Source organism: Marininema halotolerans (assembly GCF_900116235.1).
Classification (GTDB): Bacteria; Bacillota; Bacilli; order Thermoactinomycetales; family DSM-45169; genus Marininema; species Marininema halotolerans.
This window is the reverse complement of the sequence record NZ_FPAA01000001.1, coordinates 173,015-230,685: the sequence shown is the minus strand read 5'-3', so window position 1 is coordinate 230,685 and position 57,671 is coordinate 173,015. Positions and strand designations below refer to the sequence as shown.

Sequence of the window (57,671 nt, the reverse complement as noted above, 5' to 3'; positions counted from 1 at the left end):
CGGTTCATCCCTTTTGGCTCTTAGCCATTCTATTAGTAGCGTGGCAATATGCTTGGAAGGGGATAAAGGAACAGAAGAAATTGGGAAGTCGATTGCATCCACCGACACCTTTGTTTTTACGGTCGCTCTTATTTGGGATAGGAGGGGGTCTCCTGTTTTCATTCGGAGTATCCTCGTGGATGTTTGAGATCGATGGAGCATCCATTCCATGGGTGTGGGGTGGAGTGATCGGAATGTTCCTCATTCGACCGCGCTTTGCTTGTCCCAGCTATGCGATTGGCGTGCTCACCTTCGTCTCTTTGTGCTGGGAACAAGCAGGCTGGAGTACAGAGGGAATATGGCTTGGACTATCCGACTTTCACACACCCGATTGGTTATTGTTAATGAGTGCTCTTCATGGATTAGAATGGTTACTCGTACGGCTCGATGGTCAGCGAGGTAGCACCCCGATTGTCGAGGAAACAAAAGCAGGACAAGTGGTTGGTGGCGCTTTGTTGCAAAAAATATGGGCATTGCCTCTTGTCATTGGTACACCGAATGGATGGCTCCCGTTACCCTTGGTAATTGGCTTTTCGCGTGTAAATCTATCACGACCCATGCGCCAACAAAAACGTCGTTCCTCTTCGCTCATTTTAGTGTATGCGGGGTTATTGGGATTGGTAAGCTGGGGCGCCATGTTTTGGCCCGCTTTCATGTGGTTGGCTGCTAGTTTTTGTATACTGGGGCATGAGGGGATCTATCAACTGGGGCGCATTCGAGAGCGGCGCCGTTCACCCTTGTTTACCTCAAATGAAAAAGGGGTAAATATCTTAGCTGTATGGCCAAATAGCCCTGCCAAAATGATGCATATCAAACCAGGGGATACCGTCCTTAAGGTAAATGGTATGGAAGTGACTGATTTAAGGGCGTTGGAACATAATATAAGTACATCCGGTGCTCTCTGTCGATTAGAGGTGATGGATCGCCATGGGGAAACTAGATTATCCCAGCGGGTGCTCTATGAAGGGGACCCTGTACATCTAGGGATTGTTGAGATTCCTAAAGCGATATCGTTAAACCCAACGATCAGGACGCAGGAACATCAGCAGTGATCGATATGTAAGAAAATGTAAGTCATTTATAATGCTAAAAGGAGATCGATGTATGCGTGTATTTGTGACTGGAGCCTCTGGGTTTGTAGGAAAACGTTTGATTCGACGTTTAGTTGAGGAGGGGCACCATGTATTGGCCTTATCTCGCAATGATCAGGTTGCCGAGGGATTGAAAAAGATCGGAGTAACTCCGGTAAGAGGAACCCTTGAGGATATTGCTTCTTGGTCCGAGAATCTTTCAGGAGTCGATGTCCTGGTCCATCTTGCAGCGTATATTGGAACGTGGGGAAAGTGGGAGCAGTTTTACCAAGTGAACACCGAGGCTCCGCGTCGTTTGATAGAGGTGGCAGAAAAGCATCATGTGCGCCGAATGGTTCACATTAGTTCGGATTCGGTGTTACAGGCAGGAAAGTCACTAGTGGATGTCAATGAAGAGACTCCCTACCCTGAAGTGCCGAGCTCCTCTTATGGTAAATCGAAGCTGTTGTCAGAGAAAGCTGTATTGGAAGCGCCCGGAAAAATTGAACGGATTATTTTGCGGCCGACCTTTATCTGGGCTGAGGATTCAGAACAGATGATGGATATTGTACAGCGTTCGAAAAAAGGGCAGTTTCCCTGGATGGACCAAGGGAAAGCAATGATTGAGCACGTGTACGTGGATAACGTCGTCGAGGCGATCATGCAATCCCTGGAACATGGGCGATCTGGCGAAATTTATTATATAACGAATAATGAACCGATGTCGGCACGGGAATTCTTTGAAGGTGTATTTGAAGCGGCTCAGGTACCCGGCCCGAAAATGTCCCTCCCATCAGGGTTAATGCGTAGCGTAAGCGGGCTGATGGAAAATGTTTGGGGTGGATTTAAATTGAAAGGGAGTCCCCCGATCACACGATTTGAAGTCGAGTTTCTCTCGCTACCACGGAGATACCCCATAGATAAGGCGATGAAAGAATTACAATATCAACCAAAGACGACCTTCAAGGAAGGCGTTTCCCGGATACAGCCCCTTAACTAAAGAGATCCTTGTGAGGACCAGTGCTTTTGTACTGGTTCTTTTATTTTCGGAACAAACGTTCTCGTCCGAGGTTCCCTTTGTGTTATAATGGGAAGAATGACAGATCCGAGGTGATAAACCATGGCAGAGCGTGTTTTTCACATGGTATCCGAATATACTCCCCAGGGTGACCAACCCAACGCCATTCAGGAATTGACAGAAGGGCTTCATCAAGGAAAGAAGCATCAAGTGTTACTAGGTGCCACGGGGACTGGTAAAACCTTTACCATTGCTAATACCATTGCAAAGGAAGGAAGACCCACGCTAGTGATTGCTCCTAATAAAACACTAGCCGCTCAATTGTGTGGGGAATTGAAAGAGCTCTTTCCGGAGCATGCCGTTGAATATTTTGTGAGCTACTATGATTACTATCAACCCGAAGCATATGTCCCCCATACCGACACCTATATTGAGAAGGATGCTTCGATTAATGATGAAATCGATAAATTACGCCACTCAGCTACGTCCGCACTCTTTGAGCGCAGGGACGTAATTATTGTTGCGAGTGTTTCCTGTATTTATGGACTGGGTTCACCTGAAGAATATCGTGAGCAAGTGGTCTCCCTAAGAAAAGGGATGGAAAGGGATCGCAATGCAGTCTTACGGAACCTCGTCGATATTCAATATGAACGGAATGATATGAACTTTGTGCGTGGGACCTTTCGAGTCAAGGGAGATGTCGTGGAAATATTCCCCGTTTCCCGTTCAGAACAAGCGGTTCGCGTCGAGTTTTTTGGAGACGAAATTGAACGAATTCGTGAGATTGATGTTTTAACAGGGGAAATCCTTGGTGATCGAGATCATATTGCCATCTTTCCTGCGTCACATTATGTTACCCGTGAATCAGTGCTACGGCGTGCGTTAAAAGATATTGAAGCGGAACTGGATGAACGATTAGCCGAACTTAAATCGCAGGATAAGTTACTGGAAGCACAACGTTTGGAACAGCGTACTCGCTACGATATGGAGATGATGCGGGAGGTTGGATTTTGTTCTGGAATTGAAAACTATTCCCGTCACCTTGTTGGAAAGAAAGCCGGGGATACACCCTATACGCTCCTTCATTATTTCCCGGATGACTTTTTGATTGTGATTGATGAATCCCATGTGACCGTTCCCCAGATCGGTGCCATGTATAAGGGCGATCGTGCTCGGAAGGAGATGCTCGTTGAACACGGCTTTCGTCTCCCTTCAGCGATGGATAACCGTCCGCTTCAATTTAACGAGTTTGAGGAACGGATGAATCAAGTCATCTATGTATCAGCCACCCCTGGAAACTATGAGTTAGAGCGAGCTCCTAAGGTCGTTGAACAAATTATTCGACCCACCGGTTTGTTGGATCCCAAAATCCATGTACGACCGATTCAGGGCCAAATTGATGATTTGATTGGTGAGATTCATACACGCTTAAATCGAAATGAACGCGTACTGGTCACCACCCTAACCAAGAAAATGTCGGAGGATCTGACGGATTACTTAAAAGAGGTGGGTATCAAGGTTCGATACCTTCATTCCGACATTAAGACGATCGAACGGATGCAAATTTTGCGTAGTCTACGGTTGGGAGAGTTTGATGTCTTGGTAGGGATTAACTTGTTGCGAGAAGGATTGGATCTACCTGAAGTTTCTCTTGTGGCGATTCTTGATGCGGACAAAGAAGGATTCTTACGAGCGGAGCGTTCGTTAATTCAAACAATTGGTCGTGCCGCTCGGAATGCTAATGGAGAAGTTGTGATGTATGCAGATAAGATCACCGATTCGATGCGTCGTGCGATCGATGAGACGGAACGACGTCGTGAAAAACAGATGGCTAATAATAAGCTACATGGGATTACTCCACAGACGGTGAAAAAAGCCGTTCGTGAAGTAATTGAAGCGACAAAGGTGGCAGAAGGTGGATCCACGTATCAGGTGGTACCTGAACCGGCTAAAATGAGCAAGAAGGATCGACAACAGATGATCCAACGAATGGAAAAAGAAATGAAAACAGCAGCTAGGGAACTTAACTTTGAGCGAGCGGCAGAATTACGTGATATGATTCTCGAATTAAAAGCGGAGGGAGCGTAAGACATTGACCCAGGAAAATATCGTCATTCGGGGGGCGCGTGTACACAATTTAAAAGAAGTGGACGTGATAATTCCCCGTGACAAACTTGTAGTTTTAACCGGTCTTTCCGGGTCGGGCAAGTCCTCCCTTGCCTTTGACACGATCTATGCTGAAGGGCAGCGGAGATATGTTGAATCCCTATCAGCTTATGCTCGTCAATTTCTTGGTCAGATGGATAAACCGGATGTGGATTCGATAGATGGTTTATCGCCAGCGATTTCAATTGACCAAAAAACGACGAGTAAGAATCCCCGTTCAACGGTGGGTACGGTGACGGAGATCTATGATTACTTGCGTCTGTTGTATGCTCGTGTAGGACGGGCATACTGCCCCGATCATGGGATTGAAATTCGCTCCCAGACCGTACAACAGATGACTGATCGGGTAATGGAACTACCGGACCGGACTCGGATTCAGGTATTGGCTCCTATGGTGAGTGGAAGAAAAGGGGAGCATGTCAAATTGATGGACGAAATCAGAAAGCAAGGCTTCGTCCGTGTACGCATTGACGGTGAAGTCATGGATTTGTCTGAGGAAATCCAATTGGAGAAGAACAAAAAGCACTCGATTGAAGTGGTTGTGGATCGGATCGTCGTGAAAGAGGGAGTGGATACGCGCCTCACTGACTCCTTAGAAACCGCTCTGCAGTTGGCATCGGGGAAAGTGATTGTGGATGTGATTGATGGGGATGAGATGTTATTTAGTCAAAATTTAGCTTGTCCAGAATGTGGATTTTCCATGGATGAACTATCGCCAAGGATGTTCTCTTTTAACAGTCCCTTTGGTGCATGTCCAACCTGTGATGGATTGGGAAGTCGGATGGAAGTGGATCCACAGCTTGTGATACCGGATTGGAGTAAAAGCTTAGCAGATGGGGCGATCGAGGCATGGCAAGGGAAATCGAGCACCTATTATCCTCAATTACTGGAGTCTGCTTGCCGGTATTATGATATTTCGATGGATGTACCTGTGCAGGATTTACCGAAGAAGCATCTTGATATTATTTTAAAGGGGACGGGTGATCGTATTCCCTTCCGATACGATTCGGAGATGGGAATGAGGGAAGTCAATATTCGGTTTGAAGGGGTGCTGAAAAATTTAGAGCGCCGCTTTCGTGAGACGGGATCCGATGCGGTTCGTGAGATCATTGAAGGTTACATGAGTAAAAAGGATTGTCCATCATGTAAAGGCGCACGATTACGGAAAGAGACACTTTCGGTCTTCGTCGGTGGTCAGTCAATTGCTTATGTCACCAGCTTATCCATTCAAGAAGCAATGGAATTCTTTAATTCCTTGGATCTGACCGAGAAAGAACTGACGATTGGTCGTCAGATTTTAAAAGAAATTCAAGGTCGTCTCGGCTTTTTAAACAATGTGGGGCTCAATTATTTAACCCTTAACCGAGCGGCGGGTACGCTTTCAGGTGGTGAAGCCCAACGGATTCGTTTAGCGACTCAAATCGGCTCCAAACTAATGGGTGTGCTGTATATATTAGATGAACCAAGTATTGGGCTTCATCAACGGGATAATGCGCGCCTGATTGAAACGTTAGAACAGATGCGTGACCTGGGAAATACCTTGATCGTCGTCGAACATGATGAGGATACGATGATGGCTGCCGACTACATCATCGATGTAGGCCCTGGTGCTGGTACGCATGGTGGTGAGATTGTTGCGAGTGGGACTCCTGTCGAAGTGATGGCGATGGAACATTCCTTGACGGGTGAATATCTATCCGGGAGAAAATTTATTCCCTTGCCAGTGGAAAGACGCGAGCCCAATGGCAATTGGCTAGAGGTGATAGGAGCGAAGGAGAATAACCTGAGGAATGTAAATGTGAATATTCCCCTTGGCGTATTTACCTGTGTTACTGGTGTATCCGGTTCAGGGAAGAGCACCCTGATCAATGAAATTCTCTTGAAATCCCTTAGCCGTGAATTACATCGTGCGAAAGCCGTTCCTGGTGAGCATCAGGAGATTACAGGGATAACTCATCTGGACAAAGTGATTAATATTGATCAGTCCCCTATTGGTCGCACGCCACGGTCGAATCCCGCTACCTATACCAGTTTGTTTGATGATGTGCGAGATGTCTTTGCTGCCACTCAAGAAGCAAAGGTACGCGGATATAAGAAAGGACGTTTTTCCTTCAATGTGAAGGGTGGACGGTGCGAAGCATGCCGTGGGGACGGGATTATCAAAATTGAGATGCATTTTTTGCCGGATGTCTACGTTCCTTGTGAAGAATGTAAAGGAAAACGATATAACCGTGACACCCTAGAGGTGAAATACAAAGGAAAAAACATTGCTGACGTTTTGGAGATGCGTGTGGAGGAAGCGTGTGAGTTCTTTAAAAATATTCCGCGCATTCAACGAAAGGTGCAAACCCTATTTGATGTAGGGCTGGGTTATGTGAAATTGGGCCAACCTGCTACGACCTTATCGGGTGGTGAGGCCCAACGGGTGAAGTTGGCTTCTGAGTTGTACAAACGCTCCAAGGGCCGCACTTTATATGTACTGGATGAACCCACAACCGGACTGCATGTGGATGATATCTCCCGGCTCCTTAACGTATTGCAGCGACTCGTTGAAAATGGTGATTCGGTGTTAGTGATTGAGCACAACCTTGATGTGATTAAAACAGCAGACTATTTGATTGATTTGGGACCAGAAGGTGGTACAGGTGGAGGAACCATTGTTGCGACAGGTACACCAGAGGAAGTGGTTGAAAACAAAGGGTCCCACACAGGATATTATCTTCAACCGATCTTAGAAAGAGATCGCAAACGGATGGAAGCCTACTATGATAAATTGTCTGCCCAAGTATCCGGGTAATCGATTCTCTAACAACCCTGTACAAAGAGCAAATCCAACTGGGATTTGCTCTTTGTTTTGTTTATTTCTCACTAGAATAGGGGATATAGATAGGGTGCGCATTTTCAAGTACCCGCTTACCATCGATGGATGATGAGCGCACAATAATTAGACGATTAAGGACCCAAAGGGTTTACGCAGTTGCCAAGCAGGTAACAACCCCATCGTATGAGTGAGTGCGCTTATTTTAGAATGAAGAACTGGATCAGTGAATAAGTACAGAACTGAAATGTTAATAATTCAGAATCGAGTGTTCGCAAGAACAATAAAAGGAGCGGTAGTGATGTACGATTATACAGTGGAAACTTCGGAACAAGTGGATGATGCCATTCGCTCTTTAGAGCAGGCACTTTCGTTTAACGGATATAGTGTGCTTTGGAAATTAGATATTCCAACCAAATTGATGGAATCGGGCATTGCTTTAAAGCAAGACTTTCGCATTCTGGAAGTGTGTAATCCTGATGTAGCCAAAAAAGTCTTGAGTCGCAATCAAAAGGGTGGATATTTTCTTCCTTGTAAAATGGTGGTTTACCGTAGTGAAGAAACACTGAAAACCCATATTGGATTAACGAGGCCAACGGTATTATTAGGGTTAACGGAAGATGATGATCTGCGTCAAATCGGCGAAGAAGTAGAGGCCGAGTTAATCCAGATTATTGATGAGGCAAAGCGCTAAGCCGTTAAGTGATCCTTTATCGGCTTTTGACTCTTCTTAGAGGAAGTGGTTTCTCATTCCGTCTAGAAGACCCTATAAGTGGGTGGCTATTGGCTTGGTCGTAGGTAACTTATTTGGTTCGTTGCTATTCAACCAGGGAATTTCACTCGCATTCTTTGTTGGTAGTTTATTTATACCCGCGGCATTCTTGTTTGTTTCCTTCAAGAAGTCAAAGGGTGAATGAAGACGACGAGCACCTCAATGTGACGAGTCCATTCGTTATCGGATAGAATGGAATGAACACAAGAGGGTTTTTAAGCACCAGAAAGGACTCTTCCTTCATCGGGAGAGTCCTTTCTGGTGTGGCTAAGTTATGTTTGAATAATAGGCTTGCCAGCAAGAGAGTGCCTATTTTTTCGGAAGTGCATACATTAACACAAAATAGATGAGCCCTACAGGAAAAAAGCCTGAGACAAAAAAGAGAATAAGGGTTACGAGGCGTACGATGGAAGAAGAAATTCCAATTCGTTGCGCGACGCCACCACATACACCACCAAGGATTTTGTCGGACTGAGATCGATAAAGACTCAATTTACTACCTCCTTATGTAGGTGCAAAGCATTCCTGCTGGCTAGGGTGAATTTGTCTTATTTCAATATCGGTGGTAATCACTCGGATACTATGGAATACCCGATTGAAGCCAATTATAAACGTCCGCCAAGCTTTACTAATAATCCTTCGACGGTTTCCACTTCCTTCTCATCGACAATCACCGTAACTGAAAGGTCTTCAGCCCCCCATTCATCGCTTCCATCAGACATACCACTTGCTTTCGCGTCACTTGCGCGAAGAATATTGCCTCCTAATTCATCCATCGTCGATCCCATTTGCCAGGAGGGTCCGAGCAGCGTTTCTGCTACAGGGAAAGCGAGATGACCGACTTCAGCAGTGAGGTCGGGGTTAAAGCGAGCAAGATGGACCTCATGATAGCCATGGGTTTTTAAACGTTGGACGGCTTCAATTGCCCGTTGTTCGGTACGAAAAAAAGCGAAGATGGTCCGTTCTGCCATGGTATGTTTTCTCCTTTGTACTAATCGTAGTCGTATCAACCGCTTACTAGAGGGACTTCCGACTCCTTCAGTCGGAAGTATGTCAACTAGTCATGGGTTGTCACATTATGCCCCCCAAATTCGTTGCGCAAAGCAGCGACCACTTTGCCTGGAAAGGTGTCCTCTTCTAAGGATCGATAACGCATCATTAATGAGAGTGTAATAATGGGTGTAACCGCTTTTAGCTCAAGGGCCGTCTGTGCTGTCCACAAACCTTCCCCTGACGATTGCATAACGCCACGGATCTTTTTTAATTCAGGATCCTTAGCAAAGGCGGAGGCGGTTAATTCCATTAACCAGCTGCGAATGACTGATCCATGGGACCAAACACGGGCCACTTGTTCATAGTTAAAAGAGAAATCACTCTTATCTAGTACCTCAAAACCCTCAGCAATCGCTTGCATCATGCCATATTCAATGCCATTGTGAACCATTTTAAGAAAATGCCCACTCCCACTTTCGCCAGCGTAGTGGTATCCATCCGTTACTGCGAGACATTGGAAGAGTGGTTCGATTTGGGTAAACACTTTATTGTCTCCGCCAATCATAAAACAGGCTCCTTCTCGAGCGCCTGATATCCCCCCCGATGTACCGACATCTAACAAGGTGATCCCGGCTTCTCTTAGGCGAAGCCCACGTTCGATTGAATCTTTGTAAAATGAATTTCCACCATCAATCACAATATCCCCCGAATTCAACAAGGGAGTTAATTGTTGAATCACTTTTTCAGTCACATTTCCTGCGGGTACCATCATCCATATCACCCGAGGAGGATGGAGTGAGGCGATTAATTCTTCGATGGATGGGTAAGGTTTTGCCCCGAATTGGCTAATTTGTTGGATAGCAGAAGTGTCCACGTCATAGGCACTGATTGAATAGCCTTGATCCAATAGATTCAGAGCGAGGTTGGCTCCCATTTTCCCCAAACCAATCATGCCAAGTTGTTGCATTGGATTGATCCCTCCTTTGGAAGTAGTATGGGATATACGGATAGAATCTCATACGAGGAAATCCATTTATTTGAAGAGTTGAAATCGTTTCCTTGTAGATAGGGTAAAACCGATGAAATGTAGGATTGTCTTAATAAGTGCACAAATGGTTCGCGGAAGTTTACAGCGAAAAAAAGAATTTAAAGACATGAGCAAGCTCGATAGCGGGTATTATAGAGGTGGATCGATTGAAAAGGAGTGGTGTTTATGGGTTGGATTATTCGATTATTGCTAAATGGACTTGCGGTTATCATTGTTGCACAAATTATTCCTGGGATTCATGTTGAAGGGTTTGGTACGGCGCTGATTGTTGCCCTCGTATTGGGGATTGTTAATACAATTATTCGTCCAATTCTTGTCCTTCTGACACTGCCCATCTCCTTTCTCACCTTAGGATTATTTATTTTTATTGTGAACGCACTGATGTTCTGGTTGACTAGCGCTGTGGTCCCCGGCTTTGATGTTCAAACCTTTACAGCGGCTTTGTTTGGTTCAATTGTGATCAGTATTGTTTCGTGGTTATTAAACGGAATTTGGCGTGGATTAAAAGATTAAGGGATGAAGAAATAAAAGACCGCATGGTGTGCGGTCTTTTATTTTAGATGGAATGGGCATGACGATGACTCTCCCTTTCGTTACAATGAATGCTAGGCATGGAAAGGGGTCTCACATCATGGCACAAATGAAGTTGAACCATCTATCAAAGCAATACGAAGATGGAGTCACTGCGATCTCTGATTTTCATCTTCATATACATGATCAGGAGTTTCTCGTTTTAGTGGGTCCTTCGGGGTGTGGAAAGTCCACGTTATTGCGAATGATTGTAGGACTTGAAAGGATTACATCGGGGGAACTCATAATAGGAGAAGAGATTGTAAATGAAGTGCCTGCAAAGGATCGGGATATTGCCATGGTATTTCAAGGATTTGCGCTATATCCCTATATGAGTGTCTACGATAATCTGGCATTTGGATTAAAGCTGAAAAAATATGATCCGAGTCTCATTTCCAAGCGGGTTAGACCGATTGCAAAACTGTTAGGGCTCGAAAATCGGCTTGACCAAAAACCGGATGCGTTATCCGGTGGAGAACGGCAACGGGTTGCCCTTGGACGAGCGATCGTATGTGAACCGCGAGTGTTTCTAATGGACGAACCACTATCTAACCTGGATGCGCAGCTGCGTGTTCAGATGCGTTCCGAAATTATTCAAGTACATCGGCAACTAAAAGCGACCACCATTTATGTGACCCATGATCAGACGGAAGCGATGACTATGGCAGATCGGATCGTTGTCATGCGAGAGGGTGTTATTCAACAAGTAGCCACTCCCTCAACAATCTATCGCCATCCAGCCAATTTGTTTGTGGCAGGGTTTATAGGGTCTCCCTCGATGAATTTTGCTGAGGGGAGGTTGTTTGAGGAGATGGGTCGGGTATTCTTTCGGGGAAATGGTTTGCAAGTAGAGCTCTCTAACGCCCAAAGTCATCAGTTACGAGAGGATGGCTATATCGGTAAAGAAGTGATCTTCGGCTTTCGACCTGAGAATATTCAACAGGATCCGCAATGGTTGCAACCGGAGTCCACCTGTCACGTGAGGGGACGCGTCGAAGTTGCAGAAAATATGGGATCCGAAATGGTCTTATATCTTTCGGGCATCGCGGATAAATGGATCACTGCCCGCATTCGTCATCCATATCAATCCTGCTTTGCTATTGGCACAGAACTGTCCCTTACCTTAGATATTAGTCAAGTTCATATTTTTGACAAGGAGACAGAAAAAGCGGTATTCTAAACGACAAACTAATGGCTCGAAGGAAACGGATGGCTATTTTTGTGTGAGGGAAGTGTAGGGATGAGTATTCGTGTGACCGTTCAGGAGATAGTGGATCAGTTTAATTTAGAGATTTTAAAGGGTGGCGATGGGCTTAATCGTCAACTTATTACCAGTGATTTATATCGCCCGGGTCTAGAGTTGGCGGGTTTTTTTACATACTATCCAGGTGAGCGGTTACAAATGTTGGGGCGTACAGAATTAACCTTTATTTCGGGTTTGCCTCGAAACTTACGAAGAGAACGCCTTGAACAACTCTGCTCAGAAGAGACACCCTGCTTTTGTATCACACGGGGACAGGAACCTCCTGAGGAGCTTTTGAAAGCGGCGGAAGAAAAGGGAATCCCTGTCTTGCGAACGGGGAGTGCAACGACTCGATTTACTTCGAAAGTAACCAATTATTTGGAGAAAAGGTTGGCTCCAGCGACGACCATGCATGGTGTCCTTCTCGATATTTACGGAGTGGGTGTATTAATTACGGGTTCGAGTGGGATTGGGAAAAGTGAGACAGCGCTTGAACTCGTAAAGCTCGGTCATCGACTGGTCGCGGATGATGCTGTGGAAATTCATCAATCAGAGGAAGGGTCACTTGTCGGTCATGCCCCTGAATTGATTCGATACCTCCTTGAAATCAGGGGGCTTGGAATCATTAATGTGATGACCCTTTTTGGAGCGGGAGCCGTACGACAGTACAAAAAGCTTTCCATGGTTTGTCATCTAGAGGCGTGGCAAGAGGATCGGCAGTATGATCGCCTGGGACTGGATGAAGACAAGATGAAAATCATTGATACCGATATCCCTCTACTGACGGTGCCTGTTCGACCAGGGCGAAATCTAGCTGTTATTATTGAAGTTGCAGCAATGAATTTTCGTTTAAAACGAATGGGTTATCATGCGGCACAATCCTTTGCACAAAAGCTAAATCAAAGTTTAGCAGACCCGGATGATTTGGATTAAATGTTGAATATGGAACATCGTCAATGAAGAGCGTTAGGAGCGAGAGTCCCCTCGCTCTTTTTTGTGTTGTATAGCGCTCTATCCATGACAGGCAAAGATATAATATTGGAGGGAATATAAATGTGTTTTTTGTTAAAATAAAAAAGCATATATTATAGGTGCTTAATGACACGTTCACAATGATGAATTGGAAGGAGTGATGAATGATGTTAGATGTTTCGGAGGCAACAGTGCCCCCGTTCCAAAGTCAGGAAGAAAAAATTGATCAACGAAGGTTACACAAGATTCCGGGAATTATTATGTTTATTATGGTTTTCGGTAGTTGGGGATTGTTGATTCCGATTTGGTACATGATTCAACGTGCCAGATTAAATCGGATGCGCTCCAAACAAAAACTTTCGTGGAACCTACTCATATTTAGTTCGTTCATATCATGGGGGTCGAGTCTTTTTCTTTTCGCGCATGCGTTAGGTGAGTGGGTGCTATTAAGTTCGTGGATTGCATCGATGGGTGTCTCTTTTCGCGTCCGCGATATCTTGAATGATCACTTTCGTTCAGAGGTGATCAGTGAGGGACGAGCACTATTGTTATCGATTTTTACCTATCAACGAATGGGAACATCTCCTCGATGGGTAATTGAGGATAAGGATTGGTCAGGAGAGCAACGGTTTCAAGAATATAGGAAGTCCCAATTTTCCGGTGATTTAGAACAACTTTATAAGGATTTGTATGCTTCATTAGGGGAAGAGTACATGGTTCGCGTGAAAGAGCGAGTGATGAAGGAATACCAATTGGCGGAGCATGATTGGAAGAATCAATGGCGTGAGATGAAACGTTTTTTTGTACTCACTTCTTTGTTTCGGTCAGTTCCGATGCATAGTATGGTTGTCGATGATATTTGGCATGAGATGATGATGTTTACGAAGGATTACAAGCGATTTTCATATTCGTTTATCGGGACCTTTCTTCATCATGAGCCCAATGATGACAGGGAGAAAGAGGAGGATGCTACCCAGAGTCGCGGGTGGTTTGATTTTTGTTATACGTTATTATTTGATCCGGATGAATTAAGCCGCCTATGTTGGGGGAGCTTCTTCACCCATCCTATCCCTGCGACGTTGTTAGCATCCATAGAAAGGGAAGAGGCGGAACACTTAATTGATCGTTTGTTTCTGCCTGAGGTAAAGCATTGTCCTACTCGACATCGGCTTGCTCTATGGATGATCAAGATCGCTAAGCGCTATCTAAAGCATGTTCGTATGAAAGTTGATGTGAATGATACAAGCACCCAAAAGTTTAACTCTCGATTTCTTCCTATGCAATCCATTAAAAGCGATAGTTTTAATGCATTAGGGGGTGTGTTGTTCCTCTCTTTATATCAAAGGGATGATTTTCATTCGGAGTGGATGAAGCTATTTTCCTACTCTCGTGTAAAAAATACCTTTTACTCTTATGGAACGGGCTCTGCCTGTGGGTCTTCCTTCAGTGGAGACTTTGGGGGAGATTGTCCGGGGGGTTGTTCGAACTGCGGAAGTAGTGGCTGTGGAAGTAGTAGTAGTTGTGGAAGTAGTAGTTGTGGAAGCAGTTGTGGAAGCAGTTGTGGTGGCGGAGGGGGTGGAGACTAAGGCAAGGCAGTGCGTTTCAATCAGCAGCGAAGTAGGTTAAAATAGGGAAAGAAGTGCTTTAAGAACGGGTGGATGAAAAGGAGGATAACACCAACTATGCATTTAGCTCAGGCGATTGATCCTGTGGCTATTTCCCTAGGACCGATTCAGGTTCACTGGTATGGCATTATTATGGGTTCTGCTGCCTTATTAGGGTTGTGGATTGCCATGCGGGAAGGGCGACGGCACGGATTAGAAGATGATTTGTTTCTAGATATGATGATTTGGATCATTCCAGCAGCGATTGTAGGGGCTCGGCTCTACTATGTGTTGTTTGAGTGGAACTATTATGTTCAAAACCCAGCGGATATCATCGCGGTTTGGAAGGGTGGCTTGGCGATTCATGGTGGGTTGATCGGGGCTATTATTTCGGGTGCGTTTTTTGTACGAAAAAAAGGAATTCAGTTCTTTCAACTAGCGGATATCGTTGCGCCCAGTATCATTTTAGGACAAGCCATTGGTCGTTGGGGAAACTTTATGAATCAAGAGGCGCATGGTGGAGAAGTTAGCCGTACATTTTTGGAAAACCTCCATTTGCCAAATTGGTTGATTCAGCAGATGAACATTCATGAAACCTATTATCATCCGACATTTCTTTATGAATCCCTATGGAATATAATGGGCTTCGTATTGTTGCTTGGCTTGCGAAGATTAAACCCGCGACGTGGTGAAATATTTTTTGGCTACTTAATGTGGTACTCTTTGGGCCGGTTTTTTGTTGAAGGGTTGCGCACGGATAGCTTGACCTTTGATGGACCGGATTGGTTGGCTTCTTTATTAAATGGCTTGTGGTCGCCGATGAAGGTTCTTTTTGAACCAGGGATGATGGCAAATGGAAATATTCGGATTGCCCAATTGATGAGTATTGGATTAGTGGTTCTTGGTTTCGTCTTTATCATTGTGCGCCGGGTGCGTGGAGTGGCTCGTGAACGTTACTTGATGTCGGAAGAGAAGGCAATGGGGTGACTTTGTTGGGATATGATGCAGTTCTTTTTGATCTGGATGGTACGTTGTTAAATACAACCCCACTCATCCTCTCATCCTTTCGTCATACCTTGGATCATTATTGTCCAGGAGAATATGGAGAAGACGAAATTTTAGCTTGCCTTGGTGAACCTTTGCTGGAACAGATGGCCCGTTTTGGTGGAGAAGAACAGGCTGAAGAGATGGTGGCAACCTATCGTCAGCATAATATTGCCCACCATGATGAGATGGTTCTTGCCTTTCCAGGGGTATTGGATACCCTTCGTCTTTTGCATCAAAAAGGGATTCGCCTTGGGGTGGTCACAAATAAATACCGGAGAACTGTGGAGATGGGACTGTCTCTTTGTGGATTAACTCCCTTTATGGAAGTCGTGGTCTGTCTTGGCGAAGCGGAAGAAGCGAAACCCCATCCAGCCCCGATTCAGCTGGCTCTGAAGCACTTGGGAGTTGCACCTGAACGTGCCCTGATGGTTGGCGATAGTCGCTTTGATCTTTTGGCAGCACAGCGTGCAGGAACCGTTTCCGTGGGTGTGGCTTGGACTCATCATGGGAAGGAATCTTTACTCCCTTATCATCCTGACCATCTGATTGATACCATGGCTGAACTACTACCGATCCTTGGGATCGAGGCTGAAGAAAGTTCAGTAGATCAGGTGAATGGATCCCGTTCCCATGGCTAATTTACGCTACGAATGGTACTTCTGCTTAATTGGATATTGCTGAAGTTTCATCACAAAGACCGTGCTTCCTTTGTTAGGTTCCACGGTTTTTTGTGATGGCGAAGGTGAATGGATTGCGTAAAATTAACGGGATTGAAAAGGGTGTGATGAATTGGGCACATGGGAGATACGACAAGAAGTGCCTCCAGTAGAAGGGTATCTTCATCTTCGCAAAATTGCTGGACTTAGTGAAAAGGAGGCAGAGGCAGCAGAGATTGGATTGGTAAATAGCTTATTCGCTGTTTGTGCCTATTCAGATGATCAGTTGATAGGGATGGCACGCATTGTTGGAGATGGGGGTCTCAATTTTGAAGTGGTGGATGTCGCGGTCAATCCCGATTGTCAAGGAAGGGGTATTGGGTATGCTCTCATGTCTGAAGTGATGGCATATTTGGATCAACATGCTCCCAAGAGTGCCTATGTTAGTTTGATTGGCGATTTACCCGGTCAATCGTTATATCGTAAATTTGGCTTTCGAGATACAGCCCCATCGATTGGGATGGCTAAGAAGTATTAACCGGTGCGCTGAAAGAGTCAAAAAACACAATCCGCTCTTCATTACTTAGGGAATAAGCGGGTTGTGTTTTGTATTTTCTAGTATCCGATGGTTAGTCATCTAAACCGATGGCTTCTGTAATGGAGGAAAGGCCATCTTGTTCCAAACACTGAAGTAATTCGCGATTAATATCCCGCACAATGGATGGTCCATGATAGATCATCGCTGTGTAGATTTGGACGAGAGAAGCGCCAGCGCGAATTTTTTCATAGGCATCCTTGCCATCAAAGACGCCCCCTACTCCGATAATGGGAAGGCGAGCTTCGCTAATCCGACGGATATCACGTATCATTTCTGTCGATTTTTGAGCAAGGGGACGCCCTGAAAGACCCCCTGTTTCTGATTGATGCGTGCTGGTAAGACCTTCTCTGGAAAGGGTGGTATTTGTGGCGATGATCCCATCAATTTCTTGATCCATCGCGACGAGTACCACTTCACGCAATTGATCGTTGGTGAGGTCTGGGGCCACCTTTAAGAAAATCGGCCGAATCTCTCCTGTCTGTTCCTGGAGGTGTTTTCGTTTCTCCATCACGGCGGTAAGCAATTTTTGGAGGGATTCCCCTTCTTGGAGATCGCGTAGGTTGGGTGTATTGGGGGAGCTGATGTTAATAACAAAATAATCCCCTTGCCGATAGAGGGTACACAACCCCTTTTGATAATCGGAGGCGGCTTGTTCCTGGGCAGTCACTTTGTTTTTCCCAAGATTAATTCCAATGGGGATCGCCGGCCGAGGGAGTTCTGTGAAATGGCGCGCGGCTTCTTCGATGCCACCATTATTAAAACCCATACGATTAATAATGCCCTCATCCTCAGGAAGACGAAAGAGGCGAGGTTTTGGATTTCCATTTTGTGCAAGGGGAGTGAGCGTGCCCACTTCGACAAAGCCAAAACCAAGTGCGGCAAGAGCAGGGTAAACTTGAGCATGCTTATCAAACCCTGCCGCCAAGCCAACAGGATTATAAAAAGTGAGTCCCCCCAGTTTAACGGTGAGTCGAGGGTCGCGCAGGACCATTTTTTGTTCCAGTGTGGTGAGCACACCTGGAATACGTTGAGCTCGTAAGAGGTTTTTAACCGTCCATTCATGGGCTTGTTCAGGGTCCATTTTAAATAGCATGTTTTTTACAAAGGGGTAGATCATGGATATATCCTTTCCCATATAAGCATTCTTCTTCGTAGAATACCACAATTTTATTAAGGATGTGGAGGATTTAACGAGCGGATATGAAACTCCGATAGCAACTAGTTAACGCCTTGCATCAACCTTACTATTTGGTAAATCAGCATCCCCTGTTGAATGTCCCAACCGTGCATGTATAGGAATCTGTACTTTGCGGGACAAAAATTGTCTTGTTTGAGACTATACTACCATAAGAAAGGCTCGTACATGCATGTACGAGCCTTCCCATTTGTGTGATCTCAAGGGACCCGTTTATAGGTGTGCTGATTTTGTTCATTGATTGGCCTACTCATTTCATTAATCGCTAATGTTTATTAAGCTAAAAATCCAATGAGTACACATCATAAAATTAAGAATCATCATCTCCTATGCCTTTCCCTCGGATTTAGGAGGTGTAGATTTTGACACGGCTTAAACTCACCTCGGCAATTGTAGTGAAAAAGAGCTATACGAAAAAATAAACAAAAGCACATAACAGAGTATGATTTTATTTTAAATGAGTATAATTAATACTTTATACCAAGGGGTTAATATAAACTTAATTTTCATTAATGCTAAAAATATTTACATTATTTATATATTTATTTATTATGATATAATCTATTTAATGCATATATAATTTAAATTAATTTATTAATTGACTTTATTTTATTGTGGATATATAATTATATTTGCCCTAACGTTAAGGTAAAACATGGTAATGATGGATATACAGTTTGTATATGTGCGCAAAATACAATACTGTTATATGCTATTTATTAAAGGGGATTATAATGAAAAAAAACTTCATACTAACACTGTCCTTTGCTTTTATTCTATCAACGTTCGTACCATATAGCGCTAATGCTGAAAATTCAATCAATTTTCCGCCTCCCAGGGAAGATGAAACTCCTATTAGTAAAGATAATGGCCCCACAGAACAAGAGCTAGATAAATTTCAAGAGGAATACGATAAAGAAATGCAAGCCATTTTAGATGAAAATCCGATTAGTCCAGAAGAAATGGATCAATTGGAAGCTGAGAAGGCAGAAAGAAGCGATGCAGATTATATAGAGAAGGAAAAAGTGCCGACCGATCCTAGATCCCTCCCTACTAATGATCAAGAACTGAACCAGATGATGGAAGAAGCCGAATTACATCCCGATAGTGATCCTCTTGGGAAAACAGCAGCTTCTGAGAGTATTCCAGATCGAAGTAGTGGTAAAGCGAAGTGGAATAAGTTTATAAATGGTGATATTGCAGTTGCTAGAGGTGCATCAAGTCTCCCTTGGGGTTATTATCGCCACTGTGGTGTGTGGAGTACTAGTAATAAAAAATTAATTACTGCAAATATATCTAATGGGCTAAAAGTACAATGGGAGACTCAAACACAATGGAATAAAAGTTATTCAAAAATTAAAGGTGTATCCGTCAATTCAATGAGTGCTCATAAAACAAAAAAAGCAGTGAAATATATGATAGCACAACTGGGTGAGCCCTATCGCCTAAGTGCTAAAACAGTCTCATATAGCTGGTATTGTTCTAAGCTAGCTTGGGCTGGTTATAAAGGACAGGGAACTGATATTGACAAAGATGGTGGAAGATACGTAACGGTTGATGATATCTATAATGACAATAATACTAAAGTGTTCACATCATTCTAGTAGAATAGAAACAGCAAATTCCTATTTGGTGGAATTTGCTGTTTAGATTATATGTACAAAGGAGTTCAACGGTGAGAAAATTAATAATAGTTTTACTATTGTCTATTTCAATGATTCTTTCGGGTTGTCAAAGTATATTTGAAAAAAGCTATAGATGGCATAAAAATGATATAATAGTTTCCAATGGGCATGAGATTTTTAAATTGAGCTCAAATTTTAAAAAGGTGACGAGTATTTATAAACAAAGAAGATCCTATTTTTCTAGTATAATGTATAATGCTGGAAAGGGTAGCATTATGATTACCTCATTACCCGATAATCAGATTATTCAATTGAATAAAAATGGGGTATTTAAGTATGGTACTCCACCTTCAAGTTTTGCTGATTCAAGCGGGAGATATATTGTGATGAGCAATGATGAAATTTATGCTGACTCAAAGGGCGCGATTCAAGGGAAATGGAGTATTTTCGATTTAAAGAAGAAGAAATCGGTTTATACAGAGAGAATATATGGTGATTTTAGAAATATAATTACTTATAAAAACAAAGCATATATAACCACTTATGGTGATATATATGATAAAAAAAGTTCCAACATATATGAAGTGGACTTAAAAAAAGTTCATTCTAGGCCTATCTTTAAACACTTTGAAGCATGGGCACCTCATGTCATTTTAGATGAACAAGGTCATCCATTTGGGCTGTATACCCATTGGGATTTTGGAACGATAAACCAATTGACTAACATAGATATGAAAAGTGGAAAGACCAAACTGATTGCAGATCTAGCGCCATATGTTTGGGATGGTGAAATAGTTGGGAAATATGCTGTGATTATTCATTATGATGAAAATGGAACAGAAATAAAGGGGAACAACCATATATCTATTGTAAATCTAGAAACAAAGAAAATACGAAAAATCGAAAACAATGACATTGGAGATGTTTTTGATATTGTTCGATATGGGGATGAGGTGCTAATTACTGATCTCAATGGAAGGATTCACAAGCTAAATCCGACAACTGGAGATATGGAAAGTAGGATGGTAGATAAGGAAGGACTGCTTCATATTACTACAGTTAACTAATTCTGTATTAGTAACTATGTTGGTGAGGAGAAAAAGATGGGTAATAGAAAGTTAACACTCAATAAATTATCATTATTATCTTTTGTGTTAATGATTATTGGTATATTGTTGTGGTTGATATATATATTTATTCCGCAATTTAGTGATCCAGATTCCCCTTTGGCTTTGAGTTTTCCTCTTTGGGTTCTCACTTGGATAATAAATCCTATCGGTGCTTTGATTGGGGTATTTAGAATAAAGAAGGATTTTGGGTTTAGTTTATTTTGTATTTTGGGAAATATTTTTGTTGTTCTATTTGGATTCATATTGTTTTTTCTTTTTCTTTTTAACATTTTATAACAATATAAATATTGAATGTTGTCTGCTAGGGTATTGATATGGAAGATGAAGCTGTGTCCTATATGGATATGCCTTGTCTATAAAAATAACTTGAGTTGCTGGATAGCAACTCAAGTTATTTTTTCTTATCTGGCGACAGGGTGGTTATCACTGCGTACCATGGATTCCTTTGATTTTGTTGATGATAGAGAGGAGAGCTGTCATTTAGGGTGTGCTTCTGCTATGGTGTATGACTGCGATATCGGTCTATACTATTTGAATGACGATGGACTCCATTAACTTATTGTGTTTAATGGGGATTTGATGGGCTTGATGGCAATCACATTATCAAGGGGATATAGCTGAATATACCATAAACCACTCGCATGAGTATGAGACGAGAGAAACGGAGGGAAACACGTGATCCTACCTTTTGCAACAATGAATGAAGATAAATTAAAAGAAGCAAAGCGTGTGCTAAGCCCCCATGGGATCCAGGTCACTTCACTTCCTGTACCCTTAGTCGAACCCGATACAGGGAGCATTGAGTCTGTTGCGTGGGAGAAGTTAAAGCAGGTTCGTGAACGTGGCTATGAACGAGCGATGGTGGATGATGCGGGCATATTTTTTGCAGCGTATCCCTTTTTTCCTGGGATTTTAACAAAACGGATATTTAATCGCATTGGCTATAAGGGCATGCTAAAACTATTAGAAGGAGAGAGTCGGCAAGCTTGGTTTGAAGGGGCGATGGGTGTGTTATGGGATGGGGAGACCGTGGTTTTTTCGGCAAAAACGCCAGGTGAGATATTAGAGCATGTTCCTCATCATACGCCAGAAGAACCTGGTTTTCCTTTTAACCGTATTTTTGTACCCGAAGGTGAACATCGTACCTTTGGAGAGATGAGCATGGAAGAGCGTGAAGCTTACTCCTATCGTGGTCAGGTGTTAAAGAAGGTAGCTCATTGGTTGATCCAGCAGGGAAGTGATTGACGATTTACAATTATGGGTGTTACACTACTAGGAAAAAAGCTGATGCTTCATTTCATTAGCGAACTAAAGTATCAGATGAAGGAGTGAAAACGGATGTCAAAACTACGTACCTTTGAAAAACCGACAGGCGTCCGTGATCTTCCACCCGATATCACGGCTAAAAAACGTTGGGTAGAGGCCCGGGTAGAAGAATGTTTTCGGCGGTGGGGGTATCGAGAAGTTGTGACACCTACATTGGAATTTTTTGAGACAGTCGGTGATGCAAGTGCAATAGCAGAACATAAACTTTTTAAGTTGCTGGATAAACAAGGGCAAACGCTAGTGCTTCGTCCTGATCAGACGGCACCGATTGCACGAGTGGTATCTTCTTTATTAGGTGAAGAACCAATTCCCATGCGGCTTCATTATCATGGCAATGTCTTTCGCGCTCAGGAGCGGGAGGCGGGTCGCTTTGCTGAGTTTCACCAATCCGGGGTTGAACTTGTTGGGGATGCATCCCCGGAGGCAGATGCTGAGGTGATTGCCTTAGCGGTGGAAACATTGAAAGAGTTGGGTATTGCCCCTCTGCAATTGGTTGTTGGACACATCGATTTATTGGATGCACTTCTCCTGGAGCAGACGGGTTCGAGCCAAAACGTTGAAGTGTTAAAACAAAGTCTTGGTTCCCGCGATGTTGTCGCCTATCAAAAGCAAGTAAGTGAATTGGATATCGTTTCTTCCAAGCAGGAGAAACTTTTGCAACTTCTCCGATTTTGCGGTGATGAAGAAGTCTTTACATTATTTGAGGAGCATACGCATTGCGAACGGGCGTTAGCAGGGGTCAATCATTTACGCAGAATTTGGTCTGTGTTGCAGGACTGGGGCGTTGCCGAGCATGTCATGTTTGATTTGTCGCTAGTGGGAAGTTTGGATTACTATACGGGCATTTACTTTGAGGGATATGGAGCAGCGGGCTACTATCTTCTTTCAGGAGGACGTTATGATCATTTATTAGCACGTTTTGGGCGAGATCATCCTGCTCGAGGATTTGCATTAAAAACGGATCGACTCATTATGGCAAGCCCAGGAGGTCCGAGGAAAATTGAGCGGATCGCACTGGTTTATTCCGTTCGATCCCGTCGGAAAGCTTTTCAACAGGCGAATTATTTGCGAACAAAAGGGAAGGCAGTTGTGCTTTATCAAGAAGAAGACCAAGTGCCTGATCAAGAATTTGACCGTGTGGTACGTGTTAAGGAGGAGGGCTTGGATGATTAGACAAACTCCTTTAACGCTGGCGATGCCTAAGGGGCGTATATTTGGAGAAGCCTTGGAACTTTTAAAAAAGGCAGGATTAAAGGTGCCTGGGGAATGGACTGAGGACTCACGAAAGTTGACCATCGAGGTACCCGATGAACAACTCTCCTTTTTAATGGTTAAGCCGATGGATGTCCCTACCTATGTTGAGCATGGTGTAGCGGATTTAGGTGTAGTCGGAAAAGATGTGTTATTGGAAGAGGAAAGGGATGTACATGAACTGCTTGATTTGATGATCAGTCCATGTCGCATTTCAGTGGCAGGGATGCCTGATTGGACACCCCATGCAAACCTGAAAGTAGCGAGCAAATATCCCCATATCGCCAGCCAATGGTTTAAACAGCAAGGGGAACAGGTGCAGGTGATTCACTTAAATGGTTCAGTAGAGTTAGCGCCGATGATTGGGTTAGCGGATCGAATTGTCGATATTGTGTCCAGTGGTCGTACATTACAGGAAAATGGCCTGATCGAATTAGAAGAAATAACAAAGATTACTTCACGCTTAATTGCGAACCGTGCAAGCTATCGGTTAAAAAAGGGTCGGATTAGTGGGATTGTGGCAGGATTAACGCGTGTGGTGGCACAGGAAGGAGCGCTTAGATGATCGCCATAGTGAAGCCGGATGAATTGATAACGCGTCGTGAAGAGATCAGCGTCTCCTCGAAGGAAGATGGCGCGGTAAAAGAAATCCTTTCTCGCATCAGAAGGGAAGGGGATAAGGCTGTCCGTGAATTGACTGCACAGTTTGATGGCGTGGAGTTGTCTACATTTGAAGTCACGGATGTCGAAATCGAAGCGGCAGTGTCCAAGGTTTCTTCTGAAGTGAGGGATGCCCTCACGCTTGCGGCGAAGCGGATCAGGAAATACCATGAGCGGCAAAAACAGAACTCATGGATGGATACGGAAGAAGACGGCACCGTGTTGGGTCAACTGATACGACCTTTGCAAAAAGTGGGGCTTTATGTACCCGGAGGTCGCGCTGCATACCCTTCTACCGTGCTAATGACGGCCATTCCGGCAGCGGTGGCGGGAGTAGAAGAAGTGATCATGGTAACGCCGCCAGATTCGAATGGCGAAGTGCCCTCTCCTACCTTGGTTGCAGCGCGAGAAGCAGGAGTGACCCGGATCTATAAGATTGGCGGAGCCCAAGCAATTGCCGCGTTGGCGTATGGGACCGAGAGCATCAGCTCTGTCGATAAAATTGTGGGACCGGGAAACGCCTATGTTGCCCATGCAAAGCGGTTGGTATATGGGCAGGTGGATATTGACTCCATTGCAGGGCCGAGTGAAATCGTGGTAATCGCTGATGAGCACGCGAATGCCAGGTACATCGCAGCGGATTTGATTTCACAGGCGGAGCACGATCCAATGGCCTCAGCGGTTTTGCTTACCCCCTCGACTTTCCTCGCAGAGAAGGTGACCAATGAGCTTCTAGAACAGTGCGAGGGATTACCACGAAGGAAGATTGCGACAACATCCCTAATCAATCATGGAGCGCTTTGTATCACACAGGACCTTAATGAGGCGATGGAGCTGGCCAACCGCTTAGCCCCCGAACATTTGGAATTGATGGTGGAAGATCCATGGCGGTGGGTAGGAGCGATTAAAAATGCGGGAGCGCTTTTCCTCGGACAGTGGAGTCCCGAAGCCGTTGGGGATTATTTAGCAGGTCCCAATCATGTTCTTCCAACCAATGGAACGGCACGTTTTTTCTCACCACTCTCAGTGGAGGATTTTAGCAAAAAGACGAGTTTAATATCGTATAGTCAAAAGGCGTTACTTCGAGATGGTCCTGCTGTGATCGCCATTGCAGAGGCAGAGGGGCTTACTGGGCACGCGGCTTCGATTCGAGCACGAATTGAAAAGGAGGAGTAGGTAGCGATGAATCACCGAAGCGGGAGCATCCAACGGACAACAAAAGAGACGAACATCCAGTTAAACATCCAGCTAGATGGACAGGGGGAAACGGAGCTCTCCACCGGGGTACCTTTCTTAGAGCATATGCTTGATTTATTTGCAAAGCATGGATTGTTTGATCTAAAGGTGGTTGCCCAGGGAGATCATGAGGTTGACGATCATCATACGGTGGAAGATATTGCGATTTGTCTTGGAGAGACGATTCGTGAAGCAATCGGTGATAAAAAAGGAATCCGTCGCTATGGGAATGCCTCCGTTCCCATGGATGAGTCTTTGGGTCAAGTGATTATTGATCTTTCCAATCGCCCCCATCTTGAATTTCGAGCGGATTTTCCCCAAGGGAAAGTAGGCAATTTTGATACGGAATTGGTCCATGAATTTTTTTGGAAACTGGCCTTGGAAGCAAGGATGAATCTTCATGTAATTCTTCACTATGGACGGAATACTCACCATATGATTGAATCTCTTTTTAAAGCCTTGGGGCGAGCGCTGGATATGGCGACTCAAGTGGATCCTCGGGTGAAATCTGTTCCATCCTCCAAGGGAGTGTTATAAACATGATTGCAATTATTGATTATGGCATGGGCAATTTATACAGTGTGAGCCAGGCATTAGAGCGTATGGATTATGAGTACTGCATCTCTTCGGATGAAGAAACCATTCGATCCGCTTCGGGTGTGATTTTGCCAGGGGTTGGAACCTTTGGTGATGCGATGCTGGAGTTAAAGCGTCGTAATTTAATCGATGTAATCCGGGATATTGCTCTTTGTGAAGGCAAACCCCTCCTAGGAATTTGTCTGGGTATGCAACTCCTCTTTACAAGTAGTGAAGAGTATGGCTATCATCAAGGCCTTCATCTATTACCCGGACACGTGAAACGATTTGTTGGGGATTTTAATATTCCGCATATGGGATGGAACGACCTTAGATTTCATAGTCCCCATCCACTCTTGAGAAGTGTCGAAGAGGGGGCTGTTTACTTTGTACACTCCTATCATGTCTTTCCCGATAATCCAGACGATATTTTAGCAGTGACCGATTACCATGGAGAAGTGACGGCGATTGTTGGTCGCAACAAAATCTTTGGGATGCAGTTTCATCCTGAAAAAAGCGGTGATACAGGGGAGCATTTATTAAAGAACTTTGCTCATCTATGTTGTAAGAGGGAGGTTGCGGTAGGATGAGCTTTGATGTCTATCCAGCGATTGATTTGCGTGGTGGTAAATGTGTGCGCTTGTATCAAGGGGATTATGAAGCCGAGACCGTTTATAGTGAAGATCCGCTTACCGTTGCCCGAAAGTGGGTTTCCAAAGGAGCAGAGTGGTTACATGTAGTCGACTTAGATGGTGCTCGCTCAGGCGATCCGATTCATCTCCCTGTTATCAAAGAAATAACCCGTTTGCTACAAGTACCGATCCAAGTAGGTGGCGGTGTCCGGGATATGAAACGGCTTGAGCAGTTACTTCAATGGGGAGTGAGTCGAGTCGTAATCGGTTCAGCTGCCATTGACCATCCGGCTTTTGTGCAGGAGGCGTTAGGGTTATATGGTGACCGCATCGCACTAGGATTAGATGCATGGGATGGTCGTGTTGCTACCCATGGATGGGAAGAAAACACAGGAATTCTTGTCGAGGACGTCGCAAAAAAAATGGTGGGTTTTGGAGCAGAAACGTTTATCTTTACAGACATCTCCCGGGATGGAACGCTTCATGGTCCCAACATCCCAGCCATAAGAAATGTAGCCTTTGCTTCTGGAAAATCGGTGATTGCATCGGGAGGTGTGCATTCCGTTGCTGATATGGAAGAACTAAGGCGGCATGAACATGAAGGAGTAACCGGAGTGATTGTGGGAAAAGCGCTGTATACTGGCGATGTTGATTTAGAAGAAGCACTGGTGAAGTTGAAGGGGGAAGAGGGTTGATTAAAAAACGAATCATTCCTTGTCTAGACGTAAAGGATGGCAGGGTAGTGAAGGGGGTTTCCTTCCTCAACTTACGGGATGCAGGTGATCCTGTAGAGCTTGCTACGCAATATGATCAAGTGGGAGCCGATGAAGTGGTTTTTTTAGATATATCGGCATCGCAAGAGGGGCGTGGCACTATGGTTGAGGTGGTTCGCCAAGCAGCTGGTCAGCTGCGTATCCCCTTTACTGTAGGTGGGGGCATTCGTGATACAGAAGACATGTATCAATTACTTCGTGCGGGTGCAGATAAAATTTCGGTGAACACTGCAGCGCTTCTTGATCCATCGCTCATCGAGGACGGGGCTCGACGTTTTGGAAGCCAGTGTATGGTTGTGGCGATCGATGCTTGTTGGATGGATGATCGCGATGACTGGTTTGTCTTTACCCATGGGGGCCAAAAGAAAACAGACTGGCGTGTCGTTGATTGGGCGCAGGAAGCCGTAAGGCGAGGGGCTGGGGAAATACTCTTAACGAGTATGGATCAGGATGGCCAAAAAAATGGGTTTGATCTGCCACTCACCCAAGCGGTTGCTTCCTCCGTTCGTGTACCTGTAATTGCCTCAGGAGGAGCAGGTACAATGGAGCATTTTGTAGAGGTGTTTCATGAGACTTCCGCTGCAGCGGCACTTGCTGCTTCCATTTTTCATTATGGAGAAATCAAAGTGAATGAGCTAAAAGCAACGTTAAGAGAAGAGGGGGTGGCCATACGATGACGACAGATGAGGAAAAACCACTTTCTCTGGATTGGAACCAGCTTCGTTTTGATGAAAATGGGTTGATTCCAGCAATCGTTCAAGATGCGACGAGTAAAGAAGTACTGACCCTTGCTTATATGAACAAAGAAGCCATTCAAAAGACCCTTGAAACAAGGGAGACCTGGTTTTGGAGCCGGTCTCGTCAAGAATTATGGCACAAAGGAGAGACATCTGGAAATACGCAGTCGGTTCGATCTGTCTGTACGGATTGTGACCAGGACGCATTGTTAGTCCGTGTACTCCCTACTGGACCTGCGTGTCATACAGGAGAAGTTTCATGCTTTCCCAATGATTCGGATCTCAGTGATCGTTATGGAATACTGACGGAATTAGAATCGGTAGTTGCTGCGCGGGAAATAAAAAGACCAAAGGACTCTTATACCACCTATCTTTTTGATGAAGGGGTCGATAAGATATTAAAGAAAGTGGGAGAAGAGGCGAGTGAAGTGATTATTGCTGCGAAAAACGGTTCCACCGAAGAACTCGCATGGGAAATCTCTGATTTGTTTTTTCATCTCATCGTCCTGATGCGTGAGCAAGGTCTATCGATGGATCAGGTTTTAACGGAATTAAGAAAGCGACATCATCAATAATAAGGAGTCTGATTCAATCAAGGAATCATCCTTGTCGGAATCAGACTCTTCTTTTTCGTCACAAAATGAGATGTTTCCACGTTGATAGGAGTGAGGGTCGTTGACGCAACATCCCATATATTCGTACAATATAGGAAAACAAAGGAATCCAGACGCATTGTCTGGAAGGGTAGGGATGGCCTTTAAATAGTAGGTCTATTAAAAATGCCCAGCAAGGGGGAGCCCATGCACTCTAAGGGATTCATGCTCTTCTCTGGAACGTCCAATCGAGGCTTGGCTACAAAAATTGCAGGGGAACTGGGAATGAACTTGGGGAAAGTTCGGATCGACCGTTTTAAAAGTGGGGAAATTTATGTCCATTATGAAGAAAGTGTACGCAATGCCGATGTTTATTTGGTTCAGTCTTTATCTCAGCCAGTAAACGATCATTTAATGGAAACACTTTTTATGGTCGATGCGGCTCGTCGGGCTTCTGCTCGTAGTGTTACCGTTGTACTACCCTATTTTTGTTATGCACGACAGGAGAAAAAAGATGCTCCTCGTGAACCCATCTCAGCCAAAGTAGTCGCCGACTTACTTCATACGGTTGGAGTCGATCGGGTAATTACCCTCGATTTACACGCACCTGCTATTCAAGGCTTTTTTCATATCCCTGTCGATCACTTAACTGCTTTGGATCAGATTACAGAGTACCTCACTCAGCAGGCGATACATAATCCAGTGGTGGTTTCACCAGACGCGGGTCGCGTAAAGATGGCGGAAAAGTTGGCTTCCTATCTGGATACTCCCTTTGCGATTATGATGAAACGTCGTCCTGTTCATAATGAGGCAAGTGTGACTCATATTATTGGTGAAGTAGCAGGGCGTACCCCCATTATCATTGAGGATATAATCGATACGGGGGGTACCATCGTGAGTGTCATTGAGCGCCTGCAGGAAAAAGGAGCACATAAAGCGTGGGTGTGCGCCACACACGCTGTTTTATCAGGGGAAGCGTTGAAAAAGTTAAATCACCCTGGAATTCGTGAAGTATTGATCACCGATTCCATCCCGCTTTCCTTAGCAACGTCCTTGGAAAACGTTCGTGTCATTTCAATCGCCCCTCTCTTATCCAAAGCAATTCGGTTAATTCAAGAAGGGGGTTCGATTAGTACCTTATTTCGTGCAGGTATGTAATAGCAGGCAATTATCGCCGAAATTTTCGGAGCCCAATAGGTGATCATCATCGAAGTGTGATATACTTTTTTCAATATCGAATAGCGGCTTCAATACCCTGATGGGTGGGGAATGCAATGAAAAAAACTCAAGTGGGTGCCAAAAATTATGCTAGGGAGCATAACGTTGTCCGTTTACGATTGGATGCGGGCTTCTTCTTTGAACGTGCAGTACGCTCTCTGGATCGGCATCGTTACGATAAAGCATTAAAATATTTCCGCCTTGCTGTAGAAAAGGAACCGGATAATCCAGTCAATCTATGCAATCTTGCAGGGATTCTTTCTGAGATGGGTTATTTTGAAGAGTCAAATGAAGTTTTGCGTAGAATATTGGAACATGCGGATCCTGATCTAAGTGAGTGTTGGTTTTATATGGCCAATAATGCAGCGAACATGGATGATTTTGATAAGGCGGAGGAGCATCTTATCCACTATTTAGAAGAAGAACCTGGGGGTGAATTTGCCCAGGAAGCGGAAGAGATGCTGGATATGCTTGCCTATGAACTCGGGCGGCAACCAAGACGTCCGGAACATAAGCCTAAAAAAGAATGGCTTCGTCGGCATGAAGAAGCACGGATCCAGCTCGAATCGGGCCATTTTCTACAAGCTACGGATACCTTGGAGAAGTTAGTGGCAGAGTACCCTGATTTTTCAGCGGCACGGAATAATTTAGCCCTCGCCTATTATTATACCGGTGAACTAGATAAGGCAAAATCAGTGATCGGAGAGGTTCTGACAGAGGATCCTTCCAATTTGCATGCCTTATGTAACCTTGCGGTTCTCGCCCAGCATAACGGTGACACTCACGAGCGAGAACAATTGGTTGCAATGCTAAAAAAGTGGCTACCTTATCAAACCGAACATATTTATAAATTAGGAACCACGATGGGAATTCTTGGGGAACATGAAGTGGCGTATCAACTCTTCCGAAGGCTATTGAAATTAGAGAAAGATCTAAAAGCGAGCCTGTATCATTATGTAGCAGCTGCTGCCTTTAACACAAAGCGTTATATTGAGGCACGAAAGTATTGGAGGATGGCAAAAGAGTTAGATCCCCAGTCAAAAGCGCCTTCCTTTTTCCTCAATCAGATTGATAGTTGGCAAGGGGTTCCTCCTACGCACCTGCCGATGGTTAGCTACCACTATCAACTTCCCTTTGAAGAGCAGTTTTCTCAATTAGGTCAGCAAGTTGATCAGATTCCTGAACAAATCAAGGAAAATCCATTGATTCGCTCCTCTTTCTTCTGGGCACTTAATCATGGCGATTTTGATACCAAGGTACAAGTGATACAGGTTTTGGAATGGATTGGTGATCAAGAAACGGAAGAAGTACTGAAAAATTTCTTAATGCGTAAGGAAGAAGAGGACGAATTAAAACGCATGACTTTGTATGTATTAAAACGAATTGGTGCCTCGGTTCCCTTTCGAGCCATTTTAGAGGGGCGTGAAGTAACCATTCATCCCAGGGATTTATCCCAAGAGATGCCTTCCTGGTTAGAAAACTGGGAACGGGTTCTTGAATGCTGTCTTGCTGGGATGAGGGGTCAATATGAAAGTGCCCATATGAACGATGCCCAAGTAATCTGGACGGATTTCCTCCGGCAGAATCATCCCAGCCTTCCGGAAATTCGCAAAGTGGAGGGTTGGGCAGCAGCTCTTGAGTATGTGGTGGCTAAATTACATGGTCTTTCCCTTACTCAAAAAAGTGTTGCTCGAAAGCATGAAGTTTCCTCCTCCACTGTGGGTCGCCATGTACGTTTGTTGGAACAGGCTTATAACGCGAAGGGGAACTCCCAATTCTCATGGCGTTCACCGTAAGACGAGGAGGAAGAGAGATGGAGAGACTGGATCAAGCGACCTTTCAATCCTTTATATCGGAAGGGATGAAGCTCGTAGAATTTAGTGCTAGCTGGTGTTTTGATTGTAAACGCATTGCATTATCCATGCCGAACTGGGAAGAGCGTTATCGAGCGCATTTTCAGTTTGGTGAATTGGATGTCGATGAATCGCGTGCCATTGCGGAGGAATATGAGGTGAAAGGTGTTCCAACCTTTATTTTATTTCGTGATGGTGTTGAAATATCTCGGTTAGCGAGTAAAGAAGCGAAGAAGGAAGAGAACGTCCTTCGTTTTTTTGAGGATATGTCTGCCGCTCCCCTCTCCTGAGGGGATTTTTTAAGGGATACTCATAAGGGATATTTGTGCGCTTTGACTTACCATTCATATATGAAGGAAAAGGATTGGGTCATCATGAGTAACCAAAAAATTTCCTTGTTTGACGAAGAAATTTCTCCATTGGTTATTGCTGCCAATCAAGTGGTTGTTGTTGAACCTGATTGGACATTGGAGAGAGCCTTGCTTGTTCTTACGCGTAAAGGATATGCTTCGGTTCCAGTGATTGATCGAGAGGGAAAAGTAGAAGGAGTCGTCAGCAAGACGAATATCCTTGACTATATGTTGACACGAAATGACTTTCAGTTTGCTAAATTATCACAATCCCAGGTGAAGAACGTGATGAATCAGAATCACTCGGGCATTTTGGCGAACTCGATCTTCTCCTTTGCCTTTGATGTATTGATTGACCGACCCTATATTCCTATTATTGATTTAGAAAATCGTTTCGAAGGAATTCTAACGAGAAAAGTATTGATGGAAAAAGTAACCGAGTATTTCCAACGAAAATTTATTGAAAATGAGCGCTCGAAATCCGGTGTGTAAGTTGTGATGTGGTTTACTAAAAAGACCAGCTAACCATGTAGCGGGTCTTTTTATTTTAGGTGAAAGTAGGACTGAGGCGATGAGAGAAGGGGTTCTTGGTGGGTTCAGTCGATTTCGTTATAATAAAGGAGTAGCAAAGTGAGGGATGGCGAATCCCGCATTTTTTGTGAGCGGATATGAGAATAAGTGACAGGACATCTTAGAAATCACTGAGGTGAAACCCGATGCAACGGATTGCTAATTGTCTACTACAAGATCAGGATCAATTCCTACTATTAAAAAAGCCTCGTCGTGGATGGTGGGTGGCTCCTGGGGGGAAGGTGGAATCCGGAGAGACCATTATGGAAGCGGTTTGTCGAGAATTTTATGAAGAGACGGGCTTACATCTTATTCAACCTGTCTTAAGTGGAGTCGTTACGATGTGTGTTGAACAGGACGGAAAGATTGAGAAAGAATGGATGATGTTTAACTTTCGTGCGTCACACTATGAAGGCGCTTTATTGGAGAATTCCCCAGAGGGGCAACTTTCCTGGCAACCCCTCGATGCCTTATCTACATTACCTACCTCGGAAATGGATCAACAGATCCTCTCGCGTCTCGCATGTTTTGAGAAAGAGTTATTTATCGGACGAATCGTTTATTCCCCAGAGGAGGTCATTCTTTCTCAACACTGGCACAACTGATGGCGATAGCCTGGAAACTCATAGAGTCAAGGAATGCAAAGGATTCCATAGAGAGTGCTAATTGGAGTCGAGGTAGGGCTCCCTGGTTTTCTCTACATCGATGAAGGGTATGTCATAAAACTGACGAAACTTCCTTGGACGAATGGTTTAATACAAGGGATACTGGAGAAGGAATGATGACATTCAGTCGCGATGAAGATCCGACTCCCAGGATGCAGGGGTCATCGAGGCTGTTATTAACAGCAAAGGGAGAAATTTTAAGGTAAAATGGAATAGAATATTTGCAATGGAAAGTGGGTGACGTCAGTGGCAGAAAATAGACAGGAAACCAACCTCGTTGTGATTACAGGGATGTCAGGTGCAGGGAAAACCGTTGCTATGCAAAGTTTGGAGGATCTTGGCTTTTTCTGTATTGATAACTTGCCCCCCGCGTTGTTGGGTAAATTGACGGAGTTACTTGAACAATCAGGTGGAATGCGACGAGCGGCATTAGTGATCGATTTACGTGGCAGGGACTTCTTTTCCTCTTTATTTGAATCCTTGGACAGATTAGAGAAACATCACGGAATTCATTATCAAATCCTTTATCTTGATGCGAGTGATGCTGTATTGGTCCAACGCTATAAGGAGACCCGTCGCCGTCACCCTCTTTCCCCAGAAGGTACACCAATGGATGGGATTCATTTGGAAAGGGAGCTTCTGGATGAGATTAGGGGACGTGCCCATCAGATTATCGATACAAGTACCATGAAACCTGCGCAGTTAAAGGAACGTATTATCTCTCGCTATACGGTTACTGGAGAAAATACGTTAACGGTTACTTTCCAATCCTTTGGATTTAAATATGGTGTACCGATTGATGCGGATCTTATTTTTGATGTTCGTTTTCTTCCCAATCCTCATTATGTAGCTTCGCTAAAGCCCAATACAGGTAAAGATACTGATGTGTATGACTATGTAATGAAATGGCAGGAAACAAAGCAATTTCTTGAAAAATTAACGGATATGTTAGCCTTTCTCTTGCCTCATTATCAACGAGAAGGCAAGATGAGCTTAGTGGTAGGTATTGGATGTACCGGTGGGAAACATCGTTCTGTAGCCGTCGCGGAATATTTGAATCGATGGTTTCGAGAAACCGAAGGGACACGCGTCGCACACCGAGATATTGAAAAAAATTAGAGGCGGATGCCGGGTGAAAGAGGTAGGTGGCGATCATGAGCAATTCAGAAGCCGAAGAAAAAGAAATTCCCCGGCTTGTGGTCATCGGCGGAGGAACTGGACTATCTGTCCTTTTGCGTGGATTAAAGCGGTTTCCCCTCGATCTTACTGCCATTGTAACGGTGGCGGATGATGGAGGAAGTTCAGGGCGTCTGCGCAGTGAGATGCAAATGCCGCCTCCTGGGGATGTTCGTAATGTCCTGGTTGCATTAGCAGACGTTGAGCCTTTATTAGAGAAGGTGCTACAATATCGATTTTCCAATGGGGATGGGTTAGCCGGTCATAATTTAGGCAATTTAATCATTGCGGCATTAAAAGATATTACAGGGGATTTTAATCACGGAATACAGGAATTGAGTCGGGTATTAGCCATTCGCGGAAGAGTTCTACCTTCTACAGGCCAAACCATTACATTAAAAGCGGAGATGAGTGATGGCAGTCTGGTAGAAGGGGAGTCAAGAATTCCACGCGTCGGTTGTCGAATCGAACGTGTTTTTATCGATCCGGAGGATGCGAAGCCTGTGGATGAGGCAATGGAAGCGATTAGCGAGGCTGATGGAATCGTCATCGGTCCAGGAAGTCTTTATACAAGTCTACTCCCCAATCTTCTTGTAAAGGGAATGGCAGATGCCATTCGAGCATCTTCAGCAAAAAAGATTTATATTTGCAATGTGATGACACAAGCTGGGGAAACTGATGGATATACGGCTTCGGATCATGTTGAAGCAATTTATCGACACGTTGGCAGTGAGTTATTTGACGTTGTGATCGCCAATGATGCGATCCCCCCATTAGCTATTCAACAGCGCTATGCTGCGGAGGGAGCCGATCCCGTACTTCCGGATATGGATCGCATTCGGAAACACGGCTGTGAAGTGGTATCGGCTAATTTATTAGAAACGCGAGATGTGTTGCGCCATGATGCCTCCTTTTTAAGTCGTAGTATCATGAGGTTGATCCGGAAGTGATGTGAAGAGGAAGGGATGTCCTATGTCTTTTGCCTCCAAGGTAAAACAGGAATTGACTCGTATTGCCTCTAAACCATGTTGTCAACGGGCAGAACTCTCAGCCCTTGTGCGAATTAGTGGTGTAATTTCTTTGCATGGAGGCATGGGTCTTGAGGTGACGACAGAAAACAATGCGATTGCGCGTCATACGTATAGTCTGATCAAAGAGGTTTATTCGGTACAACCAGAGGTTTTGGTAAGGAAAAAAGTGCGTCTGAAGAAGAATAATACCTACGCCCTTCGACTCGGACCGCCCCATGCGGAAAACATCTTGCGTGATTTGTGCATACTGGGAAAAGGGTTGGAACGATTTGAAGGGATTCACCCTGAACTAACTCAAGAGGAATGTTGCCGGCGATCTTATCTTCGTGGTGCATTTCTCGCTGGGGGATCGGTCAACAACCCGGACAGCGTTTCTTACCATTTGGAAATCCTCTCGACCTATCAGGATCATAGTGAAGCCCTATGTCATCTTCTTAATGGGTATTACATGCACGCGAAATGGTTAGAGAGAAAAAAAGGATATGTTGCTTATATTAAAGAAGGAGATAAAATTGGTGAATTCCTCAATCTTATTGGGGCGCATCAATCACTCTTTCAGTTTGAAGATGTACGCATCATGAAAGATATGCGGAACTCAGTCAATCGTTTAGTCAATTGTGAAACCGCGAATTTGAATAAAACGATCCAGGCGGCTATGCGTCAAGTCGAAAATATCAGGCGAATTGACCGCGAAATGGGTCTTGACCAATTGCCGAGTCGATTACGCGAGGTGGCAGAGATGAGGTTGCAACATCCTGAAATCTCCCTGACAGAATTGGGTCAGATGCTTCCACGTAAAGTGAGTAAATCAGCGGTGAACCATCGGCTACGAAAGTTAGATGAAATTGCAGGAAAATTAGGTGACACGGCGACTACTTAACAACCTGTTCTTAAATGCCAATCATTGGAGGAGATAAACGATGGTAGAACGTATTGTGACAGTACATCTAAAAACGGGTCTTCATGCCCGCCCAGCTGCCCTCTTTGTTCAAGAGGCAAATAAATATACTTCCGAGATTTTTGTTAGTAAGGAAAATAAAAAAGTGAATGCCAAAAGTATTATGGGGATTATGAGCTTAGCAGTATCCCATGGGTCTGAAATTACTATTTCAGCTGATGGGTCGGACGCTGAACAAGCAATTGAAGCGTTATCAACGATTGTTGGCAAGGATGATCTTTAAATCGAAATTCAAAAACAGGATCCTCTCGTTGGGGGATCCTGTTTTTTTATGATTTTACCCTTCCAGATTGGGGAATACGTATCGTTATCAGCGATGCTGTCGCTAATTATTCTTCGATTGGATTGTGGACCGTTGGCACAAACTAACAAGAACATGTAGCGAGTAATGGTTAGGGCATCTGTAAGGAGGGATTGGTTCCATGCTTTCTTTAATGATTGTCGTACTGGCTGCCTTTTTTATTCCGATTGTTCTACATCGAATGCAATGGATTGCAATCCCGGTTGTTGTAGCGGAAATTGCGATCGGACTGATTTTAGGTAAGAGTGGATTTGGATTGATCGAGCAAGTTCCTACCCTGGAGTTACTCTCAAATCTAGGTATTATTTATCTCATGTTTTTAACCGGGTTAGAAATCGATTTTGAACTGATTCGTGCTAGTAAAAAAGGTTGCGATTCCTCTAAACCGAATCCTCTTTGGATTAGTGTGTTTACCTTTGTGGGGATCTTTGTACTGGCACTGTTGATTGCCTGGGTGATCGCTATGCTAGGGATCGTAAAAGCACCCTTTTTTATGACATTGATTATCGCCACGATCTCAGTCAGTGTGACACTGCCAGTGTTAAAAGATAAGGGGATATTGGATGTACCTCTAGGGCAAACCATCCTTTTAACTGCGGTAATTGCTGATTTAGTCACGATGATATTATTGGCAATCTATGTGGCTTTTCGCCGCTCCTCTGAGGGCATTACAAGTATGCTCCTCATTGGTGGTCTTTTTCTAGCTGTCTTTTTGATTTACTGGTTTTTGATTCGTTTCGTTAAGCCTTCTAATATGATAAAGAAAATTCAGCGGGAAACGATTTCCATTGGCACACGGGGTGTCTTTGCACTGATCATCTTTTTTGTTGCTTTATCTGAGAGCGTTGGAGCAGAAAATATATTAGGCGCTTTTCTCGCAGGTGCATTGGTGTCACTGCTTAGCCCAGATAAAGGGTTTATCTCCCAGCTAAACGCCTTTGGCTATGGTTTTTTGGTTCCCATCTTCTTTGTTATGGTGGGTGTAAAATTAGACCTATGGGGGTTATTAAACAATACCCAGTCCTTATTGTTACTTCCCTTGTTATTAGGGGCATTCTATTTATCAAAGGCACTGGTCATCCCTATTTTTAGCCGGTTTTTTGGATGGAAGCGTGCAGTTGCTTCCGCTGTGCTACTGGGTTCCACCTTGAGTCTTGTCATCGCCGCGAGCGCAGTGGGGGAACAATTGGGAATGATCAACGCGACAACCAATACCGCTCTCATTCTCGCGGCTGTCATTACAGTATTAACATCGCCAATGGTTTTCCAACGGTTAGTTCCTGATGAAGAGGCGGTTAATTGTGTACGAGCATCCTTAATCGGATTTAATCCTGTCACAATGCAGTTAGCACGGGATCTTACACGGGGCGGGTATACGGTAACCTTATATGGCTCAGATAAAAGCAATCTACAACATATGGAGGGAAGTTCTTTCAAAATGGTGGAGCTTCCAAGCAATGATATTGATACCTTGAAAAACGCAAAGGTGTTTGATGCAGAAATCGTTGTGGCATTTACTAAAGTGGATGAAGACAACCTTTTAATTGCTGCTGCTGCGGAAGAACAAGGGGTCAATCAAGTGATTGCTCGTCACGAGACGAAAGTGAACTTGCCAGAGCAGAGTCAGATTAAGGTGATCTCTGCGTTTTTCTCCAATGTGACATTGGTAAAGGCGATGATTGAGCACCCGTCCCTCATTGACCTAGTCACAACACAGGAACATCTGCAAGAAATCCGGATGAACAATCGCGCCTATCACTTTATTCGGATCCGTGATCTAGATATGTTGGGTCAATCGTTAGTGCTTCGTATATTAAGGGGAAATGAAGTGATCACGCCCCATGGGGATACCGTGATTCACTTGGGAGATCGGTTAATTGTGAGTGATACCCCTGAGCATGCGCGGCGATTGCGCCGTTTACTGGGTAGCTAGTGATCATGAAAATGATGCACTAGGCAGATACCCGACAACCTATGGGTGCATAAGATGGGAGAGATGAAGAAGGAGGGGGTATTGTGTCATCATTTTTAAACAACATCCGCGAGATGAAAGTGCAAGCCTATTCGAGTGCAGGAGCCCTTAGTTGGGGGAATACCGTTAATTTATCAGCAACGAATATGCAAAAAAGCGCAGGGGGTAGTACGCTCCTGGGAGACTACAATTGTAATCGGCAACAAAGTACGAACTATGTAAATGACAATGATTTTATGGATCAAACGGTTCCCTTTCTGCCTTATTGGTAATGTTCAGTTCGACAAGTGCTACGATGAAAGGTTCGTGAGCAGGTTTTTTTAACCTAGACATTCTTGAGTAATGTTGATATGAAACAGGGAGATTGTGAGTATTCATTCATTTTTAGCTATAGCCAAGTTGGGTCCCTTTATGGTTTTGATGATCTTCAACTTTTATATAACAAGTGAACTCTTTCTTGCAGTAGCCTTTGACATTGAAATTTGGCATGGCAATGGGTTTTCCTATGAAACGTTTAGGCGTGATTTACGTTATTTCTATTCAGGAGAACGTGTTTGGGAAAATTTCTTCGAACACCCGATCGGGTGTTCGTTTTTCTTTTGATTGCCAACGCCCTGACGCTGCTTCTCTGTTCTGATCATCATGACTATCCAGAAGAAAGTAGGAAATACGGTGAAAATCATTCGGGAATATTTCTTGCCTCAGGTACTATTATTAAGTGCACTAGGTGCATGTTTTCTTGTTAATCTGATGTTAATACTAACTGTGCTACATGACTTCTTTGGCATATATGTATGGTTTATAATTTTAGGAGAATGGATAGGTATTATCCTTTTGTATGTCTGGTTATTTGCAAAAATAATAATAAAGAAACACCCCAATAATCGAAAACAGCAACTACGGATCATTCGCAAAAGTAGTCTGCTTTCTTATATTGGATTTCCTTGTTGTTTAGTTTTGTGGCAGTTATTAAACTACCTTGATCCTGATGGAGGTAGTCCCTTTCATGGATTTATTGTCTGGGCGTTTATGGGTATGGTGATGTTTTTTCTAGTTGTAATTTTTCATGAGTGGATACTTCGCGTGTGTGTAAAGAAGATGAGTTTAAAAAAGATGACTGAGGAGGGAGTGCTGTCTTGACGGATTATAAAGCCCCAGTCGCAAGGCGACTGGGGCTTATTTATCTATCTATATTTGGTGATCTTGGTCTCTTTTTATTAATCATACACATAGTAAGTCGGTCGGACAATAGGCTAAAGGTTTAATTTCCAATACATACCTTAGAATGAGAAGGTATAAATTTATTATTTTGAGCAGGAGATTGCCTCGCCCATCTCGAATGGGTTAGCCATAAATAAAACACAGTCTGTCTGCGGATTGTGAGGAGCAATCGGATCGATTTTTATGTTATCGTCAATTGTGGACAAAAATTGCCCTGCTTAGGAATAAGAGAGTGGGAACATTCTTTTACTTCAAAATGATGGGGGAGGTTTTTAGTCTGCGGGAGATCTGGGAGGGAGAACGCATGGTTTTGTTACCCCATGAACGGGGATTACGCTTCTGGTTGACCGTCCTGCTTACCGCTGTTCTGCTAGCGGGAGTTCTTCAACCAAGCCCGGTTTTTGGTGCGGGTGGAAGCAAGAAAAAAGAATTAGAGGATGTTCGTAATGAGAAGGATAAAATTCAAAGTGAGCTAAATAAGTTACGCAAGAAGATTGAAGAGCCAAAAAAGAGAGTCATTGAGATTGAAAAGAAGACCAAAGAGATCAACCGCAAGATTGCCGATGTGGAAAAGCAACAACGTGCAAATAAGAAAAAACTCGATTATTATGAAGGGCTCTTTAAAGATCGTTTTCGAATCATTTATGAAAATGGTCAAATGGGGAGTATGCAATCCCTGTTACAAGCCGGTTCACTAAAGGAATTTTTATCCCGTTTTCAAACCCTTCGTATGATATTAGAAAGAGATCGAAGTTTGATGGATCAGTATCAAAGGATTGAAGACGAAAATAAAAAATTAGCAAAAAAATACGAAGATCTTGCCGATGAGCAGCGAAAAAAAGAAGAAGATGCTCGTGAGATTTATGTGCAGGTTCAAAAAGAGATTAAAAAAACCGAGAAAAAGCTTTCGAAGATATCGAATAAAGAAGATGCGATTAAAGAAGAACTTCAACGCTTGACGCTGGTGGATGCTTCCCTTTATCCCTTCAAATATGCAAGTACAGGTGGAGTCGATGCATGGGGATTTTATAACCGGCAGTGTACCTCCTTTGTAGCCTGGCGGATGAACCAACATGGGAAGAGCTTCACAAATATGATGCGTGGTGGTCGTTGGGGGGATGCTAAGCACTGGGATGATAACGCACGCGCGCTCGGTTATCCAGTCAATCGTACCCCTAAAGCGGGGGCGATTGCCCAGTGGAATGCGGGTAATGGGGCGAGTCGCTTTGGTCATGTAGCCTATGTGAAATCAGTGAATGGTTCTTCCATAACCATCGAAGAGTATAATTATGACCCCCGGTATGGCTATAGTTCTCGCACGATTCCTGCTAGTTCCGTAAGTAACTTTATTCATTTTAATTAAGGCTGAACAAATCAGCAAAAGAGGTAGCCCATTGGCTACCTCTTTTGCTTGGATATATAAAATGGACAGGCTAATTGCCTGTCCAAGGGGAGCGATGGGCTTTTGGTAATTCGCGTTTGGGTATATCGATCGGGTTGAATAACGCATGCTCTTTAGTAGGTAGTTGTGATGTATCGATCAATCACAAGTTCCTTCACTCGCCATAACCGATTTCATTCCAGGAGCTAGAGTACGGTCCATTACTGGTGAGTCGAAGACTGGCGGCGACCCATAAGGGCACACCCTACCAAAATCAGTTGAATTCCTGCAGAACCCCATGGTGCAGGAACCGTAGTATGAGGAAGCTTTCCTCCCTCTTTTGATGCGCTGTTGAGGTTGTCTAACTGATTCGATTGTTCTTCTGAGTCAGTTGCTTTGGTTTTCTCAGGCGCATCGAGGGTAGTACCAGGGTCCTTTTTCTCCGGGGAGAATTTTGAAGGGGGTTGATCTGTGGTATCCGCCGAAGAAGTTGGGTTTTTGAATCCGCAGTCGACTAATTTGGTGGGAGTTCCTTTGTGTGTAGCCGGATCCTCGGCTTGGAATTGGAAACAGGAATTCAGGTCCATTGCCTGGCCGTTATTTTTCCCATACCAGACAGCAATGACTTGATAGGTCCTACCAGGGACAAGATCATTGTAATTGGCAGTGAAAGCCCTCAGGGGAGAGGCATCCGGTGACGATTGTTCATCACTTCCATTTAACGTAAGGATCCAGTTCCCTTGAGGATTAACTGCATGAGGAAGGGTGACCTGAACATGGTGTTGTCCATTTTCAAGAGAATAAATAGCTTGTATAGGTTGTTGGTTGGGCTCCGTGGAATTATCGGCAAAGGCAGAAGGAGCTGCTATGAATGCGAAAAAACACATAATTAAAGCGAGTGTTGCCGTCCTCATTTTGTTCACTTTCCTCCTTAGCCTTGCCCATCCCATCCCATCTCAACGTAACATAGACTAAAATTTCAAGCAATGCGATTTCAATAATAAAAGGCGTAAAATAATGTTATAGCGCTATCGTATTAAAGTAGTCATAAGAGTCAGGTAATCACCTTAAAAAAGTAGGGAGGGTGTGCTTTTATAAGCACACCCTCCCTACAGAAGATGAGTGATGTTTACGCCTTCGGCGCTTGGGTAATCACTTTATCGATCAGGCCGTATTTTTTAGCTTCTTCAGCTTCCATGAAATAGTCGCGATCCGTATCTTGTTGGATCTTTTTCAAGGACTGTCCGGTTTGATCAGCAAGGATTTTATTTAATTTATCACGCATACGAAGGATGCGTTTGGCGCTAATTTCAATATCGGAGGCTTGCCCTTGTGCCCCTCCAAGAGGTTGGTGAATCATAACTTCACTGTTGGGTAGAGCCAGTCGTTTTCCAGGCGTACCAGAGGAAAGCAGGAAAGCACCCATGGATGCGGCCATCCCCACGCAGATCGTTTGAATATCACAGCTAACATGGCGCATCGTGTCATAAATCGCAAAGCCTGCTGAGATGGATCCTCCTGGGGAGTGGATATATAGCTGAATGTCCTTATTTGGATCGTCTGTTTGTAAAAATAGCATCTGAGCAACGATGGTGTTGGCTACTGCGTCATTAATTTCACTACCCAAAAAAATGATACGATCTTTAAGAAGGCGGGAGTAGATATCATAGGATCGCTCACCGCGATTTGTTTGTTCCACAACATAAGGAATTAAGTTCATGCAAGGTTCCTCCTCTGTCGGAAAGGTTGGATTGTATTTCCATGATAGCTTAAAGGTCAGGAAAGGTCAACATCTGTCGAAGCTTTTCCTGTACAAAAGAAGACGGCAACCTAAAGGGTTGCCGTCTTCTATAAAAAAATTGGTGCGCCTACCAGGATTCGAACCTGGGCACCTGGTTCCGGAGACCAGTGCTCTATCCCCTGAGCTATAGGCGCGTAATGTGTATTTGTGGATAAGTCACAAACACCATTATAGCTAAGATCAGGAGATTAGGCAAGAGATGATCGATAATTCTTTCTCTCACCAGTGGATTAGGCAACGAAGAAGCGACGGCAAGCAGTATGTAGTTATTGTAAAAATGATCTCGACCTTTAATGTGATAAAATAGGTAGTGGTTCATATGTACATTACGTATTCTTCCCCGATTATGTGTCTTCCAACCTCCTTTTCCTTTTCAAGATGTAATGAAAGTGGAGAATCAGTAACGGCGGTTGAAACATATAATGGAACATGCGGAGGTGACCGCAATGGCTTTGTCGATGGGGTATAGTCTTACACAAGAACAACGGATGAAAGTTGTGATGACACCGGAATTACGTCAAGCCATTCACGTATTGCAACTTTCTGCCCGGGAGTTAACACAGTTTGTTAACGAATTAGCTTTGGAAAATCCGTTATTAGAAATAGACAGTATGACGCCAACAGGAAATAGTGAACCCTTTCAAGTGAGTGAAGAAAGTCTTTCTGATTGGACAGCCTACCTCGATTCCTCTGAACATCCTAAGAGAATTGCACGGCAAGAAGACAATCCCCCCCTTGAGCGGATGACTGCCAGTAAAGATTCCCTGGTGGATAGTTTAGAAAAACAACTACGATGCTTGTCTCTCGATAATGAAGCGTATAAAGTTTGTCAATTTATCATCGGTAGTCTAGATGAAAAGGGATATTTAGATATTGACCCTTCTTTCGTATGTAAGCGTTTTATGATGGAGGAAGAGGTGTGGGAACGTTATTTAGCAATTATTCATGATTTAGAACCGGCAGGGATAGGCGCTCGATCCATCATCGAGTGTTTATCCATTCAGCTACAGCGAGAACAAGAGCCAAATGCGATTGCATTAGCCATCGTCAAAAAGTGTTTACTGCCCTTTTCAGAGGGGCGCTGGGCAGAAGTGACACGCCGCCTCCATTGCACGATGGAAGAAGTCCAAGAGGCTGCTAAAGTGATTCGAGGTTTAAACCCAAGACCCGGAGTGTTATTTAATAACGAGCTCCCCCAGTATATCTTGCCAGATGTCTCGGTCATGGATAAGGAAGGAGAATGGGAGATCGTTGTGAACGAAGGGGATATGCCTCGATTATCCATTAGCAGTCGCTATACCAAGATGTTACGAATGGAGGATGAAACCGCCAAACAAGCGATTCCATATATCAAAGAGCGGTTACAATCAGCGATGTGGCTTGTCAAAAACATTGAACAACGCCGTCAAACCCTATATCGAGTAACGGAAAAAATTCTGGCTGAACAACGGGATTTTTTTCATCATGGGGTAGCGTATTTAAAGCCGCTTACTCTTAACCGTGTAGCTTCATTGCTGGGCATGCATGAATCAACGGTCAGTCGAGCAACTCAACATAAATATATACAAACACCGCAAGGGGTTTTTCCATTTCGGTATTTCTTTCCTTCTGGGGTCATGACAGACCAAGGGACGCATACTTCTGCACAAAGTGTAAAAGATAAAATTGGACAATTTATTGCTAGTGAAAAAAAAGTGAGGCCCCTTTCAGATCAACGACTTGCTGAGCTCTTAGAAAGGGAAGGGGTGCAAATTTCGCGACGGACGGTAACAAAATATCGAGAAGAGATGGGAATTGGGACTTCGCGTAAGCGCAAGCGTTTTAACACGGAGCATGTATAATGTTTTTTTACGATCTTAGGCCGAACCACCTTGTCAAATTGACCAGGTTTAGCTAGAATAAATGGTGTCGGTTCTATTTTTTTGGCCCGCATGGGACATAAATCGCTACATGGGACTTAAAAAGTCCCGGAGGTCTGTATAAATGAAGACAATGATCGAGATGCAGAAGAAACTTTTGCCTGATCTCTTAGATGTTTTAAAACAACGCTATGAAGTTCTTCGTCAATTGCATTTAATGCAACCGGTAGGGCGACGCAGTTTAGCAGCGGCCCTGGGGATGACGGAGCGCATTCTACGTAGTGAAGTAGAGTTCCTTAGAGAGCAGGGTCTTATACGTATTGAGACTGTTGGTATGAAACTTTCTGATGCTGGAAGTGACCTGGTAGCTGAGATGGAACCACTGATGAAGGATTTATTTGGTTTAACGGATTTAGAGAAGCGTTTAGCAACCCATCTGCATTTAAAACGGGTGATTGTTGTTCCTGGTGATTCCGACCAATCTGACTGGGTGAAAAAAGAGATGGGGCGTGCTGTCGCTCGCATCTTAAAGTCGATTGCTCAACCGGATCAGGTGGTTGCTGTTGCTGGGGGAACGACATTAGCTGCGGTTGCAGAAATGATGACTGCCTCCTCTAGCCTAAAAGAGACGACATTTGTGCCTGCACGAGGAGGTCTAGGAGAAGCGGTGGAGTTAGAGGCAAATACCATTGCTTCTCAAATGGCTACGAAATCGGGTGGGAAATATCAGCTTCTCCATGTTCCTGATCAGCTATCTGATGAGGCACGCGAAACATTAATTAAGGAACCCCATATTCAAGAAGTGGTCGAACTGGTTCGATCCGCCCGCATTGTCGTTCATGGGATCGGAGATGCTAAGGCTATGGCTGAGCGACGGAAATCTTCGCCTCAATTGCTCGCTCATTTACAGCAAGAGGGTGCAGTGGGGGAGGCCTTTGGCTATTACTTCGCACCCGATGGACGGATCGTCTATTACGGGCGAAGTATTGGACTCACGTTGGAAGATTTAGCCGGAGCAGACAATGTGATTACCGTTGCTGGAGGATCGGATAAAGCTGCATCTATTGCAGCGGTTTGTCCTGCCGTCGGAGGGGGAACACTCATCACCGATGAAGGTGCTGCCAGGGCGATTTTGCCCATGTGAGGTTTGGTTTGCAAAGATTGACAACATAGATACGGAGGAATGCTCGATGGCAACGAAAATTGGAATTAATGGTTTTGGACGAATTGGTCGTGCGGTATTTCGGGTTGCTATGAAAAATCCTGAATTAGACGTAGTGGCAATCAATGATTTGACAGATGCCGAAACCCTTGCCCACCTACTCAAATATGATTCAATCCATGGTAAATATGAGGGCAGTGTAGAGGTTACTCAAAATGGTCTGATGGTGGATGGAACAGAGGTTGTAGTAATTGCTGAACGCGATCCAGCAAAGCTTCCTTGGGGTGAAATGGGTGTTGAGATCGTTGTGGAGTCAACCGGGCGCTTCACTAAAAAGGCGGATGCAGAAAAACATCGGCAAGCAGGTGCGAAGAAAGTAATTATCTCAGCACCAGCTAACGACGAAGATTTTACCGTTGTCGTTGGGGTAAACGAAGATAAATATGATCCAGCAGTTCACCACATTATCTCCAATGCATCCTGCACTACTAACTGCCTCGCCCCTGTAGCGAAAGTGCTCCATGAGCAATTCGGTGTGCGTCGTGGATTGATGACAACGGTCCATTCCTACACCAATGACCAACAAATCTTGGATCTTCCTCATAAAGATTTACGCCGTGCTCGTGCAGCTGGAGAATCCATTATTCCAACAAGTACGGGAGCAGCTAAAGCCGTCTCTAAGGTGTTGCCTGAGCTTGGAGGCAAACTGAACGGTTTTTCTATGCGGGTACCCACTCCAAATGTTTCCGTAGTCGACTTTGTAGCCGAAACAGAAAAAGAGGTTACAGTAGAAGAAGTGAATGAGGCACTTCGTCAAGCTTCCGAAGGAAATCTAAAAGGAATTCTTGGTTATTCTGATGAACCACTCGTTTCAAAAGACTACAATGGGGACCCACGTTCTTCGATCGTCGATGCTTTATCCACCATGATTCAAGATGGCAACATGGTAAAGGTCATTTCTTGGTATGATAATGAATGGGGCTTCTCCAACCGGATGGTGGACTTAATGATCTACATTGCGAAGAAAGGCCTCTAAGACTAGAATAAAGAGGGTAACAAAGAGGGGAGATTACTCTCCTCTTTCTCATGCTAAGGAGGGCGACAAATTGGACAAACAGTCGATTCGTGATGTGGATCTCCGTGGTAAACGCGTGTTTTGCCGCGTGGATTTTAATGTACCGCTAGAAGACGGAAAGATCACTGATGATAATCGTATCCAGGCGGCTGTGCCCACTATTTCCTACTTAAGTGAGCAAGGGGCAAAAGTGATTTTGGCAAGCCACTTAGGTCGTCCGAAGGGGCAAGTTGTTGAATCCTTACGGCTAGACCCTGTGGCAAAAAGGCTTTCAGATCTCCTTGGCAAGACGGTAGCGAAAGCGGATGAAGCGGTTGGCGATGAAGTAACTGCTCATGTGCAAAGCATGAAGGACGGGGAAATTTTCCTTTTGGAAAATGTTCGTTTCTATCCAGGAGAAGAAACAAATGATGCCGGGCTCGCACAATCATTTGCCTCCCTCGCAGATTTGTATGTAAATGATGCTTTTGGCGCTGCTCATCGTGCTCATGCTTCCACGGAGGGTATCGCTCATTACCTGCCGGCGGTGGCGGGTTTCCTTATGCAGAAGGAACTCGAAACCCTCGGTAAAGCACTCGCTTCTCCAAAGCGCCCTTTTACGGCGATTATCGGTGGAGCAAAAGTTAAGGATAAAATTGGTGTCATTGAACACCTGTTAGATAAAGTGGATCATTTATTAATTGGCGGAGGACTTGCTTATACCTTTTTGAAAGCAAAAGGGTATGAAATTGGGCAGTCCTTATTGGAGCCTGATAAAGTAGCATTGGCAAAGGAGTTTATGGCGAAAGCAGAAGAGAAAGGCGTCGATCTCCAACTGCCAATTGACGTGGTAGCTGCTGCTGAATTCTCTGCTACAGCCCGAGCGGAAGTCGTCCCTGCAAACGAAATCCCTGAAGACTTACAGGGACTGGATATGGGGCCGGATTCAAGGGGAAAGTACGCTCAAATTATTCGGCAATCAAAGCTTGTCATTTGGAACGGCCCTCTCGGAGTATTTGAATTCGATCGATTTGCTGAAGGCACCTTTGCAGTGGCTAGGGCAGTGGCTGACTCCGATGCTATCAGTATTATTGGAGGTGGAGATTCGGCGGCAGCGATTGCCAAGGCGGGTCTCTCTGATCAAGTGGATCATATCTCGACCGGTGGTGGAGCTTCATTAGAATTGATGGAGGGAAAAACTCTGCCGGGTGTAGCTGCGTTACTGGATCGTTAATGAATAAAGGTTACATTGCTAGTGCGCAATTGTAGCAGGATGACAACATTGGATGAAGGCGGTGAACAGCATGCGTACTCCTGTAATTGCAGGGAATTGGAAAATGTATAAGACCGTGGATCAAGCCCTTGATTTTATGAATGCACTGCGTGAACGAGGTGAGGTGTCAGGGGTTGAACAGGTAGTGTGCGCCTCTTTTGTTGCCCTACCCGCTTTGGCTCAAGCGACTTCTGGGACCGGTGTAGGAATTGGAGCACAAACCATGCATTGGGAAGAAGAGGGTGCCTATACAGGTGAAGTAAGTCCCACGATGCTTCAGGATATTGATGTTCCCTATGTAATTATCGGTCATTCTGAACGACGGACCTACTTTGCTGAGACAGATGAAACCGTAAATAAAAAAACCAAATCCGCACTTGACCACGATCTGACCCCGATTGTTTGCATTGGGGAGACCCTAGAGGAGAAGGAAGCGGATCGTACGCAAGAAACGGTACGTGATCAGGTGGCAAAAGCCCTTGATGGACGCTCTTCTGCTGAGGCTTCTCGAGTCATTCTCGCTTATGAACCCGTGTGGGCGATTGGTACAGGTAAATCAGCGACAGCCGATGATGCTGATGAGGTCATCCGTTTTATCCGGAAAACCGTTGCGGATCAACTGGATCATGATGTGGCAAGAGACATTCGTATTCTTTATGGAGGAAGTGTCAAACCAAGTAATATCGATTCCTTCCTAGAGCGACCGGATATTGATGGTGCCCTTGTAGGTGGAGCCAGTCTTGATCCGAACTCCTTTGGTCAATTAGTGGATGCTGCTGCTAAGCGTGGTGACAGCAAATGAGCAAAAAGAACCCCGTTGCACTCATTATCTTGGATGGATTTGGTCTTCGGGAAGAAACCCATGGCAATGCGGTTGCCCAGGCCCAAAAACCAAACTTTGATCAATTGTGGGAGGCTTATCCCCACACTACCCTTGGTGCATCTGGGGGATCTGTTGGTTTGCCAGAGGGTCAGATGGGAAACTCTGAAGTAGGCCATCTGAACCTTGGTGCAGGTCGTGTCGTGTATCAGGATTTGACGCGCATTACCGAAGCGGTGAAGGATGGAACTTTTTTTACTAATGCTACCTTACAGGCAGCGATCCAACATGCGAAAAAAAATGGTTCCAAACTCCATCTGATGGGCCTCTTATCCGATGGAGGCGTCCATAGTCACATCCAGCACCTCTATGCATTGTTGGAGTTAGCCGCAAAAGAGAACCTCGACAACGTAGTGATTCATGCTTTTTTAGATGGTCGCGATGTCTCCCCGGATTCCGGTGTGAAATATCTAGAGGAACTCCAAGAAAAGATGAAAAAACTGGGTGTCGGCCGAATTGCAACCCTATCGGGTCGGTATTATGCTATGGACCGAGATAAGCGCTGGGATCGCGTAGAAAAGGCTTATCGTGCCATTGTGGCTGGAGAGGGGCCGAAGGCGCATCATCCCGTACAAGCACTCGAAATCTCCTATGCTCAAGAAGTTTATGATGAATTTGTAATCCCAACGGTGATGGTCGATGAGCAACAGAAACCGATTGGTACGATAGATGATGATGATGCGGTGGTCTTCTACAACTTCCGACCGGATCGGGCGATTCAACTCTCCCTCGCCTTCACCGATGAAAACTTTACTGGCTTTACCCGTCAAGGGGACGGGCCAACTAATCTGTACTTTGTCTGTATGACAAAATTCTCGGATGATGTGGATGGTCATATTGCATTTAAGCCTACCGACCTAACCAATACTTACGGCGAAGTGATTGCAAAGAATCAATTGAAACAGTTGCGCATTGCTGAAACTGAAAAGTATCCCCATGTGACCTTTTTCTTTAGTGGTGGCAGAGAAAAGGAATTTACCGGTGAAGAGCGTATTTTAATTAAGTCACCGGATGTTGCTACTTATGATTTGAAGCCAGCAATGAGTGCATATGAAGTGACAGAGGCGTTGGTCAAGGCGATTGAAGAAGAGTCCTTTGATACCATCATTTTGAACTTCGCAAACCCTGATATGGTGGGTCACTCTGGAAAATTGAAGCCGACGATTCAAGCAGTTGAAGCGGTGGATGAATGCTTAGGGAAAGTGATGTCTGCCTTAAAAGACAAAAGCGGTAGAGCAATCATTCTTGCTGACCATGGCAATGCCGATATGGTTCTCGATGATGAAGATCGTCCTGTAACTTCTCATACAACGTTTCCTGTTCCCTGTATTGTGACTGATAAAGAGGTTTCGTTACGTGAGGGTGGGGTCTTAGCGGATGTCGCTCCCACACTTCTCAAACTCCTCGATATAGAGCAACCCCCTGAAATGACAGGTACCTCGATCGTTAAATAAGATTTATTTATCCCAAGGAGGGGATTTTCTCATGACAGATATTATTGAAGTATATGGCCGGGAAGTATTGGACTCCCGAGGTAATCCTACCGTCGAAGTTGAAGTCGTACTTGGAACCGGTGCGATGGGGAGGGCAATTGTTCCATCGGGTGCTTCCACAGGTGCCCACGAAGCGGTTGAATTACGCGATGGAGACAGTGAACGGTTTCTTGGTAAAGGCGTACTCAAAGCCGTGCAAAATGTGAATGAAGTGATTGCGCCAGAACTAGAAGGGATGGATGCGCTTGATCAAGTGGAGATCGATGAAGCATTGATCGCCCTTGATGGCACTCCAAACAAAGAAAAGCTTGGTGCGAACGCAATTCTAGGGGTTTCCATGGCGGTTGCCCGTGCCGCTGCAGAGGCATTGGATGTACCTTTGTACACGTATCTGGGTGGATTTAATTCAAAGACCCTTCCTGTTCCGATGATGAATATCCTCAATGGTGGGGAGCATGCAGATAACAATGTGGATATTCAAGAGTTTATGGTGATGCCAGTGGGTGCTGAGAGTTTCCACGAGGGTGTACGGATGGGCACAGAGATCTTCCATAACCTTAAAGCCGTATTGAAGGATAAAGGGCTTTCGACCTCTGTTGGGGATGAAGGTGGATTTGCGCCTAACCTATCTTCGAACGAAGAAGCGTTGGCAACCATTGTGACAGCGATTGAGAAGGCGGGGTATAAGCCAGGCGAGGAAGTGTTGCTGGCCCTTGATGTTGCTTCGACTGAGCTATATAAAGATGGTGTTTATCGATTGGAAGGTGAAGGGGTGACGAAAACCTCCGACGAAATGATTGCCTTTTATCAAGAACTCACCACAAAATATCCCATTGTTTCGATTGAAGATGGGTTGGCAGAGGATGACTGGGATGGTTGGAAAAAGCTGACCGAGACCTTGGGGGATAAGGTACAACTCGTTGGGGATGACCTCTTTGTAACCAATACCCAGCGGCTGGCAGATGGGATTAAAAAAGGAGTCGGGAACTCCATCCTTGTCAAGGTAAACCAAATTGGTACCCTGACCGAAACCTTTGATGCAGTGGAAATGGCTCAACGTGCCGGTTACACCGTTGTGATCTCCCACCGCTCCGGTGAAACAGAAGATACGACGATTGCGGATATTGCCGTTGCGACAGGTGCGGGTCAAATTAAAACCGGTGCGCCTTCTCGCACGGATCGGGTAGCCAAGTATAACCAACTCCTTCGGATCGAAGAAGAGTTGAGCGGCGCAGGCCGTTATCCTGGGAAGGAAACATTTAACTTAAAAGGTTAACCCTTTGAATCATAGGGCTTTATCCATCTCCCTACACTAGTGTAGGGAGATTTTTTTCTTTGGTGGGTAAGAAAAGTAAGTGGATCCCATTCTTTTATCATCATGAAATTGATGTTACCATGGTACCCAACGAAAAAGGAGGCGTGATTCATGATCGAAAGACAGGTGTATCTAGAGCTGAATATTGGGGATGATCATTTGGCGAATGGTCTATCGAAAGCCGTTCAGGAGATTCGTGATTCCTATCAAGCAGAGTCGGTTGTTGTTCAACAAGTGATCCCTCATGATGAGAAGCATTATACAGTCATCGTGATGGCCTATGGTGTGAAGGAGCAGGCCAGAGAATAAAAAGAAAAGGTTGTCAGGAAATCTCACCTGAACCAAGCACCTTCATAAAAGAGGGAAAGGGATTATTGAAGGTGTGTTCATTACCAACGAGGAAATAAATGGGAATTCATAACAAGTCCACCTTGAAAACCTTCCGTTGATATGGTAAATTGACATCAGTGTGACTTCGTAGGTCTTCGCACCAATGGGAGGTGTAGATAGATGGTAACTGCAGTAAATGTTTTGCTTGCCATCGTCTGTCTTGGTTTGATTATCGTCGTTCTCCTTCAGTCCGGTAAGAGCGCAGGTCTTTCCGGTGCGATCGGTGGAGCTTCGGAGCATTTGATTGGAAAGACGAAAGCAAGAGGGATCGATGCCCTTTTAGGCAAAGTGACCGTTGTGCTGGCTATTCTCTTTTTAATCTTAACCTTATTAGCAGGCTACTCTGACGTATGGGCTAAGTAATGAGGAATAGTCAAAAAACAGCAGGGAGATGCCCGGCTGTTTTTTGTTGCAAATAGGAAAATGGATTTTCAGTGTAGTTGAAATTTTAATCGATTATTTACGTAGAAAATCATTTTTTCTCTTGCCAATGAGCGAAAGAGATGGTATAGTAGTACTTGTCTGGTGGCGATAGCGGAGGGGATCCACCCGTTCCCATCCCGAACACGGAAGTTAAGCCCTCCTGCGCCAATGGTACTTGGGGCGCGAGCCCCTGGGAGAGTAGGACGTTGCCGGGCACCAAAGCACCCGTTTCCATACGGGTGCTTTTCTGTTGGATGGGACTATTTAGGTTTCGTTAAGCAAAAAATTAGCAAATTAGGTCCTTTCAGCTATAGACGGAAGCCTTCTCTTATGTGCAAAATGATAGATATGAGAACGGTTGGAAAGGATGTCAACATGAGTGTACAAGTGGATATGGGCATGGATCGAAAAATTCGCTCCGAGGAACGCCTTAAAAGTCAGGGAGTACCAGTGGATCCATCGCTCCCTGTCATTGAAGGAGAAGAGGATGTCCGTCTAAGGCGCCCTGCGGATGTTGCCGCTCGGGTAGTGATCCTGTACGCTTTGCAAGGTGTCATTTTTCATGATGAACCCGAGCTCCTGGCTCGTTGGATCCAAAGTGAGAGATTGTGGGACCGGCTGAGTCCAGAGGAAGAACCTGTCTTTCAATTGGCACTTCCGCCAATCACTGAAGATAAAGAGACAAAACTGCAGGATATGGAGGATCATCCGTTGTCGTGGCGGATGGAAGCATTATGGGTCCTTCTCTGGGCGCTAGGTAAGGTGGAACGACTTGGATTTCCTGATGTCGAGTGTGATGGGAGCAAAGTAAAAGAAGTAGTGCCCGAGATTGAAACCGAAGTGACTACATATATGAATGAAGCCAAATTACGTCCTCTCTCTGAAATACTGGATGAATTGGATTGGTTGCGTCGATTACTATGGTCGGGTGAGCAGGATAAAAACGAGCTTCCAGCCAATTATGAAGCAACAATTGCATGGCAATGGCATGAAGCTTTAAATTGGTTAATTGGCAACCAAATTTGGCGTTAAACAATTTTATTAAAAACACTTGCTATCCAGCAAGGAATATGATAAATTATTTATAGTCTGGTGATGATGGCGGAGGGGATCCACCCGTTCCCATCCCGAACACGGAAGTTAAGCCCTCCTGCGCCGATGGTACTTGGGGCGCGAGCCCCTGGGAGAGTAGGGCATTGCCGGGCGCTAAAGCACTCGTTGTGATACGGGTGCTTTTTTGTGTTGCTTCGTTCGTGCTTTTGTCGGAAAACATTCCACCGATGGTTTGTTCTGTGATACTCTTACTCTAAGGCATAAGCGGGTCCGGTTCTTGGTGTGGTTGAAATGGCGGGAGTTGGAACAGAATAGTACGTAGAATGGGGCATGGGATCGGATCCCGCAACCTATGCTTCTGATAAAGGCAAGTATTAATCGCTTCTCTTCCCATTAAGAATGATTGAAGATAGCGGGAGGCTTACGTTATGAAAATAAAACGTCGATCGCCAGAAGCTTTTTTCTACGAAGGTGGAAAAACTGGCATGCTGTTAATTCACGGATTTACTGGCACACCTTCAGAACTGAATCCCTTAGGAAGGTTTCTTCATAAGCAAGGGTATACCGTTCATGCTCCGTTATTAGCCGGGCATGGTACGAGCCCAGAGGATATGATTTCCACGGGTTGGCCGGATTGGTGGCGAAGTGTCCAAGAAGGGTACCAGCGTCTCAAGGAAAGTGGCGTGGAGGAGATCTTTGCGGTCGGTCTTTCGATGGGGGGGTGCCTTGCCCTGAATCTTGCTCGAACCGAGCCGCTTGCAGGGGTTGTTCCATTATGTGCACCCATCTGGCTGAAGGATAAGCGCGCACATCTTACAGGGTTGTTTCATTATGTCATGCCTTATCAAAAAAGAGGCGGGGGGAAACCGCAACACATCGAAGATTACTTAGTTGCTTATGACCGTACTCCCCTTAAATGTGTTGCTTCCCTACGAAAGTTTATTCGTTACCTTCGCCCCCGCCTGCCTGAGGTTAAGGTACCGGCTCTGGTTGTACAAGCGGAGAAGGATGAGACAGTAATTCCAAAAAGTGCTTCTTACATATATGAAGCAATTGGTTCGGAAGTGAAGGATATTCGATGGTTTGCCAACTCAGGGCATATCATAACGGTGGACAAGGAGAGAGAGCGGCTCTTTGCGGAGATCAATGCCTTTGTGAAGCGCGTAACAGAGTCGAATGAATTAGAGGCTCTCTGACTGGGAAAGGAGCATGATTGTGGTAGATGAACGTGAAATTATACAACGAATGGTACAGGAATCCTATCGACCGATGACCCTCAAGGAGTTGCAAGAAAACTTTGGTGCGGACATCCCTGGAGAGCAAGAGGCCTTTGAACGCGTGCTCAGAACCTTAGAAGAAGAGGGGCGTGTTGTTCGCACACGATCGGATCGTTTTGGGTTGCCTGAGCGGTTGAATATGGTACGGGGTCGTTTGCAAGGTAATGCAAAAGGGTTTGGCTTCGTCATTCCCGATGCAGAAATGCCCTTTGACAGTGATTTGTTTATTCATGGGAATGAGATGAATGGGGCCATGGATGGAGATATCGTACTTGCTCGCATCCAAGGGCAAGAAGAGGGCAAGCGCCCCGAAGGGGAAGTTGTTCGGATTCTAAAACGTGGCCGCTTGCAAGTGGTTGGGACATACATGGATTCGAAGCATTTTGGTTTTGTGATCCCTGATGATAAACGCCTATCCTCGGATATCTTCATTCCGAAGAACGGTAGAAATGATGCCGATCACGGTGATAAAGTCGTTGTGAAGTTGGTAGCTTACCCAGAGGGAAGCAAAAGTGCTGAAGGGGAGATTGTGGAGGTGCTGGGCCACAGGGACGACCCTGGCGTTGATATCTTAGCGATTATCCGCAAGTACCAGTTGCCTGAAGCGTTTCCTGCAGAAGTGATCCATGAAGCTGATCAAGTTCCCGAGAAGATTTCTGAAGAGGAAATTCAATCGCAAAATCGCCGGGACCTACGCGATCGAGTGATGGTGACCATCGATGGAGCAGATGCAAAGGACCTTGATGATGCCGTATCGATCGAGCCCCTTGCCAATGGACACTTCCGATTGGGTGTTCATATTGCTGACGTCAGTTACTACGTAAAAGAAGGATCCACCTTGGATCAAGAGGCATATGCTCGGGGTAATAGTGTGTATTTGGTGGATCGGGTGATCCCGATGTTACCCCAGCGTCTCTCCAATGGAATTTGTTCCTTGAATCCACAGGTGGATCGTCTGACGATGACTTGCGATATGGAGATCGATGCTGAGGGAATGGTCGTTCACCATGAGATTTACCCTAGTGTGATCTGTACGAATGAACGGATGACCTATGATGACGTAACCCGAATTTTAGTGGAGAAGGATCAAGAGTTGATCGAACGTTATCAATCACTCGTCCCTCACTTTGAAAAAATGGCGGAGCTAGCCGATATTCTCCGTAAAAAACGAGTGGACCGGGGTGCGATTGATTTTGATTTTCCAGAAGCGAAGATCAAACTGGATGAAGAGGGAAAACCAATTGCCATCGTAAAAAGGCCACGTACGGTTTCTGAGATGATGATTGAAGAATTTATGTTGGCTGCGAACGAAACGGTCGCAGAACACTTTTATAAATTAAAGATTCCGTTCATGTACCGAATTCATGAGCACCCGGACCCTGAAAAATTACAAGCTTTCTTCGAATTTATCACGATCTTTGGTCAGACAGCCAAGGGAAGTGCCCAAAAGGTAAAACCCCGAGTGCTACAAAAAATTCTAGAGCGGGTGGAAGGGAAGCCAGAGGAGAAGGTGATTAGTAAGGTGATGCTTCGCTCGATGCAACAAGCGAAGTATTCAGCGGAGTGTCTTGGGCATTTTGGTCTCGCGGCGACCTTCTATTCCCACTTTACATCCCCTATTCGCCGCTATCCGGATCTGATCATCCATCGGATCATGCGTGAAGTGTTTGAACACAACGGGAAGAGCCTTCCTGAAAAAAGGAAAGCCGAATTAACCGCGTGGCTTCCTGAAGCAGGGCAACACACTTCCGATCGTGAACGGGTTGCAGTGGATGCAGAGCGGGATACGGATGATCTGAAGAAGGCGGAGTTCATGGCGGATAAAGTGGGCGATGTCTTTGAAGGAACCATCAGCAGTGTGACCTCCTTCGGAATGTTTGTCGAGTTGGAAAATACCGTAGAAGGCTTAATCCATGTCAGCTGTATGAATGACGACTATTATAATTATGATGATGTCACTCTGCGCATGAGCGGTGAACGGACTGGAAAAGTATATAACATTGGCGATAAAGTAACCATCCGTGTGACGGGTGTCAATATGGAAGAACATAAAGTGGACTTTGAATTAGTGAATGAAGATGATGATGGAACGATAAAAACGCGTCCACGCCCACCACGTCCATCGGGTCCCCCTCGACGACGTGAGGGGCAGAAGAGTGGGAGTCCAAGTGGCAATCGGAAGCCTGGGAGCAAGGGGAGTGGACGAAACCGTAAGGGTGGAGCAGCTGCCAAAGGCAAAGGAAAGCCAGGCGGGAACCATAAAGCCAAGCGACCACGAAATAAATAAAGGATTTGTTGAAGAGGGCCTAGTTTGGCTCTCTTTCTTTTAGAAAGAAAGTCTTGGAGAAAGAAATTTTCCCTGGTTGACGACACTCCAGCTGGCTTGGTATACTAAAAAATACCGTATCAGTAAATTTGCCATAGAAATGCGGATGGAGGTGAGCGCGATGCCGAAGGGCGGAGCGAAAGTGGTAGCCAGAAATAAAAAGGCGCTCCACGATTATCATATTGAAGATTCCTTTGAAGCGGGCATCGTGCTCACTGGGACGGAGATTAAGTCCATCCGTCAGGGCCGTGTCAATATTAAAGACAGTTATGCTCTTGTGGATAAAGGGGAGGTTTATCTTCTTAACCTTCACATCAGCCC

At 44.8% G+C, this 57,671-nt stretch carries 56 protein-coding genes, 1 tRNA gene and 2 rRNA genes (2 of these 59 running past the window's edge); 52 read left to right on the top strand and 7 right to left on the bottom strand.

Features of this window, described 5'->3' with window-relative positions; genetic code table 11:
- From CHX35_RS01165 to CHX35_RS01145, 5 genes are all read left to right on the top strand, one after another.
- Window positions 1-1,091 carry the 3' portion of a PDZ domain-containing protein gene (locus CHX35_RS01165; protein WP_091832582.1) on the top strand. 55 nt of this gene lie to the left of the window's left edge, so 1,091 of the gene's 1,146 nt are visible here — the last part of the coding sequence; its start codon lies off the left edge, out of view; it ends in the stop codon at window positions 1,089-1,091.
- A 52-nt stretch (window positions 1,092-1,143) separates the two neighbouring features.
- The gene (locus tag CHX35_RS01160; RefSeq protein ID WP_176391818.1) at window positions 1,144-2,109 is read left to right on the top strand and encodes an NAD-dependent epimerase/dehydratase family protein; all 966 of its coding nucleotides are present in this window, start codon (window positions 1,144-1,146) and stop codon (window positions 2,107-2,109) included.
- A 120-nt stretch (window positions 2,110-2,229) separates the two neighbouring features.
- Window positions 2,230-4,215 (top strand): excinuclease ABC subunit UvrB, encoded by a 1,986-nt coding sequence (gene uvrB / locus CHX35_RS01155; protein ID WP_091832576.1) that lies wholly within the window; start codon window positions 2,230-2,232, stop codon window positions 4,213-4,215.
- A 4-nt stretch (window positions 4,216-4,219) separates the two neighbouring features.
- The gene (gene uvrA / locus CHX35_RS01150) at window positions 4,220-7,090 is read left to right on the top strand and encodes an excinuclease ABC subunit UvrA (protein ID WP_091832573.1); all 2,871 of its coding nucleotides are present in this window, start codon (window positions 4,220-4,222) and stop codon (window positions 7,088-7,090) included.
- Window positions 7,091-7,412: 322 nt separating this feature from the next.
- Entirely contained in the window at window positions 7,413-7,805 is a 393-nt protein-coding gene (locus CHX35_RS01145) for a DUF302 domain-containing protein (RefSeq protein WP_091832570.1), read from the top strand.
- Between the two features lie 387 nt (window positions 7,806-8,192).
- On the opposite strand, the gene CHX35_RS01140 is transcribed toward CHX35_RS01145, so the two are convergent.
- The 3 genes from CHX35_RS01140 to gnd all read right to left on the bottom strand — a co-directional run bounded on the left by CHX35_RS01140 (window position 8,193) and on the right by gnd (window position 9,843).
- Window positions 8,193-8,375 carry a PspC domain-containing protein gene (locus CHX35_RS01140; protein WP_091832567.1) on the bottom strand — a complete coding sequence of 61 codons (183 nt, stop codon included), beginning with the start codon at window positions 8,373-8,375 and terminating at the stop codon, window positions 8,193-8,195.
- A gap of 113 nt (window positions 8,376-8,488) precedes the next feature.
- Window positions 8,489-8,854, bottom strand: coding sequence for a hypothetical protein (locus tag CHX35_RS01135; protein ID WP_091832564.1), 366 nt, complete (start codon window positions 8,852-8,854; stop codon window positions 8,489-8,491).
- Window positions 8,855-8,940: 86 nt separating this feature from the next.
- Complete coding sequence (gnd, locus tag CHX35_RS01130) at window positions 8,941-9,843, bottom strand: phosphogluconate dehydrogenase (NAD(+)-dependent, decarboxylating) (protein WP_091832561.1); 903 nt, start codon at window positions 9,841-9,843, stop codon at window positions 8,941-8,943.
- A 246-nt stretch (window positions 9,844-10,089) separates the two neighbouring features.
- On the opposite strand from gnd, the gene CHX35_RS01125 reads away from it, so the two are divergent.
- The 7 genes from CHX35_RS01125 (at window position 10,090) to CHX35_RS01095 (ending at window position 16,554) form a co-directional block, all read left to right on the top strand.
- Entirely contained in the window at window positions 10,090-10,437 is a 348-nt protein-coding gene (locus CHX35_RS01125; protein ID WP_091832558.1) for a phage holin family protein, read from the top strand.
- Window positions 10,438-10,555: 118 nt separating this feature from the next.
- The gene (locus CHX35_RS01120) at window positions 10,556-11,674 is read left to right on the top strand and encodes an ABC transporter ATP-binding protein (protein ID WP_091832555.1); all 1,119 of its coding nucleotides are present in this window, start codon (window positions 10,556-10,558) and stop codon (window positions 11,672-11,674) included.
- 60 nt (window positions 11,675-11,734) lie between these two features.
- Window positions 11,735-12,670, top strand: coding sequence for an HPr(Ser) kinase/phosphatase (gene hprK, locus CHX35_RS01115; protein WP_091832551.1), 936 nt, complete (start codon window positions 11,735-11,737; stop codon window positions 12,668-12,670).
- A 206-nt stretch (window positions 12,671-12,876) separates the two neighbouring features.
- On the top strand, window positions 12,877-14,295 hold the full coding sequence (locus CHX35_RS01110; protein WP_091832548.1) for a glycine-rich domain-containing protein: 1,419 nt from the start codon (window positions 12,877-12,879) through the stop codon (window positions 14,293-14,295).
- 96 nt (window positions 14,296-14,391) lie between these two features.
- Window positions 14,392-15,300, top strand: coding sequence for a prolipoprotein diacylglyceryl transferase (gene lgt / locus CHX35_RS01105; RefSeq protein WP_091832545.1), 909 nt, complete (start codon window positions 14,392-14,394; stop codon window positions 15,298-15,300).
- Complete coding sequence (ppaX, locus tag CHX35_RS01100) at window positions 15,297-15,998, top strand: pyrophosphatase PpaX (RefSeq protein WP_091832542.1); 702 nt, start codon at window positions 15,297-15,299, stop codon at window positions 15,996-15,998. Before lgt ends, ppaX begins: the two co-directional genes overlap by 4 nt.
- A 151-nt stretch (window positions 15,999-16,149) precedes the next feature.
- Complete coding sequence (locus tag CHX35_RS01095; protein WP_091832539.1) at window positions 16,150-16,554, top strand: GNAT family N-acetyltransferase; 405 nt, start codon at window positions 16,150-16,152, stop codon at window positions 16,552-16,554.
- A 91-nt stretch (window positions 16,555-16,645) separates the two neighbouring features.
- On the opposite strand, the gene CHX35_RS01090 is transcribed toward CHX35_RS01095, so the two are convergent.
- Window positions 16,646-17,728: a quinone-dependent dihydroorotate dehydrogenase gene (locus CHX35_RS01090; protein ID WP_091833418.1), complete on the bottom strand. Its 1,083-nt coding sequence runs from the start codon at window positions 17,726-17,728 to the stop codon at window positions 16,646-16,648.
- 815 nt (window positions 17,729-18,543) lie between these two features.
- On the opposite strand from CHX35_RS01090, the gene CHX35_RS01085 reads away from it, so the two are divergent.
- The 25 genes from CHX35_RS01085 (at window position 18,544) to CHX35_RS00960 (ending at window position 41,026) form a co-directional block, all read left to right on the top strand.
- Window positions 18,544-19,413: a YiiX/YebB-like N1pC/P60 family cysteine hydrolase gene (locus tag CHX35_RS01085; RefSeq protein WP_091832536.1), complete on the top strand. Its 870-nt coding sequence runs from the start codon at window positions 18,544-18,546 to the stop codon at window positions 19,411-19,413.
- Between the two features lie 71 nt (window positions 19,414-19,484).
- Window positions 19,485-20,501 carry a hypothetical protein gene (locus CHX35_RS01080; RefSeq protein WP_091832533.1) on the top strand — a complete coding sequence of 339 codons (1,017 nt, stop codon included), beginning with the start codon at window positions 19,485-19,487 and terminating at the stop codon, window positions 20,499-20,501.
- 36 nt (window positions 20,502-20,537) lie between these two features.
- Window positions 20,538-20,840: a hypothetical protein gene (locus tag CHX35_RS01075; RefSeq protein WP_091832530.1), complete on the top strand. Its 303-nt coding sequence runs from the start codon at window positions 20,538-20,540 to the stop codon at window positions 20,838-20,840.
- Between the two features lie 399 nt (window positions 20,841-21,239).
- Window positions 21,240-21,809 carry a non-canonical purine NTP pyrophosphatase gene (locus CHX35_RS01070; RefSeq protein WP_091832527.1) on the top strand — a complete coding sequence of 190 codons (570 nt, stop codon included), beginning with the start codon at window positions 21,240-21,242 and terminating at the stop codon, window positions 21,807-21,809.
- A 93-nt stretch (window positions 21,810-21,902) separates the two neighbouring features.
- Window positions 21,903-23,063 (top strand): ATP phosphoribosyltransferase regulatory subunit, encoded by a 1,161-nt coding sequence (hisZ, locus tag CHX35_RS01065; RefSeq protein ID WP_091832524.1) that lies wholly within the window; start codon window positions 21,903-21,905, stop codon window positions 23,061-23,063.
- The gene (gene hisG, locus CHX35_RS01060; protein WP_091832521.1) at window positions 23,056-23,706 is read left to right on the top strand and encodes an ATP phosphoribosyltransferase; all 651 of its coding nucleotides are present in this window, start codon (window positions 23,056-23,058) and stop codon (window positions 23,704-23,706) included. Before hisZ ends, hisG begins: the two co-directional genes overlap by 8 nt.
- Window positions 23,703-24,977, top strand: coding sequence for a histidinol dehydrogenase (gene hisD, locus CHX35_RS01055; RefSeq protein WP_091832518.1), 1,275 nt, complete (start codon window positions 23,703-23,705; stop codon window positions 24,975-24,977). Before hisG ends, hisD begins: the two co-directional genes overlap by 4 nt.
- 6 nt (window positions 24,978-24,983) lie before the next feature.
- Entirely contained in the window at window positions 24,984-25,574 is a 591-nt protein-coding gene (gene hisB / locus CHX35_RS01050) for an imidazoleglycerol-phosphate dehydratase HisB (protein ID WP_091832515.1), read from the top strand.
- A 2-nt stretch (window positions 25,575-25,576) separates the two neighbouring features.
- Entirely contained in the window at window positions 25,577-26,203 is a 627-nt protein-coding gene (gene hisH / locus CHX35_RS01045; RefSeq protein ID WP_091832512.1) for an imidazole glycerol phosphate synthase subunit HisH, read from the top strand.
- The gene (gene hisA, locus CHX35_RS01040; RefSeq protein WP_091832509.1) at window positions 26,200-26,940 is read left to right on the top strand and encodes a 1-(5-phosphoribosyl)-5-[(5-phosphoribosylamino)methylideneamino]imidazole-4-carboxamide isomerase; all 741 of its coding nucleotides are present in this window, start codon (window positions 26,200-26,202) and stop codon (window positions 26,938-26,940) included. The genes hisH and hisA overlap by 4 nt, the downstream gene beginning before the upstream one ends.
- Window positions 26,937-27,695 carry an imidazole glycerol phosphate synthase subunit HisF gene (gene hisF, locus CHX35_RS01035; RefSeq protein ID WP_091832507.1) on the top strand — a complete coding sequence of 253 codons (759 nt, stop codon included), beginning with the start codon at window positions 26,937-26,939 and terminating at the stop codon, window positions 27,693-27,695. The genes hisA and hisF overlap by 4 nt, the downstream gene beginning before the upstream one ends.
- Window positions 27,692-28,330, top strand: coding sequence for a bifunctional phosphoribosyl-AMP cyclohydrolase/phosphoribosyl-ATP diphosphatase HisIE (gene hisIE, locus CHX35_RS01030; protein ID WP_091832504.1), 639 nt, complete (start codon window positions 27,692-27,694; stop codon window positions 28,328-28,330). The genes hisF and hisIE overlap by 4 nt, the downstream gene beginning before the upstream one ends.
- A 225-nt stretch (window positions 28,331-28,555) precedes the next feature.
- Window positions 28,556-29,506: a ribose-phosphate diphosphokinase gene (locus CHX35_RS01025; RefSeq protein WP_176391817.1), complete on the top strand. Its 951-nt coding sequence runs from the start codon at window positions 28,556-28,558 to the stop codon at window positions 29,504-29,506.
- Window positions 29,507-29,622: 116 nt separating this feature from the next.
- Entirely contained in the window at window positions 29,623-31,362 is a 1,740-nt protein-coding gene (locus CHX35_RS01020; RefSeq protein WP_091832501.1) for a tetratricopeptide repeat protein, read from the top strand.
- 17 nt (window positions 31,363-31,379) lie between these two features.
- Window positions 31,380-31,709, top strand: a complete 330-nt coding sequence (locus tag CHX35_RS01015) for a thioredoxin family protein (RefSeq protein WP_176391816.1) — start codon at window positions 31,380-31,382, stop codon at window positions 31,707-31,709.
- An 84-nt stretch (window positions 31,710-31,793) separates the two neighbouring features.
- The gene (locus tag CHX35_RS01010) at window positions 31,794-32,261 is read left to right on the top strand and encodes a CBS domain-containing protein (protein ID WP_176391815.1); all 468 of its coding nucleotides are present in this window, start codon (window positions 31,794-31,796) and stop codon (window positions 32,259-32,261) included.
- 224 nt (window positions 32,262-32,485) lie between these two features.
- Window positions 32,486-32,944: an 8-oxo-dGTP diphosphatase gene (locus CHX35_RS01005; RefSeq protein WP_091832495.1), complete on the top strand. Its 459-nt coding sequence runs from the start codon at window positions 32,486-32,488 to the stop codon at window positions 32,942-32,944.
- A 297-nt stretch (window positions 32,945-33,241) separates the two neighbouring features.
- Entirely contained in the window at window positions 33,242-34,123 is an 882-nt protein-coding gene (gene rapZ, locus CHX35_RS01000; protein ID WP_425435286.1) for an RNase adapter RapZ, read from the top strand.
- Between the two features lie 35 nt (window positions 34,124-34,158).
- Entirely contained in the window at window positions 34,159-35,130 is a 972-nt protein-coding gene (locus tag CHX35_RS00995) for a gluconeogenesis factor YvcK family protein (protein WP_091832490.1), read from the top strand.
- Between the two features lie 22 nt (window positions 35,131-35,152).
- Complete coding sequence (gene whiA, locus CHX35_RS00990; protein WP_091832487.1) at window positions 35,153-36,091, top strand: DNA-binding protein WhiA; 939 nt, start codon at window positions 35,153-35,155, stop codon at window positions 36,089-36,091.
- 40 nt (window positions 36,092-36,131) lie between these two features.
- A complete protein-coding gene (locus CHX35_RS00985; RefSeq protein WP_091832484.1) occupies window positions 36,132-36,392 on the top strand; it encodes an HPr family phosphocarrier protein in 261 nt (86 codons plus the stop codon).
- Between the two features lie 199 nt (window positions 36,393-36,591).
- Window positions 36,592-38,403, top strand: coding sequence for a monovalent cation:proton antiporter family protein (locus CHX35_RS00980; RefSeq protein WP_091832481.1), 1,812 nt, complete (start codon window positions 36,592-36,594; stop codon window positions 38,401-38,403).
- An 83-nt stretch (window positions 38,404-38,486) separates the two neighbouring features.
- Window positions 38,487-38,714 carry a spore germination protein gene (locus CHX35_RS00975; RefSeq protein ID WP_091832478.1) on the top strand — a complete coding sequence of 76 codons (228 nt, stop codon included), beginning with the start codon at window positions 38,487-38,489 and terminating at the stop codon, window positions 38,712-38,714.
- A 400-nt stretch (window positions 38,715-39,114) separates the two neighbouring features.
- A complete protein-coding gene (locus CHX35_RS00965; protein WP_091832472.1) occupies window positions 39,115-39,582 on the top strand; it encodes a hypothetical protein in 468 nt (155 codons plus the stop codon).
- A gap of 385 nt (window positions 39,583-39,967) precedes the next feature.
- Window positions 39,968-41,026: a CHAP domain-containing protein gene (locus CHX35_RS00960; protein ID WP_176391814.1), complete on the top strand. Its 1,059-nt coding sequence runs from the start codon at window positions 39,968-39,970 to the stop codon at window positions 41,024-41,026.
- A 239-nt stretch (window positions 41,027-41,265) separates the two neighbouring features.
- Here the strand turns inward: CHX35_RS00960 and CHX35_RS00955 are convergent, their stop codons facing one another.
- The 3 genes from CHX35_RS00955 to CHX35_RS00945 form a co-directional block, all read right to left on the bottom strand.
- Window positions 41,266-41,958, bottom strand: a complete 693-nt coding sequence (locus tag CHX35_RS00955; protein WP_091832466.1) for a hypothetical protein — start codon at window positions 41,956-41,958, stop codon at window positions 41,266-41,268.
- A gap of 215 nt (window positions 41,959-42,173) precedes the next feature.
- Window positions 42,174-42,764, bottom strand: coding sequence for an ATP-dependent Clp endopeptidase proteolytic subunit ClpP (gene clpP, locus CHX35_RS00950; protein ID WP_091832463.1), 591 nt, complete (start codon window positions 42,762-42,764; stop codon window positions 42,174-42,176).
- Window positions 42,765-42,904: 140 nt separating this feature from the next.
- A tRNA-Arg gene (locus CHX35_RS00945) sits at window positions 42,905-42,979 on the bottom strand.
- A gap of 312 nt (window positions 42,980-43,291) precedes the next feature.
- Between CHX35_RS00945 and rpoN the strand changes: the two genes are divergently transcribed.
- From rpoN to smpB, 15 genes are all read left to right on the top strand, one after another.
- Complete coding sequence (gene rpoN, locus CHX35_RS00940) at window positions 43,292-44,686, top strand: RNA polymerase factor sigma-54 (RefSeq protein ID WP_176391813.1); 1,395 nt, start codon at window positions 43,292-43,294, stop codon at window positions 44,684-44,686.
- A 142-nt stretch (window positions 44,687-44,828) separates the two neighbouring features.
- Window positions 44,829-45,848, top strand: coding sequence for a sugar-binding transcriptional regulator (locus CHX35_RS00935; RefSeq protein WP_091832456.1), 1,020 nt, complete (start codon window positions 44,829-44,831; stop codon window positions 45,846-45,848).
- A 46-nt stretch (window positions 45,849-45,894) separates the two neighbouring features.
- Entirely contained in the window at window positions 45,895-46,902 is a 1,008-nt protein-coding gene (gene gap / locus CHX35_RS00930; protein ID WP_091832453.1) for a type I glyceraldehyde-3-phosphate dehydrogenase, read from the top strand.
- A 70-nt stretch (window positions 46,903-46,972) separates the two neighbouring features.
- A complete protein-coding gene (locus CHX35_RS00925; protein WP_091832450.1) occupies window positions 46,973-48,154 on the top strand; it encodes a phosphoglycerate kinase in 1,182 nt (393 codons plus the stop codon).
- 70 nt (window positions 48,155-48,224) lie between these two features.
- On the top strand, window positions 48,225-48,995 hold the full coding sequence (gene tpiA, locus CHX35_RS00920; protein WP_091833412.1) for a triose-phosphate isomerase: 771 nt from the start codon (window positions 48,225-48,227) through the stop codon (window positions 48,993-48,995).
- Window positions 48,992-50,527 carry a 2,3-bisphosphoglycerate-independent phosphoglycerate mutase gene (gpmI, locus tag CHX35_RS00915; protein WP_091832447.1) on the top strand — a complete coding sequence of 512 codons (1,536 nt, stop codon included), beginning with the start codon at window positions 48,992-48,994 and terminating at the stop codon, window positions 50,525-50,527. The genes tpiA and gpmI overlap by 4 nt, the downstream gene beginning before the upstream one ends.
- 31 nt (window positions 50,528-50,558) lie before the next feature.
- A complete protein-coding gene (eno, locus tag CHX35_RS00910; protein WP_091832444.1) occupies window positions 50,559-51,842 on the top strand; it encodes a phosphopyruvate hydratase in 1,284 nt (427 codons plus the stop codon).
- A 150-nt stretch (window positions 51,843-51,992) separates the two neighbouring features.
- Window positions 51,993-52,190 (top strand): hypothetical protein, encoded by a 198-nt coding sequence (locus CHX35_RS00905; protein ID WP_091832441.1) that lies wholly within the window; start codon window positions 51,993-51,995, stop codon window positions 52,188-52,190.
- A gap of 201 nt (window positions 52,191-52,391) precedes the next feature.
- The gene (gene secG / locus CHX35_RS00900; RefSeq protein ID WP_091832438.1) at window positions 52,392-52,634 is read left to right on the top strand and encodes a preprotein translocase subunit SecG; all 243 of its coding nucleotides are present in this window, start codon (window positions 52,392-52,394) and stop codon (window positions 52,632-52,634) included.
- A gap of 158 nt (window positions 52,635-52,792) precedes the next feature.
- Window positions 52,793-52,909, top strand: a 5S ribosomal RNA gene (gene rrf / locus CHX35_RS00895).
- 160 nt (window positions 52,910-53,069) lie between these two features.
- A complete protein-coding gene (locus CHX35_RS00890; RefSeq protein ID WP_176391812.1) occupies window positions 53,070-53,726 on the top strand; it encodes a DUF4272 domain-containing protein in 657 nt (218 codons plus the stop codon).
- A gap of 56 nt (window positions 53,727-53,782) precedes the next feature.
- Window positions 53,783-53,899: ribosomal RNA gene (rrf, locus tag CHX35_RS00885) — 5S ribosomal RNA — on the top strand.
- Between the two features lie 276 nt (window positions 53,900-54,175).
- Window positions 54,176-54,943, top strand: a complete 768-nt coding sequence (locus CHX35_RS00880) for an alpha/beta hydrolase (RefSeq protein WP_091832431.1) — start codon at window positions 54,176-54,178, stop codon at window positions 54,941-54,943.
- A 13-nt stretch (window positions 54,944-54,956) separates the two neighbouring features.
- Window positions 54,957-57,311, top strand: coding sequence for a ribonuclease R (rnr, locus tag CHX35_RS00875; protein WP_091832428.1), 2,355 nt, complete (start codon window positions 54,957-54,959; stop codon window positions 57,309-57,311).
- A gap of 160 nt (window positions 57,312-57,471) precedes the next feature.
- Window positions 57,472-57,671: the start of an SsrA-binding protein SmpB gene (smpB, locus tag CHX35_RS00870; protein ID WP_091832425.1), read on the top strand. The gene runs 265 nt beyond the window's last position; only the first 200 of its 465 coding nucleotides appear in the window; the start codon lies at window positions 57,472-57,474; its stop codon lies off the right edge, out of view.

Excerpts from the sequence above, each read along its gene's own strand:
- CHX35_RS01160 (WP_176391818.1), top strand. The coding sequence starts at position 1,144 with ATGCGTGTATTTGTGACTGGAGCCTCTGGGTTTGTAGGAAAACGTTTG.
- uvrB (WP_091832576.1), top strand. The coding sequence starts at position 2,230 with ATGGCAGAGCGTGTTTTTCACATGGTATCCGAATATACTCCCCAGGGT.
- CHX35_RS01145 (WP_091832570.1), top strand. The coding sequence starts at position 7,413 with ATGTACGATTATACAGTGGAAACTTCGGAACAAGTGGATGATGCCATT.
- CHX35_RS01135 (WP_091832564.1), bottom strand. The coding sequence starts at position 8,854 with ATGGCAGAACGGACCATCTTCGCTTTTTTTCGTACCGAACAACGGGCA.
- gnd (WP_091832561.1), bottom strand. The coding sequence starts at position 9,843 with ATGCAACAACTTGGCATGATTGGTTTGGGGAAAATGGGAGCCAACCTC.
- CHX35_RS01125 (WP_091832558.1), top strand. The coding sequence starts at position 10,090 with ATGGGTTGGATTATTCGATTATTGCTAAATGGACTTGCGGTTATCATT.
- CHX35_RS01120 (WP_091832555.1), top strand. The coding sequence starts at position 10,556 with ATGGCACAAATGAAGTTGAACCATCTATCAAAGCAATACGAAGATGGA.
- hprK (WP_091832551.1), top strand. The coding sequence starts at position 11,735 with ATGAGTATTCGTGTGACCGTTCAGGAGATAGTGGATCAGTTTAATTTA.
- CHX35_RS01110 (WP_091832548.1), top strand. The coding sequence starts at position 12,877 with ATGTTAGATGTTTCGGAGGCAACAGTGCCCCCGTTCCAAAGTCAGGAA.
- lgt (WP_091832545.1), top strand. The coding sequence starts at position 14,392 with ATGCATTTAGCTCAGGCGATTGATCCTGTGGCTATTTCCCTAGGACCG.
- CHX35_RS01085 (WP_091832536.1), top strand. The coding sequence starts at position 18,544 with ATGAAAAAAAACTTCATACTAACACTGTCCTTTGCTTTTATTCTATCA.
- CHX35_RS01075 (WP_091832530.1), top strand. The coding sequence starts at position 20,538 with ATGGGTAATAGAAAGTTAACACTCAATAAATTATCATTATTATCTTTT.
- hisZ (WP_091832524.1), top strand. The coding sequence starts at position 21,903 with ATGTCAAAACTACGTACCTTTGAAAAACCGACAGGCGTCCGTGATCTT.
- hisG (WP_091832521.1), top strand. The coding sequence starts at position 23,056 with ATGATTAGACAAACTCCTTTAACGCTGGCGATGCCTAAGGGGCGTATA.
- hisD (WP_091832518.1), top strand. The coding sequence starts at position 23,703 with ATGATCGCCATAGTGAAGCCGGATGAATTGATAACGCGTCGTGAAGAG.
- hisB (WP_091832515.1), top strand. The coding sequence starts at position 24,984 with ATGAATCACCGAAGCGGGAGCATCCAACGGACAACAAAAGAGACGAAC.
- hisH (WP_091832512.1), top strand. The coding sequence starts at position 25,577 with ATGATTGCAATTATTGATTATGGCATGGGCAATTTATACAGTGTGAGC.
- hisA (WP_091832509.1), top strand. The coding sequence starts at position 26,200 with ATGAGCTTTGATGTCTATCCAGCGATTGATTTGCGTGGTGGTAAATGT.
- hisIE (WP_091832504.1), top strand. The coding sequence starts at position 27,692 with ATGACGACAGATGAGGAAAAACCACTTTCTCTGGATTGGAACCAGCTT.
- CHX35_RS01025 (WP_176391817.1), top strand. The coding sequence starts at position 28,556 with ATGCACTCTAAGGGATTCATGCTCTTCTCTGGAACGTCCAATCGAGGC.
- CHX35_RS01020 (WP_091832501.1), top strand. The coding sequence starts at position 29,623 with ATGAAAAAAACTCAAGTGGGTGCCAAAAATTATGCTAGGGAGCATAAC.
- CHX35_RS01015 (WP_176391816.1), top strand. The coding sequence starts at position 31,380 with ATGGAGAGACTGGATCAAGCGACCTTTCAATCCTTTATATCGGAAGGG.
- CHX35_RS01010 (WP_176391815.1), top strand. The coding sequence starts at position 31,794 with ATGAGTAACCAAAAAATTTCCTTGTTTGACGAAGAAATTTCTCCATTG.
- CHX35_RS01005 (WP_091832495.1), top strand. The coding sequence starts at position 32,486 with ATGCAACGGATTGCTAATTGTCTACTACAAGATCAGGATCAATTCCTA.
- CHX35_RS00995 (WP_091832490.1), top strand. The coding sequence starts at position 34,159 with ATGAGCAATTCAGAAGCCGAAGAAAAAGAAATTCCCCGGCTTGTGGTC.
- whiA (WP_091832487.1), top strand. The coding sequence starts at position 35,153 with ATGTCTTTTGCCTCCAAGGTAAAACAGGAATTGACTCGTATTGCCTCT.
- CHX35_RS00985 (WP_091832484.1), top strand. The coding sequence starts at position 36,132 with ATGGTAGAACGTATTGTGACAGTACATCTAAAAACGGGTCTTCATGCC.
- CHX35_RS00980 (WP_091832481.1), top strand. The coding sequence starts at position 36,592 with ATGCTTTCTTTAATGATTGTCGTACTGGCTGCCTTTTTTATTCCGATT.
- CHX35_RS00960 (WP_176391814.1), top strand. The coding sequence starts at position 39,968 with ATGGTTTTGTTACCCCATGAACGGGGATTACGCTTCTGGTTGACCGTC.
- CHX35_RS00955 (WP_091832466.1), bottom strand. The coding sequence starts at position 41,958 with ATGAGGACGGCAACACTCGCTTTAATTATGTGTTTTTTCGCATTCATA.
- clpP (WP_091832463.1), bottom strand. The coding sequence starts at position 42,764 with ATGAACTTAATTCCTTATGTTGTGGAACAAACAAATCGCGGTGAGCGA.
- rpoN (WP_176391813.1), top strand. The coding sequence starts at position 43,292 with ATGGCTTTGTCGATGGGGTATAGTCTTACACAAGAACAACGGATGAAA.
- CHX35_RS00935 (WP_091832456.1), top strand. The coding sequence starts at position 44,829 with ATGAAGACAATGATCGAGATGCAGAAGAAACTTTTGCCTGATCTCTTA.
- gap (WP_091832453.1), top strand. The coding sequence starts at position 45,895 with ATGGCAACGAAAATTGGAATTAATGGTTTTGGACGAATTGGTCGTGCG.
- tpiA (WP_091833412.1), top strand. The coding sequence starts at position 48,225 with ATGCGTACTCCTGTAATTGCAGGGAATTGGAAAATGTATAAGACCGTG.
- gpmI (WP_091832447.1), top strand. The coding sequence starts at position 48,992 with ATGAGCAAAAAGAACCCCGTTGCACTCATTATCTTGGATGGATTTGGT.
- eno (WP_091832444.1), top strand. The coding sequence starts at position 50,559 with ATGACAGATATTATTGAAGTATATGGCCGGGAAGTATTGGACTCCCGA.
- CHX35_RS00905 (WP_091832441.1), top strand. The coding sequence starts at position 51,993 with ATGATCGAAAGACAGGTGTATCTAGAGCTGAATATTGGGGATGATCAT.
- secG (WP_091832438.1), top strand. The coding sequence starts at position 52,392 with ATGGTAACTGCAGTAAATGTTTTGCTTGCCATCGTCTGTCTTGGTTTG.
- CHX35_RS00890 (WP_176391812.1), top strand. The coding sequence starts at position 53,070 with ATGAGTGTACAAGTGGATATGGGCATGGATCGAAAAATTCGCTCCGAG.
- CHX35_RS00880 (WP_091832431.1), top strand. The coding sequence starts at position 54,176 with ATGAAAATAAAACGTCGATCGCCAGAAGCTTTTTTCTACGAAGGTGGA.
- rnr (WP_091832428.1), top strand. The coding sequence starts at position 54,957 with ATGATTGTGGTAGATGAACGTGAAATTATACAACGAATGGTACAGGAA.